The following is a 56684-nucleotide window of genomic DNA, read 5'->3' as shown; positions in this document are numbered from 1 at the left end:
CGCCATCGCTATCGAATGCGATCACCAACCACATCACCGCCTGCCTGGACAACATCACGCCGATCACCGTCAACGACGACATCGACGGCGATATCAAGGGTTTTCCGCGCTATCCGCGGCTGCGGCAAAGCCACATGCTGCCGGGCTGGTAAGCATTTTTCGACACTTAGCAAAAAGGCCGCGCTTCCCGTGGGAGGCGCGGCCTTTTTTATGCGAAACGAGACGGGAGGGAAGAGGCGGACCCAGTGCCCGCCTCTTCTCCCCGCTTACAAGGTAGCGCTGCTGATCGCGCCGCCTTCATAGGCGTGAGCGGCTAGATCATTTCACTGTTTCATCGAAACAGTGAAATGATCTAACTCGTTGAAATAACGCAATTCCGGACGGGAAACCGTTTCACACTCTTCCTGGAATTGCTCTAGCCGAGCTTCGCCTTCAGAAATTCGACAGTGCGGCTCCAGGCAAGATCGGCTGCGGCCTTGTCGTAGCGGGCGGCCGACGTGTCGTTGTTGAAGGCGTGGTTGACGCCGTCATAGACATAGATCGTCGCGTCCTTGCCATTGTCGGTCAGCGCCTTGCGATAGGCTTCGATACCCGCATTAATGCGTTCGTCGAGGCCGGCATAATGCAGCAACAGCGCCGCCTTGATCTTCGGCACGTTCTCGGCCTTGGGCTGCGCGCCATAATAGGCGACACCCGCCTTGAGATCGGGCGCATTGACCGCAAGCCGATTGACCAGTCCACCGCCCCAGCAAAAGCCGATGGCGCCGACCTTGCCGGTCGACTGCGCGTGCTCTTCGAGGAATGCGACGGTTGCCACAGCATCCGCATTGGTTTCGGCGGCATCGAGCGCGCCGATCATCTCGCGTGCCTTGTCCTCATCCGCCGGCGTGCCGCCCGATGGCGACAAAAAATCCGGGGCGAGCGCGATGAAGCCCTCGAGCGCCATGCGGCGGGCGACATCGCGAATATGTGGATTGAGCCCGCGGTTCTCGTGGATGACGATGACGGCCGGCAGCTTTCCGGTCATGTTTGCCGGGCGGACCAGATAGCCCTTCATGTCGCCGTCGGCGCCGGGATAGGAAATGTCCTCGCCGATGATGCGATTGTCGGTATCTGCGATCATTTCGGCCTTGGCGCTGCTAGCAGCAAGCAAGGGGGCAATTGATGCTGCGGCCGCGGCAGAGCCGGCAAGTGCGGTCAGCGTTTCCATGAAACGGCGGCGATCAAGACTGAGATGGGTGTACTCGTCGTAAGCGTCGATCATTGCCTGCGTGATGACGGGTTTGTTCATGACGGCCTCCTTCGGTTTCTTCTCCTCAACAGCGCCGCGCGTTAGATATGGTGCGCCAAGGGCGCTGTAAGGCTTTAAACTCGCTGCATGATTTCTCCCACAAATCGGTTCCGATTTAAGGAATTATGCAGTGGCGGCAGCGCGAAAGATTACCGCCCGCGACAGAATAGGTCAGCGGGCGGCATCGAACATACAAACTTGCGTTACCGCTTGGCGGAAAGGCACACTTCGCAGCAGGCGGATCAGCCGGCGAGATCAAGCACAATGCGGCCATCGATCTTGCCCTCTTCCATGCGCTGGAAGATGGCGTTGATGTTCTCGATCTTGTCCCAGGTGAAGTGGGAGGCGACCTTGCCCTCGCCCGCAAACTCCAGTGACTCCTCGAGGTCCTGGCGGGTGCCGACGATAGAGCCGCGGATGGTGATGCGCTTCAGGACCGTATCGAAGATCGGCACGCACATCTGGCCAGGCGGCAGACCGACCAACGCCATCGTTCCCTTGGAGCGCAGCATGTTGAAGGCCTGCTCCATCGCCTTGGGTGCCACGGCCGTCACCAGCGCGCCGTGCACGCCGCCGGTCGCCTTCTGCACCTGCTCGACCGCATCCTTGTCGCGCGCATCGACGACGAGATCGGCGCCCAGCTTTCCCGCCAGCGCCAGCTTGTCGGGGAAGATATCGACGGCTGCGACATGCATGCCCATGGCCTTGGCGTATTGAACCGCCATGTGACCGAGACCGCCGATGCCGGAGATCAGCGCCCATTCGCCGGGGCGCACTTCCGTTTCCTTGAGACCCTTGTAAACCGTGACGCCGGCGCAAAGGACGGGCGCCGCCGGGCCGAACTCGAGCTTATCAGGCAGCCGGCCGACAAAGTCCGGATCGGCCAGGCCATACTCCGCGAACGTGCCGTTGACCGAATAGCCGGTGTTCTGCTGGCTGCCGCAGAGCGTCTCCCATCCGGTCCGGCATGGCGTGCAACCACCGCAGGCGGTGTGCAGCCACGGCACGCCGACGCGGTCGCCTTCCTTCAGCCGCTTGACGCCGGAGCCGAGCTTGGCGACATAACCGACGCCCTCGTGGCCGGGGATGAATGGTGGATTGGGTTTTACCGGCCAGTCACCGTTCACCGCATGCAGGTCGGTATGGCAGACGCCGGTCGCCTGAAACTTGATCAGCACCTGGCCGGGACCGGGCACTGGTATCGGCATTTCCTCGATCACGAGCGGCTTGCGGAATTCGCGCACCACGGCGGCTTTCATCGTTGCGGTCATATCGATCTCCGATGCTGTCTTGTTCGACGTCGGCGCAAAGGCCTTTGCCGGGCACGCGAGGCGCCAGCGACAAAGCTACGCTAACGACAGCCAGACTATCCGCAAAGTCGTGACGGGTACTTGATACGCATCAAGGCGCGAAGTTCATGTCGGAAAGTGTCGCAGATTTGCGTCAGTCGTGCCGGAGCGGCACCCGACCCAAAGCGCCGCGCGTCTTACCAGACGCGCAGAGGTCGCTGTAGCGTTTTGAATTGCTGCCTGTTTTGTCCTGAAACCGGCTGCGATTTAAGGAAACACGCAGCCATCAGTTCATCGCCATCCAGACGGAAAGCCAGATCCACATCCCACCGAGTGCAGCCACGCCGACCATGAACAGCGGTCGGCGGTAGCGGATGCGGTTGCTGGTGACATGGACGAAGGCATGCAGATAGCGCGAAGCAATGAACACCCAGGCGAGCGCCAGCGAGACGATATTGTCAGCCTCGGTGATGTAGAGAAGCACGCAGCAGACGTGGAAAAGCACCGGCAGTTCGAACTGGTTGGCGATGCTGTTGCGGACGACCAGGCTCTCGCCCGGCTCGTCGCGGTTCTCGCGAAACTGCGAAACCGAAACCTTGCCGGCCCGCACGAGACCGACGCGGCGGATCGACAGCAGGGCATAGAGGACGAAAACGAGCAGCACATGCGCCACCATCGGCCGGAAGATCTCGAAGCCCGTCACCGCTCTTACTCCACTCGACACAACCAAACAGGAAAACGGGGGCGCCGGATGGCACCCCCCATCAGGAAAAACGGGGGCGCCGGCCGGCGCCCCCGGGAGGACTCTTAGTGCGAGCCCGGATAGTTCGGGCTTTCGCGGGTGATGGTGACATCATGCGCATGGCTTTCCCGAAGGCCGGCGCCGGAGATGCGCACGAAGGTGGCGCGCTCCTGATAGTCCTTGATCGTCGCGCCGCCGACATAACCCATCGACGCCTTGAGGCCGCCGGCGAGCTGATGCAGAACGCCGGACACAGGGCCCTTGTAGGGAACCTGGCCTTCGATGCCTTCCGGTACGAGCTTCAGCGTGTCGCGCACTTCGGCCTGGAAATAGCGGTCGGCCGAGCCCCGCGCCATCGCGCCAACGGAACCCATGCCACGATAGGCCTTGAACGAGCGGCCCTGGTAGAGGAACACTTCACCTGGGCTTTCGTCGGTACCGGCAAGCAGCGAACCGACCATGACGGCGGAAGCGCCGGCGGCGATCGCCTTGGCCAGGTCGCCCGAGAACTTGATACCGCCGTCGGCGATGACGGGAATGTCCGCGGCCTGAGCGGCTTCGACAGCAGCCATGATCGCGGCCAGCTGCGGAACGCCGACGCCGGCCACGATACGCGTGGTGCAGATCGAGCCCGGACCGATACCCACCTTGACCGCATCGGCACCGGCGTCGATCAACGCCTTGGTGCCATCAGCGGTGGCGACGTTGCCGGCCATGATGCGAACCGAGTTCGACAGCGTCTTGACGCGGGTGACCGCATCGAGAACGCGCTGCGAATGGCCGTGCGCGGTATCGACAACAATAAGGTCGACGCCGGCGTCGATCAGACGTTCGGCGCGCTCGAAGCCATCATCGCCGACGGAGATGGCGGCGGCGACGCGAAGACGGCCCTGCGCATCCTTGGAGGCGTTGGGGTTCAACTGCGACTTCTCGATGTCCTTGACGGTGATGAGGCCGACGCAACGGCCGTCGCCGTCGACGACCAGAAGCTTTTCGATGCGGTGCATGTGCAGCAGGCGCTTGGCCTCCTGCTGGTCGACGCTTTCCTTGACGGTGATGAGGTTTTCACGCGTCATCAACTCGTAGATCTTCTGGTTCGGATCGGAGGCGAAACGCACGTCGCGATTGGTGAGGATACCGACGAGACGGCCCTGCTTCTGGCCACCGTTGCCGCCGTTTTCAACGACCGGGATACCGGAAATGCCATGGATCTTCATCAGGCCGAGGGCGTCCGCCAGGGTGCCATCGGGACCGATCGTCACCGGATTGACGACCATGCCGCTTTCGAACTTCTTGACCTGGCGGACCTCTTCGGCCTGCTCGACCGGCGTCAGGTTGCGGTGGATGACGCCGATGCCGCCGGCCTGTGCCATGGCGATCGCCAGGCGTCCTTCGGTCACGGTATCCATGGCCGAGGAAAGGATCGGGAGGTTGAGGTCGATATCCTGCGCGATGCGGGTAGAGATGTTCGTCTGTCCCGGCATGACTTCGGAATGCCCGGGCTGGAGCAGAACGTCGTCGAAGGTCAGAGCCTCCAGACCGGTTGCCGTTTCGATGATACGCGCCATGGCCAATTCCCTTCAATAAACGAAAATCCCCGGGAAACGGGCTGCGATTTGCCCACCGGGTGACTTCAAAGCTTTTCTTGGAAGTTGGCGAGGGCTCGTAACACGGATATGTCAGGATGAAAATAGCAAAGCCCGGGAAATGTCCCGGGCTCGACCCATTGTTGTTGCATGGCAACATTTTTGCCCGTCCGCAAAGCTCAGATATCGAGCTGGTAGCTCGCCGGCACGAAGCGATAGCCCTGGTCGTGCACTTCCACGAAACCGACGGCCGGGAATGGCATGTGGTAGCCGATGAAGGGCAGTCTTTCGTTCGCAATCATGTCGAAGACCTTGCGGCGCGAGACGGCAGCCGCTGCCTTGTCCATGTCGAAGCGCACCTCCCAGTCCGGCCGCTGCAGCGACAGGACATAATGATTGGCGGTATCGGCCGTCAGCATCATCGCCTTGCCGTCCGATTCGAGACGGAACACCATGTGTCCGGGGGAATGGCCGAAGGCAGCCATCGCCGAAATGCCCGGCGCCACGTCGGCGCCGTCGCCGATGAACGTCGCCTTCTCGGCGAGCGGCACGACCTTTTCCAGCACACCCTTATGGCCACCCTCGGCCGGCGTGCCGACCCGGGCCGGGTCCTTCCAGAAGGCATATTCGGCCTCGCCGATGATATAACGGGCATTGGCAAAGGCCGGCTTGCCGCCCTCCATCAGGCCGCCGATATGGTCGCCGTGCATATGCGTCAGCACCACCACGGAGACGCGCTCGGGCGCGTAGCCAGCCGCGCGGATGCCGTCGATGAGGCGGCCGGAACCCGCTTCCCGTCCGGCTTCGCCCAGGCCGGTGTCGAACAGGATCACCTCGCTCCCGGTATCGACGAGAACAGGCGAATAGCTGTTGAGCAGCGCGTCGGTTGGAAGAAAATTCTTGGCCAGCAATTCGGATACGGCCTGTTCCGACTGGTTCGTGCCGTAGGTCTCATGCGGCCTGGCAGAGACGCGCGTGCCGTCGCTGATGACAACAACCTTGAGCGCGCCGAGTTTGAGAGCCCGGATGGGCGTTTGTGCTGATTGCATGTTCCGGTTGTCCGCTTTTTCCTGCGCTGCGGCAGATCCCACCATGATTGAGGGTGCCGCCAATACACCCGTTGTCCCCGCCGTCATCAAGGTGCGGCGGTTCATCGACATGTCGCTCGTCATCATTTTCTCCCGAAATCGCAGCTTCGGTTCCATCACCCGGCCAGAACTAGCGTCTTGACAGCAACGGACAGGCGGGATCACAGGCTTTTGATCCACAATCGTCGGTTTGGTCCCGACAAAGCCATCGCAAGCGCTAGCTTGGAGCCGAGCTGACGCTGACCACGCCCAAGGCAAATTCGCATGAACCGTATCGTCCCGATGATCCTAGCCGTCGCGCTCTTCATGGAGCAGATGGATTCCACCGTCATTTCGACATCGCTGCCGGCTATCGCCCGCGACATCGGCGTCGGGCCGATCACGCTCAAGCTGGCGCTGACCGCCTATATGGTGTCGCTGGCGATCTTCATCCCCTTGAGCGGCTGGATGGCCGACCGTTTCGGCGCCAAGAAGATCTTTCGCGCGGCGATCCTCGTCTTCATCGCTGGTTCAATCCTTTGCGCCATCTCCGACAGCCTGCTCGCCTTCGTGCTGTCACGGTTCCTGCAGGGCATGGGCGGTGCGATGATGACGCCCGTCGCCCGCCTCGTCTTGGTGCGCAGCGCACCGCGCAGCGAGCTCGTCTCGGCCATGGCGCTGCTCACGATCCCGGCGCTGGTGGGGCCGCTTGCCGGGCCGCCGCTCGGCGGCTTCATCACCACCTATTTCTCCTGGCACTGGATCTTCCTGATCAACGTGCCTGTCGGCATCGCCGGCTATATCCTCTCCGGCATCTACCTGCCCCACATGGAACCCCGCAATCCGCCGCCGGTCGACATTGTCGGCTTCCTGCTCGGCGGCATCGCCGCATCCGGCGTCGTCTTCGGCCTGTCGGTCATCAGCCTGCCGGCGCTGCCGCCGATCATCGGTATCGGCTCGGTCATCACGGGTGTGATCGCCACCCTGCTTTACATCGTCCATGCCCGAAGCCATCCGCACCCGATCCTCGACCTCAAACTGTTTCAGGACAGCGCGTTTCGCGCCGCCCAGATCGGCGGCACGGTATTCCGCATTTCCGTCGGCGCGGTGCCCTTCCTGATGCCGCTGATGCTGCAGGTCGGTTTCGGCCTCAACCCGTTCCAGTCCGGGATGATCACCTTCATCGGCGCGGTCGGCGCGATCACCACCAAATTCTATGCGCGCCGCGTGCTCGCCTTCGCCGGCTTCCGCACGACGCTGATCATCGCCGCCATCATTGCAGCGGTCACCACCTTCGCCAACGGCTTCTTCACGCCGGCAACGCCCTATCTGGTGATGGTCACCATTCTCTTGATCGCCGGTTTTGCCCGCTCGTTCTTCTTCACCAGCGTCAACGCACTGTCGTTTGCCGATATCGACGATGCGGATGCCAGCAAGGCGACATCGATGAGCGCGGTTCTGCAGCAGATCAGCCTGGCGCTCGGCGTGGCCGTTGCCGGCGCGATCCTCGAAATCGAGACCTCGCTCAGCGGCGGGCCGCTGCAACTCGACAACTTCCATACTGCCTTCATGATCATCGCCATCGCCAACCTTCTGGCGGCAATCCCGTTCCTGACAATGGCGAAGAATGCCGGCGCATCCGTTTCCGGCCACAGGCTGCCCGTGCGGGAAATCGAAACGACGGCAGGAAAGTGAAAGATTATTCCGGCCGTTCGCAGACGGCAGACAGCTTGTTGCCATCCCGGTCGCGCACGAAGGCCGCGTAGAAATGCGCGTGGAACGGCCTGAGGCCGGGGGCGCCCTCGTCCGTGCCGCCGTTGGCAAGTGCTGCCGCATGGAAGGCATCGACCGCCGCGCGCGTTTCGGCTTCAAGCGCGATGGTCGCTCCATTGCCAAAGGTCGCAGGCTTGCCATTGAACGGTGTCACCACCCAGAAGCGGCACCTGATATCGCCATCGGCGCTGTAGCCGATTTCGGTCTCGTCCTGGCGCTGACGGCGGTATCCGAGCGTCGCCAGAACCGGGTCGTAAAACACGCCCGCGCCGTCGAGATCGTTGGTGCCGACCGTCACATAAAGCAGCATGATTTAGTCCGCAGCCTCGTCTTCCATCGGTTCGTCCGTGTCGGTGACGCGGCGTCCCTTGAAGCCCTTGGCGAGCAGGAACATTTCCACCGATTCGGCACGCGAAGACGCCGGCTTGATGTGGATGACCTGGCGGAAATTCTGTTTGAGCATGTTGAGCAGATCGCGCTCGGTGCCGCCCTGGAAGGTTTTTGCCAGGAAATGCCCACCTTCTGCGAGAACGTCGACGGCGAAATGGGCTGCGACTTCGCAGAGATGCATGGTACGGAAATGGTCCGTCTGGCGGTGTCCCGTCGTCGGCGCCGCCATGTCGGAGATGACCAGATCCGGCGTGCCGCCGATCGCTTCCATCAGCTTCTCAGGCGCCTGCGGGTCGAGGAAGTCCATCTGCAGGATGCGAACGCCCGGCAGCGGATCCATCTCCAGGAAGTCGATCGCTGCCACACGCGGATCGCCATCCGTCGAATTGGTCACCTTGGCGGCGATCTGCGACCAGCTGCCGGGAGCGGCACCCAGGTCGATGATGCGACGGGTGCCATTGAGGATCTTGTGCTTCTCGTCGATCTCCAAGAGCTTGAAGGCCGCGCGCGCCCGGTAGCCTTCGAGCTGGGCGCGCTGGACATAGGGATCGTTGATATGGCGCTCGATCCAGCGGCGGGACGAAGCCTTGAGCTTGCCCTTCTTGACCTTCTGACCAAGCTTTCGACCGCTGCGGTTGCCGCCAACAGGAGGTTTCGTCATGTCTTGTTTCCTTCGTGGCGGCGACTGCCGCACATCCCTTCGGACGCACCGGGCCTGCCGTATCTGCAGAAGTTATCGCACAATTGCCTAAATCGTTGTCCGATTGAAGGAATTATGTGGTTGAGCTGCGCTGATGCCGGCGCGGTCGCGAGCGCCGCCAGGCGCCATCATCCGCCATCATGTCGGTCAGCAAGCCTTCGCGCAGCCCGCGATCGGCAACACGCATGCGCGTCGATGGCCAGCGGCGACGGATCGCTTCGAGGATTGCGCAGCCTGCCAGCACCAGATCGGCGCGATCGGGGCCGATGCAAGGGTTTGCCGCCCGCGCATCAAAATCCCACGAAAGCAGCCGCGCTTGCATGGCGGACACCTCGTCATCGGAAAGCCAGAGACCATCGACGCGGCGGCGGTCGTAGCGCGGAAGATCCAGATGAACGCCGGCAAGCGTGGTCACCGTGCCCGACGTGCCGATCAGGTGGAAGCCGCTGCCGGCAATGCCCGTTGCCAGCGCTTCGACCGGCGGGCTGTCGAAACGCGACAGCATGCCCTCGACTTCCTGGACCATGGCTTCGAAGTTTGCCGGGGTGACATGTTGGCCGCCATGGCGTTCGGAAAGGGTCACGACGCCGACCGGCAGCGAGGTCCAGTGGGTGATGTGATTGGCGAGCCGATTAGACCTGCTATCGCCGATGCGGATGACGGCGATCTCCGAGGAGCCTCCGCCGATATCGAAGAGAACGACCGACCTTGTCTCGCGATCGACCAGCGACGAGCAGCCCGACACGGCAAGCCGCGCCTCGGTCTCGCGGTTGATGATCTCAAGCTCGAGCCCGGTTTCCTTGGCCACGCGCTCGAGGAAGCTTTCGCCGTTTTCGGCGGCGCGCGCAGCTTCGGTGGCGATCAGCCGGCGGCGGCGAATCATCCGCGCACCCAGTTTGGTAGCGCAGACTTTCAGCGCCTCGACGGCGCGGTCCATCGCGTCCTCGGACAACCGGCCGCTGGCACCCAGCCCTTCACCCAGCCTGACGATGCGCGAGAAGGCATCCACCACCCGGAACTGGCCGGGGCGGGTCGGCTGCGCAATCAGCAGACGGCAATTGTTGGTACCGAGATCCAGCGCCGCATAAAGCGGCGCCGGCGGCTCGCTGGCGGCAACGAACGGCGCGCGCGGCTGGTCGCCCCGCGGGGCAGCCTGCCCGCCGGACTGAGGCGCTCCGGGCCTAGACGTGGTTGCGCCCTCGCTGGGGCGCGATTGTGCTTGCTGCTGACGCTCGCCCGAGGTGAGCGGCCGTCCCTGAATGCCACGGCGATGCCGCGCCTTCTTGTTGCGCTTGTGCCCCTTCCTGTCGCCCATTGCCGGGTCGACAAGCTGCACGTCGCGACCGCCCGCGGAAGCGGGCGCGGCCTGAGCCTGCTGTTTTGCGGATTTCGAACGACGACGCCGTTTGCGCTTGCGCGCCGGTTCCGCATCGTCTGGTCCTGCGGGACGCCCTGCCATGCCGGCACCGCCGGGTTGGCTGGCAATTGCAGACGGCAAAGCAGACGACTTGCGCCGTTTCCGCTTGCCCTTGCCGTTGCGCGGACCCATCTTGGGTCCATCGCTACGGCCTGCTGCCGACGCCCCGGATTCGGACGGCTTTTCGCCGTGATCGGGGTCTTTCACTTGTCTCAACCATCGCGCCGCGCAAAGCCTTTCGGCCGCTCAAGGCGCTTTCTCGATTTTTCGTTGGGGCGACTGTACCAGTGCAGTCCCCATTCGCCAAACTTTTTTTGAGAAACGGCTTGTGCACAACAAAGTGGCTGCGCGGCTTTCCCCTGCCCGACACCAACGGACAGACCGGGGTTGCCGGTTCGCCGGCCTGTTGACATCGCCGCCAAGCACACCATCGCCGCCGCCTGTGCGATTTTTTTTGCAAAAGGTATTTGCATCGGCCGCTGATTTGTTTATAAGCCCGCCAACCAACCCGACGGGCTTCGCCCCGACGGCGGCTTTGGGGAATAGGTTAACGGTAGACCCACGGACTCTGACTCCGTTAGTCCTGGTTCGAATCCAGGTTCCCCAGCCAAACTCTTTCACAAACAAATTCAGTAGCGTAAACACCTCGGCACGCGTGACTTTCGCACGCCTTGCGCCGATGCCTAGAATGCCCCTTTCGAAAGACACGGTCGCGTTCGACACCCTCACATCCAGATGCCTTGCAAACGGAATTCGCGTTGAGATTGCATTAACGATGTTTGCTTACTCTTTGCTAGGGTTTTCAGGGGGTGGGCAGATGTTTCGGACGAACGGTTTTCTTGTTTTTCTCTTGTCGAGCGCATCGCTCGCAGCGGCCGCCGATATGGATGGGCCATTGGTCGGGGCGGCCGACTACTATGAAGCGCCGGTCGAACAGGCATCGCTGGGCGTAACGGGATATATCGAAGGCGCCTACGGAAGCGTCGTCGATTCTCCCGGCGACATTGATGCCGACGCATGGGCGCTGCGTGGCGCCGTCAACTTCGATGCAGGCGGCGGCTTCAATCTCCAGACGGATCTCGGCTACGCCCGCGCCTCGATCGGGGACGCCGACACGAATACTTATAACGGCACCCTGCACGGTTATTACCGAGACAACCTCTATGCGGCGGGTGTGTTCGTGCAGGCGGCGCGTCTCGATGCAGGGTTCGACAGCCACATCAACGATTATATGGGCGGCATCGAGGGCGCCTATTTCCAGGACACATGGACCATCCACGGTGCGGCCGGTTATGGCCAGGCGGGATGGGAGGGTTTCGACGCCGACCATTACATGGCCGCGCTCGGCGCTCGCTTCTATGCTACAGACAACGTACGCTTCGATGTCGACGGCGCTCTCGACCGCATCACCGACAGCGGCATCGACTACGACATCCGCAGCCTGAAGCTGACGGCGAACTATCGCTCGGTATACTTCCCGGTCACATTGTTCGGCGGATACAAATACGCCGACGAGGAGGTATCCGGTTTCGGTTCGTCGGTGTCGGGCGACAGCAGCACGATCTTCGGTGGCCTCCGGTTCTCCTATGGGTCGAACAGCATCAAGGAAGAAGAGCGCCTGGGACCGGTCTGGTCCAACAACAGCCGAGCGTTTTGATCACGAGACCTATCTCGCAAATAGCGGTCGGGTCGCTGTGTGCCGGCAAATCGCATACCGAACACCGCGCCGGCTCTCCCCAGACCTCGGCGTGGCTGCGCCCGAATGTCGAAGGCTGACGCAGTCTGCCGGCAGACATACCGCGAAGATCAGGCTCGCAAAGTTCGGCGTGGAGATCGTCACGAACGCCGGAGCCGCGGCCCGACATGTCATCTCTTGCGCGCGACGATATAGGGACGGCTGTCGTTGCCCTTGGTCGCGTGGTTTTCCGTGGCAAGCACGTCGAAACCGGCAGCATGGATGATCTGACCCAATTCAGCCGCCCGGAAGATGCCGGCGTAAGGCGCCTGCCCGAGCGCTCGCATCGCGGGCAGCAGGACAAGCCGAATGAGCGGGTTCATATCCCCGACGCAGGGCGTCTTGGAAATGAACAGACCCTGCGGCGCCAGCAGGGCGTGAATGTGGCCCAGCGTGCCGGCCAAGTCGCGAACCAGATGCAGATAGTTGAACCCCATGATGACGTCGAACTGTGTTTCTTCGGGCGTCAGCGCCTCGACGGTTGCGACCCGGAAGGCTAGCCCCGGGATGGGATCGGCGGCACACCTTTCTTCGGCAATCGCTACCATTCCTTTGGAAATATCCGTCCCAAGATAGCTTTGCACATGGCTCGCAAGCCGGAGCGCCGTTGTTCCTGTCCCGCAACCCACTTCCAGCACCCGGTCGCTTGGTCTCAAAAGGGCGCGGGTTCGCTCCAGCGTGCGCTCATATCCGGCTTGATCGGCAATCTTGCCCATGGCGTATTTGCGCGCGCTCCGGTCCCAGAAGCGGGCGTCAGTCTCCATGCTCATGGTGGGTTTTCTGCCTTTCCAGTGCGGGGCCGGTCCGCTGTGTGGGAAATTGCTCCATCGTCCATACGAGGATCAAGGTCAGGTGAAGCGGACGTGTAGATTTGAATGAGACCGCCGACATCTTGTCAACGCCGCTTGCAACTGCCACGCTAGTCCCTGCGTGATTCACGATTACATATGGGAGGGCACATGGCTCATAAGTTCGAGATCTACAAAGACAAGGCTGGCGAATATCGGGTTCGCTTCAAGTACAACAGCGAAGTGATGTTTTCGACCGAAGGCTATTCGAGCAAGGCAAGCGCTCAGAACGCCATCGATTCGATCAAGAAGAACGGACCGAACGCGCCTGTCGAAGACAACAGCCAAGCTTAACTAAATTCCATGAGAGGCCCGCCGATGAGGATCGGCGGGCCTCTTTCCTTTAAGGCGGGCACTTGCCTAGCGCGCAATCCGGGCGCTTATTTCCGGCTGATGAGCCGCGGCTAAATCAGACCACGGCTGGCGAGATTGCGCATCAGCGCGGCCATGCCGAACGTCCAGGGCGGGCAATCCGTCGACAGGCGCACCACGTTGGTCAGGCTACCAAGTTCAGCATTTGAAATCGTCACCAAATCGCCGATCCTGTGGGTGAAGCCCTGCCCCTTCTCGTCGCGGTCTTCGACCGGGGCAAACAACGTGCCCATGAACAGCATCAACCCATCGGGATATTGATGGTGTGGCCCGATCGTCTGGGCGACGAGGTCGAGCGGGTCACGACTGATCTCCGCCATGCTGCTCATTCCCTTCAGGCGGTAGCCATCGGCGCCTTCGACCAGCAGCTCGAGTTCGGCCCTGCGCACATGATCGATCGTGTAGGTCTCGTCGAACAGGCGGATGAACGGGCCGATCGCACAGGAGGCATTATTGTCCTTCGCCTTGCCGAGAAGCAGAGCGGACCGGCCCTCGACATCGCGCAGGTTGACGTCATTGCCGAGCGCCGCGCCCTTGACGGCGCCGTCAGAGGCAACGGCCAGCACGATTTCCGGTTCCGGATTGTTCCAGCGCGAAATCGGGTGGAGGCCGACATCGGCACCCGAACCGACCGATGACAACACCTGTGCCTTGGTAAAAACTTCCGCATCCGGACCGATGCCGACTTCCAGATATTGCGACCAGACGCCCTCCTCGATCAGCGCGGCCTTGACACGGGCTGCCTCCGGTGAGCCGGCCTTAAGGTTTCGCAGGCTGTCGCCGATGACGGCAGTGACGCGTGTGCGGATCGCCTCGGCGCGGGCGGCATCGCCGGCCGCCCGCTCTTCGATGACGCGTTCGATCATCGAGCGCGCAAAGGTGACGCCACAGGCCTTCACGGCCTGGAGGTCACAGGGCGCAAGCAGGCGAAGGGTCGAGATCTTGCCCTCCCCCGTGAGTACGTCGGTCACCGACGCGAGACGTTCGCCATCGAGCTGACGGATGTGGGCAACCGGGTCGGGAAGCTCCAACAGATCGCGCATGGTGGGCGCCATTTTCGAGGTGATGTCGACAATCGCGCCGTCCCTGACGGTCACGAGCGCCGGCCCGTCAATATCAGATCGCCAGACGCGCCCGACAAAGGTTCCGCTTCGGTATGCCTCAAGCGTCATGATCGCTCCCCCAAAGAGATGATTTTCTTGCAGCGAAAACAGCGGGCTGTAAAGCGCATGCGATTTGGGTGGGTTGTACCCGATGGAACATTGCAAGTTTTCGCGCGTTTCCTGTTGCAGAGCGCGTCCAGTCGAGCATGCGAGGTTCGCAACGTTAGTTTGCAACCGCACAACCCGGTCCTCTGCCTTTGCCGAGGCCGTTCCGGCCGGCAAGACCCGTAGGCCGGAGGACGCCCAGAAAGGATGTGAACGCGATGAATCAACGTGAAGAGTTCAAGGAAAAGCCGCTCATCGACCCGGTGACAGGTCAGCCGACACCCATGCCGACAGATCCGGCACCGGTCCGCTCCGGGCGCAGCAGCTGGCCGCTCGTCATCATCCTGCTTGCCGGCCTCGTGCTCGCTTTGATCGCCTGGCTCCCGGCAGAACTGACGCGGGATACGACCGAGACGGCAACGCCACCGGCCACCACCGACCAGTCGACATCAGGGCAGACGGCGACACCGCCAGCAACGGATACGACGGCCACGCCGCCGGCCGATACGACCACCGCACCTTCCGGCGGAACGATGACCGCCCCGGAAACGACGCCGCAGCAGGGCACGACCCCGCCGGCAACGAACGGAACGACAACACAGCCGGCACCGGCCCAGTAACGGTATTGTCGCAATGGCTTGCCTTTGCCGGAAGAGCGTTCTTCCGGCAAAGGTCGAGTGTTGATCGCACCAGGACGTGGTTGTGCCGAAGAGCGCGCGCATTGGGGCGACCGCGATCAATTGAGACGACGCTTATCGGCCGTCATCGACAGCAGATCTCGTCATTCTCTCGTCGATGACGCCTTGGCCATCGCGTCCCACCCCGCCGCGCAACAATCGGCGATTGCCATCAGGGTCTGACGCGAGGCTCCGTCGCGGGCGTGGATCGACATTCCATGCTGGATCGACGTGACATAGGCGGCGATGTCGTCGCAGGCCGTTCCCGCGGGCAGATCACCTTCCGCCACGCCACGCTCGAGACGCTGCTCTAATGCCGCCTGCTTTTCCAGCCGGCGCGCCTTCAGACCGTTGCACACCGCCGGGTCGACCCCCTCCATCTGCGGGGCAGAGAGCACCACCATGCAGCCGCGTGGCTCGGCCCATTGGGTAAAATTCTCGGCCGACCGGCGCAATAGGTCGTGCACCGCCTCCTTTGCCGTCGGTGCGCTGTCCAGAAACTCCCAGATACCGGCGCCATCGGTCCGGCCATAGAGGTCGACGGCCTCGAGGAAAAGCTTCGCCTTGCTGCCGAAGGCAGCGTAAAGGCTCGGCGGATTGAGCCCCATCACCCGCGTCAGATCGGCAAGCGAGGTGTTGTCGAAACCCTTGTCCCAGAAGATTTCCATCGCGCTCCTCAGCGCTTCCTCACGCGAAAAATTGCGCGGCCGGCCACGGCTGGACATCGCATGAACTCCTTTTTTTGTATCGACCAATACATAAATGACTTGACAGCGGGAGGCAAGTCGCCGCGTATATATGTATCGATCACTACAAATACGGAGCAAGAGCGTGTCGAATCTGAAAAACAAGGTCGCGTTGGTGACAGGCGGCGGACGCGGCATTGGTGCGGCGATCGCCAGGCGGCTGGCAAGTGAGGGCGCCATTGTCGCCATCACCTACGGGCAGTCGCAGGCAAAGGCCGATGCACTGGTCGCCGAAATCGAGCGCGCGGGCGGCAAGGCGCTCGCCGTACGCGCCGACAATCGAGATGCAAAGGCGGTGGAGACCGCCGTCCAGACGGTCGTCGAGCGGCACGGCCACATCGACATTCTGGTCAACAATGCTGGCATTTATGAAGCAGCCGCCATTACGGACGTGACCGCGGACGATTTCGACCGCACGGTCGATGTCAATGTGAAGGCGGTGGTACTGGCCACGAGCGCTGCGGCAAAACATATGCCGGAAGGCGGACGCATCATTTCGATCGGCAGCAATCTGGCGCAGCGCGTTCCCTTTCCGGGCATCAGCCTCTATGCGCTCAGCAAGTCGGCGCTCGTCGGCTTTACCAAGGCGGTCGCGCGTGACCTCGGACCGAAGAGCATCACCGTCAACATCGTCCATCCCGGCTCGACCAATACTGACATGAATCCGCAGGACGGCGCGCATGCGGATCCGCAACGCGGCTTGATGGCAATCCCCCGGTTCAACGATGCGAGCGAGGTGGCGAGCCTCGTCGCCTGGCTTGCCGGGCCCGAAGGCCGGGGCGTGACCGGCGCCGAATTCACCATCGACGGCGGCACGAACGCCTGACCGGCGACCAAATGCAGAAGAGGCCGGAAGCGATGCTCCCGGCCCCTTTTGGCGATCGGATAAACGATCAGGAGAAGAAGCGCTCCGGGCGATAGGGGGCGATGTCGATCACCGTCTTCTCGCCGGTCATGGCTTCGGCGAGCGCCCGGCCGGTGACCGGGCCGAGCGTCATGCCGTGATGGGCATGACCGAAGGCGAACCACAGGCCCTGGTGACGCGGCGCCTTGCCGATGATCGGCATCATGTCAGGCGTGCACGGGCGAGCGCCCATCCACGGTTCTTCGTCGCGGCGCTCGGCCAGTGGGAAGAACTCGCGCGCTACACGCTCGGCGCGGGTGAGCTGAACCGGCGTCTTCGGCGCATCGCGCCAGGCAAATTCCGCCCCCGTCGTCAGGCGGATGCCGCGCAGCATCGGCGCCAGGAAATAGCCCTTCTCGGCATCCAGTACCCAATTGTTGAGCTGGGCGCCCTCCTGCATGCCGTAATGCATGTGATAACCGCGCTTGACGGCAACCGGGAAATGGTAGCCGAGCTTGCGCGTGACCGTATCGGCCCAAGGACCAAGTGCGACGACGACTTCATGCGCCTCGAGCGGCCCTTCCGGGGTCGCGACCCGCCAGCCCGGACCTTCGAGAATGTGTTCCACCGTCGCCGCGTCCCCGGAAACCAGCCGGCCGCCGAGCGACTGGAAATAGGTGAGATAGGCCTTGTTGAGGCTGTGCGGATCGCGGATCGACCATGGGTCGCTCCAACGCAGGCCACCGACGAGATCGGCCCTGATCGAAGGCTCCAGGGTCTTCAATTCGCTGGTCGAGAGTTTCTGATGATTGACGCCGAAACCGGTCGACAGCTTCTCGGCATCCTTGTAGGCCGCGTCGCGCTCCTTCTCGGTGCGGAAGACCTTCATCCAGCCGTCCTTGCGGATCAGGTCGCCCGCGCCGGATGCATTGATGAGATCCTCATGCTCGGCGATCGAATTTTCGATCAGCGGCGCATACATGTTGGCGATGCGCTGGTGCTGGGTGAAGCCGGAATGCCACCAGTAGCGCGCCAGGAACGGCACCAGCCCCGGCAGCGCGCGAATATGGTAGTGCGCGTCGATGGTGTTGTTCAGCGCGTAGCGGAACAATGCCCCGAAATCATGCGGGAAGCCGTAGGGAAACACGCCCTCGCGCTGGATCAGGCCGGCATTGCCGTAGGATGTCTCTTCGCCCGCACCGCGACGATCAAGCAGCACCACCGACTTGCCGCGCCGCGCCAGATGGATGGCGGTCGATATGCCGACGATGCCGGCGCCGAGAACCACTACGTCAGTCTTCATGTCCAGTGCCCCGCTACTCGATCAAGACCATCAGCAGCGATGCACGCCGCTCGGCCCAAGCTACTTCTTCTTCAGCCCATTCATGATCTGCTCGAGATAACCGAGCAGAACCGCCGAAACCACGAAAGCGAGATGCATGATCGTCGCCCACATCAGTTGCTGGCTGGTATATTGCTGCGTGTTGAGGAAGATCTGCAGAAGATGGATGGACGAGATCGCGACGATCGACGATGCGACCTTGATCTTCAGGCTGCCGGCGTCGAGCTTGCCGAGGAAGGAGACCTCGGCATCAGCCTCGTCGAAGCGGCTGACGAAGTTCTCGTATCCTGAGATCATCACCATGACGATCAGGCTCGCCACTAGGGCGGCATCGATCAGGCCGAGCATCGACAGGATCATCTGGGCATCGTCGTAGACGAAGACCATGCCGGCGATCTTCAGGAACTTGTACATGAACGAAATGCCGTAGAGCGCCAACGCTGCAACAAGCCCGAGATAGAAAATGACCAGCAGCCAGCGACTGGACAGAATGATCCGCTCTACGAGGAGCTCCAGCGATTTCATGTGTTCCGCATTCCTTGGTGCGCGTCAGATCCGTTTCGGCATGAATAGCCAAGCACACCTGGGAGGGCAAGGGATGTAACCGGAGCATCGCGACATGCGAAAGGGACGAAGTCTTTCGACATTCGTCCCTTGTTGATTTCCTACTGCATAAATCCTTAAAGCTGAATCGATTTAAGCAGATAATTATGCAGCAGGTTTAATGCGTTACCAGCGCCTGGATCAGGTTCTGCGCATGAGCCCCACGACCAGCGAGATCACCAGGAAGGCGAGGAATAGGAAGAACAGGATCTGTGCAATACCTGCGGAAGCACCGGCAATACCGCCAAAACCAAGTACACCTGCGATAATTGCTACTACCAGAAAGACGAGAGCGTAGTAAAGCATAGGATATCTCCTTGTATGCGTCGCTGGAAATGAAACGTCATGACCGCCTATTTTGTTCCAGCACCGACGCAAGCAACGATGAAATCTTCAATCCCGCCCCGGAGGTTCGAAACCATCTGTTAACCATGATCGCCAAAACAGTCTCGATTTGGCACAGCCGAGGCGAAATTCGCCAGGAACCTTCGTGATAGTCTTACGTTGTTCCCTCAAGGAATGAAGCGGGTTCGACATGAAGATGCCAATGTCACATATTTGGAAGTCCGCAGCTGAAACAGCGCGCCGAAACGCCGAAACGCCGGACAGTAATCTTCACATCGGTAGAACGATGCGTGATCTCTACGCGCACAACACAGACAAACCGAGCCAGAACTTAAACAATCTTCTCGAAAAACTGAAAAAGACCGAGCCGAAACCGAAGAGATAATTGCGCAGCGCCGTTCTTCCGCTACTGCCTGTTTCCTTAAATCCTATTCGATTAAGGATAAAAACATGCAGCAATTCAAAGTGCTACAGCGACCCTTGCGCGTCTAATAAGACGCGCGGGGCTGTGGGGGCTCAAAAACCAAAAGCAAACGCCGCGACGGTCGATCACCACGGCGGCGTTTGCTTTTGGCCTTTCGGCTCGGTCGGGTTCGCCTCTCAGTGGCGGGAAGCCCAGTCGTCGATCTGGCGTTCGGCTTCATCGCGGGCGATGCCGTAGCGGGCCTGGATACGGCCGGCAAGTTCCTTGCGCCGCCCGTCGATGACATCGAGATCGTCATTGGTCAGCTTGCCCCATTCGATCTGAGCCTTGCCCTTCAACTCCGCCCATTTGCCCTGAATGATGTCCCAGTTCATGCTTTGATCCTTTCAGCGCGGCGACGGAGAATCGCTTCGCACTTTTCCTGGAGATGCTTTAGTTGCGGAACTTCGGCTTGTCGTCCGTGCGGGCAGCAACAGCGTAGGTGCCGTCGTCAGCGATCACATTGACTTCAAGCTGACGCGAAGGCGTGATCCACCATTCTATCGTCGCATCCTCGACAAACAGGGCGGGATCGACTTCGGCACATTTGCCATAGGCGCTCTTGAACGCCTTGCCGACCTCCTCGATCGACGGCGAAAGCAATTCATGAAATTCCTCGACAGTCTCAAAACCGACGACCGGTGTCGGGACTTCACGGCAGGCGGCGTCGCCCTGCATGCAACCGACGAGGACCATGATGGCAGCGATATGTTCCATCCGCATGCTCCTTCCATCAAAAACGTGAACAGCAAACGGTTATGAACGGCGCGAAGTTCCATGGGCCGAATCAAATTTCGTCGATGCCTTCGCTGGAGCGAGCACTCGACGCGGTATTTCATGCCCAGCGCGATGGTTGCGGCTGGCGAAACAGGTCGCAGGCGCACGTCGGAGCAATTGCCGCTGGCGGCCCTTCAAATCCCCGGATCGACGACAGGTCTGGGAAGAATTTGCCCAATGGAACAAATCGGCGTGATCGTCGTTTCCACAGCAATAACAAGCGCCGCACCCGTGGCGATACCACAAGGGAGACATTGATGAGCGGTGCGGATCCGACCGTTGCGAGCATTCCAAAGGTGGTTAAGATAGGCGCGAAGCCAGGGTCAGGGCTGGCGTCGGCAAGGCGTGTTCGCTTTGGCGAACGGCCTCATTGTCGTCATTCTGTTCGTCATCAGTCCCCCGCAACCGGTCTCGGCCGAATGCATCCTTCAATGTTCAACAAAGCAAACCTCGGATAGGAACGCGTCATGAAGAAGATACTTATCGTAGCAAGCCTGATCCTCCCCTTGGCGGCATGCACGCAAACGGAGAAGGGCGCGGCGATCGGCGCGACCGGCGGCGCAATCATCGGCGGTGCAGCCACGGGCAATGTCAGAGGTGCTGCGGTCGGTGCCGCCATCGGCGGTGTCGCCGGCGCGCTCGTTGGCAATGCCAATGAGCCGGGACGTTGCATCTATCGCGACCGCTACGGCCGCCGCTACGAGGCCGCCTGCTAAGGCGCAAACGTCAAGAGGTCCAGGGAAGCGGGCTTCGGCCCGTTTCTCATGTCTTGCGCTTACAACTCGGGGAGAACTTTTTCGTCGGCACGGCTACTGCATAATTGCAGCAGGTTTAAAGTGTTACCGCGTCGTTTGTGCGTCCTGTTTGACGCGCGGCGCTGCAAGCGCCTCGGCGTCATCCAGCTTTTGCAGAAGGTCGATGAAAAGGTCAGGCACCGGCTCCTGCTCGATCGCGCGGTAGAGCGCCTTCAGCTTCGAGCCGATCAAGCCGTTCGGATCTGAGCCTCTCGCAGCCTTCGCCGTTTCCTCTTCCCCTACGCCACGCTCGTCCACAGGATGCTCCATCCCACAACCCCTAAGCCAGACAGCGCTCGAAACACCTCGAGCACGCATCGCTGTTGCCAGCTTCCCATAGGCCGAAAAACGTGTTCAAAACATTCACGTCTTTCGCAGGATGCTCATTGTCCTCAGAAAACAAGCGAATCACATCAGACCCAAGGAAGTACTTGATGTCACTTTCGACCCGTATTGCACCACACCTTCCCTTTCTCCGCCGTTACTCCCGCGCCGTGACCGGTTCGCAGGCGGCCGGAGACGGTTATGTGGCTGCAATTCTGGAAGCATTGATCGAGGACATCAGCCTTTTCCCGGAGGGTTCCAACGACCGCATTTCCCTCTACAAGCTGTTCTGCTCGCTGTTCGAGAAAGTCTCCGTCGACCGGACGGAGAACGTCTCTCCATTCGCCTGGGAACAGCAGGCTGCCGCCAATCTTTCGCTGATCGCGCCCGCGGCACGGCAGGCCTTTCTGCTCGTTTCGGTCGAAGGTTTCTCGATTGCCGATGCCGCCGAGATCATGGGGCAGAGCCAGGCGGCGTTTTCCAAGCTGCTGACGGTGGCCTCGGAAGACATTTCGCGCCAGGTGGCAACCGAAGTCCTGATCATCGAGGATGAGCCGCTGATTGCGCTCGATATCGAAGATATGGTGACGAGCCTCGGCCATCGCGTGACCGGCATTGCCCGCACGCATAAGGAAGCGCTGGATCTTTACCGCAAGACGGCGCCGAAGATGGTTCTCGCCGACATACAGCTGGCCGACGGCAGCTCCGGTATCGACGCGGTCAACGAGATCCTGAAGGATGCGGCGGTACCGGTGATCTTCATCACCGCCTTCCCCGAGCGGCTGCTGACAGGCAAGCGGCCGGAGCCCGCCTTCCTCGTGACCAAGCCGTTCAACCCGGACATGGTCAAGGCGCTGATCAGCCAGGCCCTGTTCTTCGACGAACACGCCCGCTCGACACGCGGATAAGCGCACACGCCTTAGGCCGGCAGCTGCCGTTCCGGCTGCTGCTCGCGCACCTCCTCGAAGATCGTCATGGCGATCAGCGACAACGGCAGCGCCAGCATCGCGCCGACCGCGCCCCACATCCATGTCCAGAAGATGATGGCGACGAAGACGAGGAACGGGTTGACTTCGAGCCTGTTGCCCAGGATCGACGGGATCACCAGATTTTCCATGACCAGATGCACGACGAAAAAGACGGCCGCCGGCGCCAGCGCCAGGAGGATGGCTTCGTGCGTCATCAGCCCGCCGACGAGCAGGGCCAGCGTCATCATGGTCACGCCGAGATAGGGTATGAAGCTGGAGACGAAGGCAAACAACCCCCAGAGCGGTGGCATGGCCAGGCCGCCGACCAGCGCGATGAGCATGGTGACGACGCCGAGCGCCAGATAGATTAGGCTCGCGATCGAAAAATACTGCGCCAGTGCGGTTTCGATCGCGTTCATGATCCGGATCGTGCTCAGACGTCGCTCCCGGCTGTTGAAGGCAAGGATGATGGTCCTGCGCAGATGCAGGCGACCTAGCAGGAAGAGCCCGAGTGCTGCAAGGAAAATCAGCGTCTGGACCAGGGCCGGCGTCAGCCCGGCGGCGACAACGCCGAGAACCGGACCAGCGTTCTTCATGACGGTGTCGGCAAGGGCTCCGTTGCCGGTTCCTCGCGCCACCGCCAGGCGCAGCCATTCGAAACGCTCGATGAAGGGTAACACACGTTCGACGACCCCCTCCGCCAGGGCCGGTGCCTTTTGCGCCAAGTCCGTCATTGGTCCGAGCAGGGCGCTGACCACCGAGGCGAGCCCAAGCACGAAGAACAGTGCCAGCAGCAGCCCACCCATGATCGGCGGCAGGCCGAACTTTGCCAGGCTGTCGGCCGCGCGTCCGAGCACGATGCCGACGACGACGGCGAGCGTGATCGGCATCAGGATCGTTTCCATCGAGTAGACGGCGGCTGAGCCGGCGATCACGAAGAGGCCGATGATGCTCCAGGCCACCATCAGGTCGATGCCGTCCCGCTTCGGCTCGGCGGGAAGTGCCGCCTCGACCGAGGCCTTTTCCTCCTCGGCGATGCGCTTCAGCTTGTAGTAAGCAGCCGTGTGCCCGGATGTGTCCAATGCCGTCCCTCGCCGTTGTTTGTCATGCGTCACGCCTAGAGCATTTTCCAGGAAAAGTGCGAAACGGTTTTCCGTCAGGAAATACGTAAAAGGAAAGAGATAGAGTGCGTCTGCGGCTCCGTCCAAACTGGAAACGCTCTACAGCGCCGCGCGTCTTATTAGACGCGCAAAGGTCGCTGTAGCACTTTGAATTGCGGACCGGATCACTCAGTGCCGTTCAGGCGGAAACACATGCAGGGTCAGCGACAGAAGCCCCAGGCCGAGGACGATGATGAGCAATGTGTGCGCCACGCCGACGGCTGTATGCGGGATGAACCCAAAACCGATCAACAGACCTGCAAAAGCAACCACGCAGACCCGCGGTAGCCAGTAGAGCATCGACAGCCCTCCCGTTTTTTTATGGAACCACAGGTAAACGTGCGGACTGGCGAATGGTTCCTGCCTGGGAGCCGCAGGTGGGGCGGTCGCGACAAAAGAAAACGCCGCCGTGCGTTGGGCACGGCGGCGGAAAGATAACATCACGCAAAGCCTTCTCGGCTTCGCCAAGCGCCTTAAAGCGTTTCCGGTTTAGACGGAACCGTAACAGCGCCGCGCAATTTTTGCGAGAGATGCTTTAGGCAGCGGCCGCGACGACGATTACTTCGACGAGGTATTCCGGCGTTGCAAGCTTGGCTTCGCCGGTGGCGCGTGCCGGGGTGTTGCCCTGCGGTGCCCAGGCGTCCCAGACCGAGTTCATCTTCGGGAAGTCGGCCATGTCCGCGAGCCAGATGGTGGCCGAGAGAATGCGGGTCTTGTCGGTGCCGGCGAGCGCCAGAAGACGGTCGACTTCGGCAAGCGCCTGCTTCGTCTGGGTCACGACATCGTCACCGGCATTGCCGACCTGGCCGGCGAGGTAGACGGTGTTGTTGTAAACCACGGCCTGGCTCATCCGGGGGCCGGTTTCGAAACGCTTGATTTCCATGATCGTGTTCCTGAAGTTGGGTCGAACGCTGATGGTTCGACCGAAAAGCGGCTGCCCGCCGCCGGAAGGCGAGAAGTGAATGGCGGCGCAAAAGCTCTACACCATCGGCCCGGCAAGGCCAAGAAGCCGGGGCGTTCTTTCCCCGGCCTCCTATTAGAGCGCTTCCACTTTAGATAGAGTCATGGAAACGCTCCATCTCCTACGCACTTCCGGACGGAAAACCGCTCCGCACTTTTCCTGGAAATGCACTTGTTACACGGCGCCGAAAGGCTCAGGCCGCCTGTTTCTTGGCGAGCCGTGCCTTGATGCTGGCAACGTCGGCGCGCGGCGTCGCGGCAAACAGCGTCTTGGTGTAGCTGTGCTTGGGATCAGCGAAGACTTCGTCGCGGCTGCCGTATTCGACGGCCTCACCGAAATACATCACCATCACGTCGTCGGCGATATAGCGCACCACCGAGAGGTCGTGGCTGATGAAGACGTAGGTCAGTTGGAACTCGTCCTGCAGGTCCGCGAGCAGGTTCAGCACTTGCGCCTGAACCGACAGGTCGAGCGCCGAGACCGGCTCGTCCAGCACCAGAAGCTTCGGGTTGAGCATCAGCGCGCGCGCAATGGCGATACGCTGGCGCTGGCCGCCGGAGAACATGTGCGGGTAACGATTGTAGTGCCGCTCGTCGAGACCGACCTTCTTCAGCATCGCCATCGCTCGGTCGCGACGTTCGTCGGCGGGCGTCTTGGTGTTGATGATCAGCGGTTCGGTGAGGATGTCGCCGATCTTCTGGCGCGGGTTGAGCGAGCCATAGGGGTTCTGGAAGACGATCTGCACCTTGCGGCGCATCTCCGGCGTCAGGTCACCCTTGGTGATGTCGATCTTGTTGCCATCGATCAGCAGGTCGCCTGATGTCGCCGGATCGATCAGCGTCAGGATGCGGCCAAGCGTTGACTTGCCGCAGCCGCTTTCGCCGACGATCGCCAGCGTCTTGCCCTGTTCGACCGAGAAGCTCACGCCCTTGAGCGCATGCACGGTCTTGGCCTTTTTTATCAGGCCGCCGGGGATATGGTAGTCGCGCACCAGATTGCGCGCTTCGAGAACGACGGTCATCGGGCGGCTCCTTGAAGGCTCGGCTCATCGACGAAAAGTTCGGAGATGGTCGGCAGCCGGTCACCGGTCGCATTGTCCGGCAGGGCTGCCAGAAGCGCGCGCGTGTAGTTACTCTTCGGCGATTCGAACAGCGACAGGACGTCGGCTTCTTCCATCTTGCGACCCTTGTACTGCACGACGACGCGGTCGGCCGTCTCGGCGACCACGCCCATATTGTGCGTGATCATGATCAGGCCCATGCCATGCTCGGCCTGAAGCCGCATCAGGAGGTCGAGGATCTGCTTCTGGATCGTCACGTCGAGCGCGGTCGTCGGCTCGTCGGCGATCAAGAGCTTCGGGTTGCAGGCAATGGCAATCGCGATCATCACGCGCTGGCACTGACCGCCCGACATCTGGTGAGGATAGTGCCCAAGCCGTTCGGCCGGATCGGGAATGCCGACCGCCTCGAACAGTTCGATGGCGCGCTTGCGCCGCTGAGCCTTGTCGAGACCGAGGTGAATGCGCAGCACTTCCTCGATCTGGAAGCCGACCGTGAAGCACGGATTGAGGCTTGCGACCGGCTCCTGGAAGATCATCGAGATATCCTTGCCGATGATCTTCTTGCGCTCGGACGACGACATGCCGAGCAGGTCGCGTCCGTTGAACGTCAGCTTGTCGGCCGTAACGTTGGCCGTCCAGGGCAGGAGACCCATGGCCGCCAACATAGACACGGATTTGCCCGAGCCGGACTCGCCGACGATCGCCAGCACTTCCTTTTCATGAACCTTCATCGACACGCCGTCGACGGCGCGGAAGGGACCGGTGGCCGTCTGGAATTCGACGACCAGGTTTTCAATTTCGAGAAGCGCCATGATCAGGACCTCTTCAGCTTGGGATCGAGAGCATCGCGCAGGCCGTCACCCATCAGGTTGATCGCCAGCACCGTGACCAAAATTGCAACGCCCGGAAGCGTCACTACCCACCACTTGCTCTGGATGAACTCACGCGCTTCGGCGAGCATCGTGCCCCACTCCGGTGTCGGAGGCTGTGCACCCATACCGAGGAAGCCGAGAGCGGCGGCGTCGAGGATCGCGCTCGAGAACGACAGCGTCGCCTGGACGATCAGCGGCGCCATGCAGTTCGGCAGGATCGTCTTGAACATCAGGCGGCCGTGGCCGGCACCCGCCACCTTCGCGGCAATGACGTAGTCACGGCTCTTCTCGCTCATGACGGCAGCACGCGTCAGGCGCACGAAGTGCGGCTGGAAGACCAGTGCGATGGCGATCATCGCATTGGTCAGGCCCGGTCCGAGAACGGCGACCAGCACGAGGGCCAGCAGCAGCGACGGGAAGGCCAGGATGATGTCCATCACACGCATGATGACGGTATCGACCCATCCACGGAAGTAACCCGCGATCACGCCGACGAAAATACCGCCGACCAGCGAGAGCGTGGTGACGATGACGCCGACGAACAGCGAGAACTGGGTGCCGTAGATCAGGCGCGAGAGCATGTCGCGACCAACGGCGTCGGTCCCGAGCAGGAATTCGGCACGGCCGCCTTCCTGCCACACTGGCGGGATCAGCACCGCATCGCGGTACTGGGCGGTCGGGTCATGCGGCGCGATGATCGGCGCGAAGATCGCGAGCAGGACGAGGAACAGGAAGAACACAAGGCCGATGACGGCACCGCGGTTCTCGGAGAAATAGTACCAGAATTCGGCCAGTCGCGCCCGGCGGGACGGATCTGTCGAAACGGCGCTCGTTGCAGCAGCTTGAGACATATCGCCCTCCTTAGTGCCGGATGCGGGGGTTGATGAGACCGTAGAGCAGGTCGACGGCAAGGTTCACCAGCATGATGATGCCAGCAATGACCAAGAGGCCACCCTGAATGACGGCGTAGTCGCGCCGGAAGACGGAATCGACCATCCACTTGCCGATGCCCGGCCAGGAGAAGATCGTCTCGGTCAGGATCGCGCCGGCGAGCATGACGCCCACCTGCAGGCCGATCGTCGTGATGACCGGGATCATCGCGTTTCGAAGCGCGTGGACACCGACGACACGGAAGGTCGAGAGGCCCTTGGCGCGCGCCGTGCGCACATAGTCTTCCGAAAGCACTTCAAGCATCGCCGATCGGGTCTGGCGCGCAATCACCGCCAGCGGGATGGTGCCAAGCACGATCGTCGGCAGGATGAGATGGCTCACCGCAGACTTGAACGCACCCGCCTGCCCCGACAACAACGAGTCGATCAGCATGAAGCCTGTAACCGGCGGGAAGAAGTACATCAGCGAGATGCGGCCCGAAACCGGCGTCCACTGCAGGATGCCGGAGACCAGCATGATCAACAGCAGGCCCCACCAGAAGATCGGCATGGAGAAACCGACGAGTGCGGTGCCCATGATCGTCTGGTCGACGAAGGAGCCGCGCTTGATCGCCGCGATGACGCCGGCGGGAATACCGAGCACGATCGCGAAGATGATCGCGCAGAGCGAAAGCTCCAGCGTCGCCGGGAACAGTTCGAAGAACTGGTCGATCACCGGCTTCTTCGTCACGATCGACGTGCCGAAGTCGCCCTGGACGACGCCCAAGAGATAATCGAAGTATTGGATCACGATCGGCCGGTCGAAACCGAGCGCGTGTGAAATTTCCGCATGCCGCTCCGGCGACATGACACGCTCGCCCGAAAGCAGGGCGACAGGATCGCCCGGAAGCATGCGAATGAAGGAGAAGGCAATGATGGAGACCCCGATGAAAGTCGGGATCAGGACCGCCAAACGCCCCAAGAGAAATCGAAACATGTTTTACCCCGCGCCACGTTGCCGCGCCGTTGTCTCCCGGCGCTGGCACCACTGCATGTTTCCTTGAACCCTTCGGATTCGAGGGCAAAAACATGCAGCAACTCAAATTGCTACAGCGACCTTTGCGCGTCTGACAGGACGCGCGCCACTGTAGTAGATGCAAAGAGGGGCGTTTGCCCGTGGCAAACGCCCCCTTTCGGATCAGTTCATTAGCTTACTCGACAATATCCACGCCGTCGAAGGCAAAATCGCCGAGTGGGCTCTGGACGAAACCTTCGACATTCTTGCGCATCGGAACGACCGACAGCGAGTGGTCGAGCGTTGCCCAGGGCGCTTCGCGCTTGAAGACGACCTGCGCCTCTTCGTAGAGCTTGGTGCGCTCTGCCAGGTCGGACGTTTCCTTGGCCTTCTTGACCAGGGTGTCGAATTCCTGGTTGCACCACTGAGCGCGGTTGTTGCCGCCGACAGCGTTGCAGCCGAGAAGGGTGTCGAGGAAGTTGTCCGGGTCGCCGTTGTCGCCGGTCCAGCCGAGGATGACGGCACCGTCACGGTCCTTTGCCTTCGACTTGTCGAGGTATTCGGCCCATTCGTAGGACACGATCTCGACCTTGACACCGATCTTGGCGAAGTCAGCCTGCATCAATTCGGCAGCGCGGCGGGCGTTGAGCATGTACGGGCGCGAAACCGGCATCGCCCACAGCTTCATCGACAGATCCTTGACGCCTGCGTCTTCGAGCATCTTCTTGGCTGCGTCGAGATCGTAGGTGTCGTCCTGGAGCGTGTCGTTGTACGACCACATCGTCGGCGGGATCGGGTTCGTTGCCGGCTGGGCAGCGCCCTGGAATACGGCATCGACGATCGCCTGCTTGTTGATCGCCTTGTTCAGCGCCTTGCGGACTTCCGGCTTGTCGAACGGAGCCTGCGTCGTGTTGTAGGCGAGGTAAGCAACGTTCAGACCGGCCTGTTCCATGACCTTCAGGTTCGGATCGGCCTTCATGGCCTGTACGTCGGCCGAGTTCGGGTACGGCATCAGGTGGCATTCGCCGGCCTGCAGCTTCTGGAAGCGAACCGAAGCGTCGGTGGTGATCGCGAAGACGAGGTCGTCGATCTTCTGCTTGCCACCCCAGTAGTCGGGGTTTGCCTTGTAGCGGATGACGGCATCCTGCTGGTAGGCGACGAACGCGAACGGACCGGTGCCGAGCGGCATCTGGTTCATCTGGTTCATCTTGCCTTCGGCCTGCAGCTTGTCGGCATATTCCTTCGACAGGATCGAAGCGAACGGCATGGCGATGTTGGCGAGGAACGGTGCTTCCTTGCGCGTCAGGGTGAACTTGACCGTCAGGTCATCGACCTTCTCGACCGACTTGATGACTTCCGGGAAGCCCATGCCGGCTGCGTATTCCCACGAAGCGCCGGTCACGTATTTGTTCCAGGGATTGTCGGCCTTGAGCTGGCGCTCATACGAGAACACGACGTCGTCGGCGTTCAGCTCGCGAGTGGGAGTGAAGAACTCCGTCGTCTGGAACTTCACGCCCGGACGCAGCTTGAACGTGTATTCAAGGCCGTCATCGGAAATGGTCCAGCTCTCAGCGAGGCCCGGCTCGGTTTCGGTCGTGCCCTTCTTGAACTCGAGCAGGCGGTTGTAGACCGTGTGCGCCGCTGCGTCGAACGTCGTGCCGGCGGTGTAGAGGCCCGGATCAAAACCCTCAGGCGAACCTTCCGAGCAGTAAACGAACGTTTTCGACCAGGCGGAGCCGGCCATCAGCGTGGCAAGCGCCGTCGCTGCGAAGAGTGTAGTGAGCTTTTTCATGAGCTTTGCTTCCCAGATTTGTTCTTGTTCTCGTATTTTCCTGACGCGGAATGACGTTTGCCCCCGGTCAAGGCCGGATGGAACGACATTTGGCGTCGCATTGCAATAAGTCGCCAAACAAATTTGTCTATGCGAAAAATTCCTCCTATGGCGGAGCCGGAAATCTGTCCACTGTTTTAGAATACCCTGACATTTCCAGGGGCTTTTTCGGCCGCTGCTCGGCCGGCGTGCAACATCCCGATCCGGCTTATCGGTGACGGCGTGACCGAAGTGCGACGGTGACAGGCGGGAGTGTGGAGCAGGTCACATGTGCCGACCGCATCCATCGTGCACCCGCCTTGCGTGTGTCGCTCCGGCCGGGCGATCGGCGATTCGACGAAAATCGCAAGAAACGGTCAATCCCAAGATAGTTGGGTAGAAATCCCCTATGTGATCGTGCAATAGAACCTGGACAAAATCTCGGGGGAGACAATCGACGTGCCAAAACGTCCTTGGGAGGGGGCGGCATCCGCCACTCGGCGCTTTCAACATCGCGGCGACGCGACCGCGAGACGACCATGATGATGCCGATCCGCAATTTCGTCACCGGCTTCATGCCGTTGATTGAGCCGGCCTTGCGAGTAGACTGCCGCCTCGCGACAAAAGGGTAGCGCACGCGTGGCACGTTTGCTGGAAAATCACAGGCGTTACGATCTCCGCGACGATCTGGAGAAAGCGCTCAACCGCGTCGACTTCTTCCGCATCTTTCACACGATGGCATTGCGGTTCGGCTTCAACCATTTCGGCATTCTGCAGCTCGGCAACGAGAACGACGCCTGCATGTTGTCCACCCGGCTCGTCCTGCACGATCTTCCGTCGGGCCTCGCGGAAGAATACGACAAGCGCCACCGCTTCGGCGATTCGCTTTTCTACAAAACCCTGCACACATCGATCATTTCCTCCGTCTGGAGGTCAGGCGATCGCGGCTGCGCCAATGGCCAGAACCTGCTGGTCCAGCTCGGCTTCGAGCTGCTCTTGAGCGTGCCGGTGCACGCGGCAGCGACCGGCGCGCGATACGCCGTCCTGTTTCTGGGCGACGGCAACGACATCGGCCGCTCCGAGCATTTCGAGCTGACCTATGACGCCGTCTGCGCCTTCGACTATTTCTATCGCATCGCGCTTTCCAACAAGGCCGGCATGGGCCTGACGCCGCGCGAGACGGAGATCCTCAAGTGGATCTCCCATGGCAAGACGGCAAGCGAGATCGCGCTGATCGTATCGGTGTCCGAACACACCGTGAATTCGCATACGGCGACAATCCTGAAGAAGCTGGATGTCGTCAATCGGACCCAAATGGTGGCGAAGGCGATACGCGAACAGATCATTCAGTGAAGCCGATCGACGGGGCGATCTGAACCTGGCGGCGTCGCAAGGCGGCCCCGCTGACAGCAGGCGCCGCAGAAACGATGCAAACTCGCCACCCCACCCGCTTGCCGATGACAGGCGCGCGCAGCAGAATGGCTCCCGGTCACTCAGGTACTTGGACGATCATGACACAAAAAGCCCATATCCTGCTCGTTGACGACGACCCTGCGGAGAACCTCATTCTGCGCGGGCTGATCAAGAAGGTCAGCACCATCGAGATCGAACTGCATTATTGCCAGACGATCGAAAGCGCCCTCGAATTCCTTCGTTCGGGCAAACCGGTGTCGATGGTGTTGATGGACAATCGCCTTCAGCCGCAGCGCGACTTTCGCGAAACCGTGCCGGCACTCCGGTACCAGGGCTTCATCGGCCCGATCGGCGTGATCTCGGGGTCGCTCGTCGAGCCCTATTTCCAGAGTCTGGAAGAGTACGGCGCGGATTTCCGGATCGACAAGTCCGAGATCGATCCGACGGCAATAGAGTTCATCCTGAGGGAATATCTGGCACCGAACTGAAGGGGCGGCCGGCGGCCGCTTTGAGCGGCTAAATCATGAGCGGTAGAGCTACGGCGCCGAGGTCATGACTGATACGCGGCGCCGCAAACGTCGGATCAGGCCGCAGTCGTCTGCGGGGCCTGCGGACGCTTGGTCTCTTCCAGGCCGAGCAGGAAGTTGATCTGGGGACGCGCCTTGACCAGATCGTCGATGGTGTAGCCCTGAAGCACCTCGAAGAAAGCGTTCAAAGCCTTGCGCAGAGCGGTATTGAGGCCGCAGCTGTCAACCAGCGGGCAATCGATTTCACCGGCTTCGAAGCACTCGGCCATCGCGAAGCTGTCTTCCGTGACCTTGACCACGTCGAACAGGGTGATTGCGGAAGCGGGCCTCGGCAGCCGTACGCCGCCGTTGCGGCCACGAACAGTCTCGACCAGGCCAGCGCGGGTCAGCGGCTGGAGAATCTTGAACAGAAACAGCTCTGAGACGCCATAGGCCCTGGCGATTTCAGGAATGCGGCTGAGCTTCTCGCCGTTTGCAGCGCAGTACATCAACATGCGAACCGCGTAGTTCGTTTGTTTCGTCAGTCGCATCATTCACTCCGAAATCGAGAGGTTTATCAAACCTTCATATAGGACGGATCGTAGTTTGGAACAATTCCAAAATACCAAAAAAGTCACATCTGCTTGATCGTTAACGGTTTCCCAGTTGACTGTTTGGTGGCTGCCGATCAAAAAGATGAGCGATTTTGTTAACTTAGCTCAAACCAAAAAAATGGAGGAAACCATGTCCGTTTCAAGAGCTGCAATGGGCGTATTGTCCCTCACCGCCAGCCTGTTCGCGTCCACTGCTGCCTGGGCCGATGGCGAGGTCAACATCTATTCCTATCGTCAGCCCGATCTGATCAAGCCATTGCTTGATGCCTTTACCAAGGAAACCGGCATCACGACGAACGTGCTCTTCCTCGACAAGGGCCTCGTCGAGCGCATCCAGGCCGAAGGCGCCAACTCGCCTGCGGACGTGATCCTCACCGTCGACATCAGCCGCCTCACTGAAGCCAAGGATGCGGGCGTGACGCAGCCGGTCGCCAACGAGACGATCAACAAGGACATCCCGGCGCACTTCCGCGACCCCGATGGCAACTGGTTCGGCCTGACGACCCGCGGACGCGTTGTCTACGCCTCCAAGGACCGCGTCGCCGAAAACGACATCACCTATGAGGAACTCGCCGATCCCAAGTGGAAGGGCAAGATCTGCACCCGTGATGGCCAGCACTCCTACAATATCGGCCTGTTCGCCTCGATGATCGCCCACAACGGCGAAGCCGAGACCGAGAAGTGGCTGACTGGCCTGAAGAACAATCTGGCGAAGAAGCCCGATGGCGGCGACCGCGACCAGGCAAAGGCGATCCTTGCCGGCGAATGCGATCTGGCGCTTGGCAACACCTACTATGTCGGTCTGATGCTGACCAACGAGAAGGAGCCGGAACAGAAGGAATGGGCGGCGGCTATCAAGGTGCTCTTCCCGAACGCCAAGGACCGCGGCACGCATGTGAACATTTCGGGCATGGCACTCGCCAAGAACGCCCCGAACAAGGACAATGCGTTGAAGCTGATGGAATTCCTGTCGGAAGGCGAAGCGCAGAAGATCTACGCCGAGCAGGTATACGAATATCCGGTGCTGCCGGGTGCCGAGCCCTCCGACGTGGTCAAGTCGTTCGGCACGATCAAGCCCGACGAACTGCCGTTGGCCGACATTGCAGCCAACCGCAAGAAGGCATCGGAACTGGTCGACAAGGTCGGCTACAACGACGGCCCGCAGGACTGATCCTACTGCATGTTTCCTTAAATCCCATTCGATTTAAGGATCAAAACATGCAGCAATTCAAAGTGCTACAGCGACCTTTGCGCGTCAAATTAAGACGCGCGGCGCTGTAGCCATCGCGTGAATTGGAAACAGCGGGCCGTGTGCCCGCTGTTTTCGTTTTGATGACAGCGTCGCGCCTTGTGTGGGGAAGCCGCTCGACGGACCAGAGGGCTACTGAGCCTGCGCCCTCAGTTCGCCGGCATAATCGAGGATCGCCTTGCGCCGTTCCGGTGTGCCGGGATGGGTCGCAAGGATGCTGGTGTCGGAACTGTCGCCAAGCTCCTTTTCGAGCAGGTCGAAGAACCGTGCGATTGCCGTCGGATCCCGCCTGGCTTTCAGCATCAGTTCCACCGAATGCCGATCTGCTGCCGCTTCCGCGCTACGCGAAAAGGAGAGCGTAAGGAGACCGGCACCCTGCACCAGAATGTCCTCAGCACCGGAGCCGATGTCGCCACCGATCATCATGACCAGCCCAGCGACGCCCGCGGCGCGGTAGATCTGGCGCAGGCTATGCTCGAGTTCGACATGACCGATCTCGTGCGCCAGCACGCCGACGATCATTTCGGTATCGTCGCCGGCAAGCTCGATCAGCTCATCGGTAACGATCAGCGTGCCGTCGGGCAGCGCGAAAGCATTCGGGCCGATGGTCCCGCCCATGCGGAAGTTGAGGGTGTAGCCACCCTCGCCGCGATCGGACAGCCGTGCGATCGCGTTGAACCCCTCACGGATCTTGTCCTGGCGCTCAATTGCAAGCGCCGACGTGTCGAGCAGCGTGCGATCCATCGTCTCCATGGTGCTTGCCGACATGATCTTCGGCACGATCGGCGGCGTCACCAGCACGGCGATTTCGACCAGCGCCGGTACGGCATAACGATAGATGGCCACGCCGCTGAGCACGGTCGCCAGGACGACCGCGATCAGGCGCGGGTGAAAACGCTCCCATTCGTGGACGAGATTGGTTTTTCCCTTGCGTTTCAGGAAACGATCGACGGCGTCGTTGTCGGTCGTCTCGAACAGAGAACCATCGGGAAACTCGATGCGACGCGGAATGGCGCCGACGCGCGCAGAAATATCGACGGCAGCAAGTGCTCCACCTGCAAGTTCGGCGCCGGCCTCATCCAAAGCCTTGAGGCCACCGCCATCTTCGATCAGCCGCGAGGGCACCGACCGGCTGGAACCGGCCGGATGCCACTCGCCAACAGCAATCTCCGTGCCGTTAGAAGCCAAAGTCGAACCCTTCGAAGTCCATGAACTCCGAACCGACGGCCGAACCTTCCTGGGCGATCCGGTCGAACATCTCGCCGACATTGCCTTCGAAATGGACGCCCGTGTGTTCATTGACATAACGCGCCATGCGCACGGCTGCCCAGGGACGCATAAGGCCCAGCGTGAAGATGGTGACGATCATGTTGGTAATCGCGATCCAGGCGTAACGGCCCCGCGACAGGTCGCTCGTCAACTGATGCTTGCCGTCGAAGGTCGTTGCCGACCAGGCGACGTTGCGCACGCCGGCACGGTAGAACAGCGCCGCGACCCCGAAGATCGAGAGGAATGCAATGTAGGCGATGACGAACAAGGCAATCATCGAAACGTGCATTCCCAGCGTTGCCTCAATGGAGCCGTCGAACAACGACATGATCACGGCCAGATTGAGGAAACCAATAAAGGCAATGATCAGCAGGCCAGCGACGATGATGGCCGCCGACAGGAACCACGACTTGTAGATCGCACCGACGGAAGGATCGGTCGCGAATGCCCGTTGCCCATAACGCAGGTTGCTGCCGATGTAGCGATAGGACCAGCGGCTGGCGAGCGGCACCAGGATGCCAAGTGTGAGGACCGAAATAACCGGACCGACGATGAAGGCGAGAAACGCACCGCCGACGCCGCCGACGAAATCGAACCGCACATTGCGATAGCTGGTCACGCGGGCACTGAAGCGCAGGCCCCTGACGACCAGCCATGGCACGAAGGCCACCAGCAACAGGGCAAGAATGATGCCGGCGATCGGCACGACGTTCAGCATGACGTTGTAGAAGATCAGGTAAGCGAAAACGATCACCCGACCGATCAGGATCTGCTTACCCTTTGCGTGATATTCGAAGGCGCGCCCGAGAAGCACCGTGTTACCGTAGAAATAGCGGTTGCGGCGGACCTTCGCCCAGGCGGAATAGATGCCGAGCGTGATGATCGTCAGCAGCACGTTGACGATCCAGATGCCAAAATACTCTTTTCCGCTACCGGTAAACGACAGACGGTGGAAATTGTCCGGTACCCTCTGCGTCAACGTCCCTTGCATCGACGCCGTTTCGGCCACGACCATGATAAAACCTCTCTCAATGAAATCAGCTTGCGGCAGCCCGCCATCACACAGGCGCCGCGTTGCGACAGATTGACGTCAATTGTGAACCCAGCGAACTGTGGCTATCCCCCGGATGAGCCTTCCATGCAAATGAACGGTCGAAATGCCTGCAATATTCGACCAAGGCGCGAATCAATTTTCCGCCGCCTCGGGCATATCAAATTAGTTGCAGTGCAACATGACATGCAACAGAAAAGGGTCTTTCGAAGGGGCCCCGGCATGCAAAAAAAGGCCTCTCGAAGGAGGCCTCGGGCACGCAACAAAAAAGGGCCTCCCGAAGGAGGCCCTGGAGGCGGGAGGATCTTTATCCCGTCATTACTTCATCGTCGGCATGACGAACTCGGCACCGTCCTTGATGCCTGACGGCCAACGCTCAGTGATCGTCTTGGTCTTGGTCCAGAACTTGATCGAGTCCGTGCCGTGCTGGTTGAGGTCGCCGAAGGACGAGGACTTCCAGCCGCCGAAGGAGTGGTAGGCGAGCGGAACCGGGATCGGAACGTTGACGCCGACCATGCCGATGTTGATGCGCGAGGCGAAGTCACGGGCAGCATCGCCATCGCGGGTATAGATCGCGACGCCATTGCCGTATTCGTGCTTCATCGGCAGGTCGAGGGCTTCCTCGTAGTTCTTGGCGCGAACAACCGAAAGGACCGGTCCGAAGATTTCGGTCTTGTAGATATCCATATCCGGGGTGACGTGGTCGAACAGGCAACCGCCGACGAAGTAGCCGTCCTCATAGCCCTGGAGCTTGAAGTCGCGGCCGTCGACCACGAGTTTCGCACCCTGCTCGAGGCCGCTGTCGATCAGGCTTCTGATGCGCTTCTCCGCTTCCTTGGTGACAACCGGGCCCATGTCGGCCTTCTCGTCGGTATAGGGGCCGATGCGCAGGCTTTCGACCATCGGCGTCAGCTTGGCGATCAGGCGGTTGGCAGTGTCCTCGCCAACGGGAACGGCAACCGAGATAGCCATGCAGCGCTCGCCGGCCGAGCCGTAGCCGGCGCCCATCAGCGCGTTGGCGGCCTGGTCCAAATCGGCGTCCGGCATGATGATCATGTGGTTCTTGGCGCCGCCGAAGCACTGGGCGCGCTTGCCGTTCATGGCAGCCGTGCCGTAGACGTAGCGGGCGATCGGGGTCGAGCCGACGAAGGATACGGCCGAAATGTCGGGGTTGGTGAGGATCGCGTCGACCGCGCCCTTGTCGCCATTGACGACGTTGAGGATGCCGGCCGGCAGACCTGCCTCGATCATCAGTTCGGCCAGGCGGACCGGCACGGACGGATCACGCTCGGACGGCTTCAGGATGAAGGCGTTGCCGCAGGCGATCGCCGGGGCGAACATCCACATCGGGATCATGGCGGGGAAGTTGAACGGCGTGATGCCGGCGCCGATGCCGACGGCCTGGCGGATCGAGTACATGTCGATGCCGGGGCCGGCACCTTCGGTGAACTCGCTCTTCTGCAGATGCGGAATGCCGATGACGAATTCGCAGACTTCCAGGCCGCGCACGAGATCGCCCTTGGCGTCTTCAATCGTCTTGCCGTGCTCGCGCGAGAGGATCTCGGCCAGCTCGTTCATGTGGGTGTTGAGAAGTTCGACGAACTTCATGAACACGCGGGCGCGGCGCTGCGGGTTGGTGGCTGCCCACTTCGGCTGCGCGGCCTTGGCGCTGGCGACGGCAGCGCCGAGTTCCGCGTCGCTTGCCAGCGCCACGGTGCCCTGCACTTCGCCCGTTGCCGGGTTGAAGATGTTGCTCGTGCGCCCGCTGGTGCCGGCGACGCGCTTGCCATCGATGAAATGACCGAGTTCGTACATGGATGTCTCCTCCTGATCTTGATTGTGGCGGCATGATCGCACTACGATTTGAACAAAGCAATTTCCGATATTCAGCAACCGTTGTGCGCAAATTGAAGTCCATAGGGATCAGAAACATGAATTGGGACGACGTGAGAATGTTTCTGGCGGTCGCGCGCACCGGGCAGATCCTTGCCGCCTCCAAGCGGCTCGGCCTCAACCATGCCACGCTCAGCCGGCGGGTGACCTCGCTTGAGGAAACGCTGAAGACCCGTCTCCTGGTGCGCAGGCCGAACGGCTGCGAACTGACGGCCGAAGGCGAGATCTTCCTGGCGGCGGCCGAACGCATGGAAACGGAGATGCTGGCAGCACAGTCGCAGATCGGCCGCATCGACACGGCGATCGCCGGGACCGTACGCATCGGCGCGCCGGATGGATTTGGTGTCTCCTTCCTCGCGCCGCGCCTCGGGCGGCTGACGGCGCGCTATCCGGAACTGAAGCTGCAGCTCGTGCCGGTGCCCCGCTCCTTCTCGCTGTCGCAGCGTGAAGCCGATATCGCCATCACCATCGAAAGGCCGGAACAGGGACGCCTGGTCTCATCGAAGCTTACCGACTACACGCTCGGTCTCTACGCCTCCTCGACCTATCTTGCGCAGCACGGCACGCCGCAAACGATCGACGACCTCAAGCACCATCGCCGCATCGGCTATGTCGAGGACCTGATCTTCACGCCGTCGCTGAATTTTTCGGCCGAGATCATGCGCAGCTGGGATGCCGCCTTCGAAATCTCGAGCGCCACCGGGCAGACGGAGGCGGTGCGCTCCAGCGCCGGCATCGGCATCCTGCACAACTACATCGCCCGGCACACGCCGGAACTCGAGCGCATCCTGCCTGAAACCACAATCCGGCGTGCCTACTGGACCACCTACCACGAAAGCGCCCGCGACCTGGTGCGCGTGCGCACCGTGGCGGCCTTCCTGCAGGAGCTGGTGACCGCGGAGCACCAGATGTTTGCCTGACCGCGCTCCAGAGCTACAGCGCCGCGCGTCTTGTTAGACGCGCAAAGGTCGCTGTAGCACTTTGAATGGCTGCATGTTTTTATCCTTACATCGAAAACGATTTTAGGAAACATGCAGTGGAGCGATCCCGGACGATTGCGCGCCGGCGAATGTCTCTACCCACAGAATCCAACGCGGCGGTCTGGCGCGTTTTTCGCTGTCAATGTGCGACTTGTGAAACTGCCGACATCAATTCTTCGGGATTCAGCGCCCGGCACATATTTTGGCCCTGGCCATCAACTTCCGTGAAGCTCCAACGCACCACACCTTCTCGATCGAGCAGGAACTGGCCAATGAGTTGCATATGGCCGGGTACCCTCACCTGCTGATCGGCTTCTGTGATTTCGTACCCATCCTTCTCGCTGAGAAGGTCGCCCGCGGTCGCCGGATCCATCGGTTCAGGCAATTCACCCGGCCGATCGACCCGCATCGTCATGACCACGTCCATTCCAACCTTGCGTGGCCAGTCGGTCTCATTCTCCGTAAACTCGAGGAGGGGTAAGCCGAAGGCGCGGTGTGAAGCTCGCTCCGGGTCCGATGCAGCAAGAAGACCGGGTATCGGATGATAGCGGAAATAGAGTCGCGCGCGCTCGACCGGGGTGTTGACCACCGCCAGAGATTCGACGCCTTTTTCGCGCAGAGCCGTGTTGAACTGTGCCATCGCCGCGACATGGCGTCGGCAGAACGGACACAGCAGGCCTCGAAACAAACCGACCAACAACGGGCGACGGCCGCGAAAATCATCAAGTGCGATCTTCCCCTCGCGTGAGATCGCATCCAGCACAAAGTTCGGAGCCTGGTCGCCCGGTTGTAACGGATGATCCAGATAATGTGCAGACATGGTCAACCTCCTCGCCCGAAGGACCAATGAAGAAGAGGCAGCACAAGACGTACTTCAAAGAGCCCGTACTGGGCGCAAACGTCCTGCTCCAACGCAGAGAGCTCTCGGCCTCCGCCATGTTGCCGAGGTCGAAATCAAGCGCCGCAGGGCCTGACCTCTCGCCATACAGCGCCGCGCGTCTTATTAGACGCGCAAAGGTCGCTGTCGCACTTTGAATTGCTGCATGTTTTTTCCTTAAATCGAATAGGATTTAAGGAAACATGCAGTAGCGTACAGCCAGGATCGACCTGAGAATGGCCTCACATTGGCCCACGAGCAAGCAGTAAACAGCGAATCGTCATCCGTGCCACGGGACGGCACGGCGGCGAGGTCGAATGGACCTCCTGACACGCGCCTTCCCTGGTTAGATAGACACTCCGGCCTCGCGGAGTCCGTCCGCCAGTCGATCGAGCACAGTGGGATCCCGGTAAGGCAAGGCCCGCTTGAGGTGGTTGATGGAAAAGTTCGGGTTAACCTCGAACACTTCGCGCCAGTAGCGGCGCGCCTCCTCGTGGCGCCCGGTGCGACCATAGAGGCAGGCGAGATAAAAGCGCGTCATGTCCGATCGCGGCGCAAGCGCCAGGCGGCGCTTGAAGGCGATCTCGGCCTCGCCGAAACGGCCGAGGTTCAACAACGTCCGACCCAGGAAATGCAGCGACAGGTCGAATTGCGGATCGAGCCGATGGGCCCGTGTGTAGAATGGCAGCGCGTCTTCGTACCGACCTTGGAAATCCCGTATCGTGCCAAGTGCAGTATGGCAGCTCGCGGAATTGGGATCGAGTTCGATCGCCCTTTGAGCGGCATGCTCCGCTTCGTCGAAGTGCCGCATCCAACAGTGCGCGAGCGAGAGAGCGTGATGGCCATGCGGCTCGTTATCGTCGATATCGACGGCCCTTTGTGCCAGCTCCAAAGCGCGTTCAAGATCGTCGGCCGTCCCGCCGTTCCACCGATTGATGAAATCGGTCAAGGCGATGATCGCGAGAGAAGCGTAGGCAGCCGCAAGCCCCGGATCGATGGCGATGGCACGCTCGAGCATGCTGCGCGCCTCCGCGGACGATACGGCGTTGAACTGCAGAATCGCCTGGCGGGAACGGACGAGCAGATCATAGGCTTCTGGATCGACCTTGCCGAGGCTCCCGCGTCGCTCTTCCTCGCCGGTTGTTAGCTTCACCTTGAGCGCGGTGACGATGGTGCGGGTCACTTCGTCCTGAACCGCAAAGATATCTTCAATTCCCCGATCGTAGCGCTCGGCCCATAGATGACCGCCGGTCGTGCCGTCGATCATCTGGGCATTGATGCGGATTCGATCAGCGGCCCGGCGTACGCTGCCTTCCAGGACATAGCGGACGCCAAGTTCCCGGCTCACCTTGCGGATATCTGGCGCCTTGCCCTTGTAGGCGAAAGAGGAGTTGCGGGCGATCACGAAGAGGCCGGAAACCTTTGAGAGATCCGTGATGATGTCCTCGGTGATGCCGTCGGCGAAATACCCCTGCTCCGGGTCGCCGGACATGTTGTCGAACGGCAGAACGGCTATCGATGGCTTCTTTGGAAGCTGCGGCGGGGCTTCGGTGGCAATCTTGACGGGATCGTTTGTGCGGTCGTCCGGCGACCACGTCCAGATATGCACCGGGCGTTCGATGTTCTTGACCTCGTGATGACCGCTGTCGACGAAGTCGAGGTCGATGCGACCATGCACATATTCATGAACACCATCCGCAATGGCTACGCTGCCAGGCCTGGCAAGCGCCTCGATACGCGCCGCCACATTGACCCCATCGCCGTAGAGATCGCTGTCGGCGACCATGATGTCGCCCAGGTTGACGCCGACGCGAAGCACGATCGCCAGGTCTGCCGGCACGTCCTTGTTGGCGGCTGCCATGGCCCGCTGAAGTGCCGCGGCGCATTCGACGGCGTTGACGGCGCTGGAGAACTCGACGAGCACGCCGTCGCCGGTCCTCTTGAAGACGCGGCCCTGATGTGTGGCGACGAGTGGCTCCAACACCTCTTTCCATCGCGCCATGAGCTGCGTGTAGGTGCTTTTCTCGTCACGCTCCATGAGCCGGCTGTAGCCGACTACGTCAGCCGCCAAAATGGCAGCGAGCCGCCGTGTGATGGGTTCGTTGGCCATGGACAATGGCGCCTTCCTGGGGCGCCTTCCTGGCGCCCATTGGCGAAATTTTACTGGCGTCTTGCTCCCATGTCCATTCGGCTTGAAGCCGATTGGTCGATATCCAACATCGTGGCAGGGCGCGCCAACCTCCACTTGTGTGGCGGTTCCAAAAAATGTCAGCTTCAGGGTGCGATCCGGGCCTCAGGAACGACCGGTTCGGGTCGATGGCGGAGATGGACACAGCGACGTTTGGAATTCCGTTCCTGCCTTAAGCGGATTTAAGCGTTGGAACACCAACCCGCACCGTCGATTGTGGTGCATTTGTCGTCCAAATATCCGGAGAACGTCGATAGAGACGGAAGCAGGTGCGCGAAAAGCGCTTAATATCAGATAGATATAAAGAGAATGGTACGGTTGGGGGGTCTCGAACCTCCGACCTCAGGTGCCACAAACCTGCGCTCTAACCAACTGAGCTACAACCGCACAAACGAGCGACATCAGTCGCTTGGCGGCTCACATACGGAGACTTCCGCCGCTTTGCAAGCCTAAACTTGAGATTATCCTGCAAAAAGACCGGATGGCAAGCCACCCGGTCCCATTCATGCCCAGCGCGGCCAGGGGCCGGCGCGGATCAGACCTTCTTGAAAGAAGACATCGCCTTTTCAGCGGCTTCCTTGCCAGGCTTGGTAACATTCTCAGCAACCTTCTTGGTTGCTTCCTGCATCGACTTGGTCTGTTCGACGGCAAGTTCAGCCTGCTTGCGGAAGAAAGAGGTCTGCAGCTCGACGAATTCGGACAGCGACTTCACACCGAGCAGCGCTTCCATGTGCGAAAGCGAGTTTTCGGCATTGGTGCGCAGGGCGTCGATGGCCTTGAGGCCGAGTTCAACGCTACCGGTCTGGGCGCTTTCAAGCGTCGCTTCGACGGTCTTGCTTGCTTCCTCGGCAGCGGTCTTCATCTTGGAATAAGCGTCCTTCGACTGGGCAGCGCCCTTTTCCGCGAAGTCGCGGAAGCTGTCGGCAACCTTTGCCGGGTCGAAAGAGGAGAAGGAAAATGCGTCGTCGATCTTCTTGGTAGCCATGAATGCGCTCCTTGGTGTCAGGGCCCTCTTTTGAGGCGCCGTTGATTGATGCACACTATATAACCGATCCTATTGTGCATTGCAATAAAATTGTGCAGTGCACAAATTCGCCTGCGTTAACCCTTCGCGATGAAAGGGGTGAGCGAAAGACGCCGATTGCTGGACCCTCAGCCGCGTGGCGGGTATTAATAGAGTGTTAACGTACCAGCGACCCGTCAATAGGCCCGTCCATGCCCGCAAGACAGTACCCCTTCATCGACATTGCCGTGCATGAGCGGGTGCGCGAACATTTTGCGCGCGGCGATGCGGCGATCCTGTTTTCGAGGGACCTTAACCGCGTTCTGTGGGCCAACGATCAGGGTGCCGCCTTCTTCGGCGCAGACTCGATCTACGACTTCATCGACACGGGCCCCAATGCGAACGACCTGTCGGCGCGGCAGTTGAAGGCCGCCGCGACGCAGCTCGTTTCGGTCGGCGATCGTCGCCAGCTCTTGATGCGCATTGCCGCGGGCTTTCGAAGCGTGCCGCTCAATACGACGGTGGAACTGATCCGCGTCCGGCTGGACGAATTGGGCGTGCTGTTCACCGCACCCCATTCCGGCAAGCCGCTTTCGACGGAAGATCGCGCGGCGCGCATGATCGCCGGGCTCGACGGCCCGGACACGCACATGGCCGTGCTGGATGCCGACGGTACGATCGTCGCCCAGTCGCCTGGCTTTGCCAATCTCGGCATGTCCGACGAGACGCGCCGCCAACTCGTCGCCGCCGTTGCCCGCGACCATGACTGGCTGATCAAGCGCCCGGTCGCCACGGCAAAGGGACACCTGCCCGCCGCCATCGGTAAGATCGCCGACGAACCGGCGCTTCATCTTCTCTTTGCGGTGGAAACCATCCTCGGCAACCTCGACCCGGATGAAGCACCGGCCGAGGCTGTCTTGCCGCCGACAGCCGTCGCGGAGGTCGTCGAGGCCGATGTTGTGACCGACGTCGCACCCGCTGTCGTCGAAACGGAAGCGGCGATGGCTACTGGCGCGGTGGAAACGGTCGTCGAGCAATCGGCTCCCGACGAGCTGGCTTCGGCGGATCAGCGGATCGTCGCCGAACGTGAAATCGAGCAGCCGCTTGCGGAAGCCGACGACGTCGTCGCCGCAGTCGAAGCAGAGGAACCCGACCTCGCCGTCGACACCGATACCGAAACGCCGCTGGAAACAGCGACCGCCGAAACATCAGATGCGGCCCAGGAACAGACGGACGCCGCACCAGAAGGCGCGGAGCAGTTGCCGTCCGCCGAGACGGCAATTGTCGCCGAGGCAGCGCCTGTCCCCGATGCTACATCGGTTGAACCGCGCGAACACAAAGACGCCCCTGTCGGCGCTCAGTCCGACTTCGCCTTTGCGATCGGCGGGCGGGCGGTGCGGTTCGTCTGGAAAATCGACGCGGAAGGACAGTTCAGCGAAATCTCGGAGGAGTTTGCCTCGGCGGTCGGGCCGAAGGCCGCCGACGTGATCGGTGTCAGCTTCGCCTCGCTTGCGGCGCGCTATGGTCTCGACCCCGACAACAAGATCAACGAGCTCCTGCACCGCCGCGACACCTGGTCCGGCAAGACGATTTTCTGGCCGGTCGAAGGCACGAGCCTTAAGGTCCCGGTCGACCTCGCCGCCCTGCCCACCTACTCGCGCTCGCGGGAGTTCGACGGTTTCCGCGGCTTCGGCATCGTGCGCGTTGCAGATGCCGTCGAAGATCACAACGCCAACGGCCTTTCGCTCGATCGTGACGAGGATGCGATAGAGGCCAACGATCTGACGGCGCCAACTTCGCCGAATGGCGTGGCAGCCGTTGAAGAGGCGACCCACGAGATCGCGACCACCGGCGCGAATGAAGCCGACGAACCTGCACTTTTTTCCGACGAGCCGCAGCCGACCGAGGCAGTAACGACCGACCAGCCCGCGGTGCCGGCCGATCCCTTCCTTGGTGAGCGCCCAGCACTTCGCATCGTCGAGACGCCCGGACGCCGGGCTTCCGACAAGATCATCGAACTCGAGCTACACCGCCCGGCCGGTTCAAGCGCGCTCACCCGCGGCGAGCAGGCGGCTTTTCGCGAAATCGCGCGGCAGCTCGGCGAAAATTTTGTGGGACGCCCAGAGGCGCACGAGACCCGGTCGGACGAGGCTTCAGACGACGCCATCCAAGGCGAAGCGGAACAACCGGTATCTGAAACCCTGGACGAAGCAGCTCTTGAGGCCGCGCCGACCGCGACCAGCGAGTCTGAGTTCGAGACGCCAGAAGCTTCGAGCGAGGTGGCCGCAGCCGAACCTCGATCCGACGACCTGGCCGAGGCGAGCATGGACCCGGCGACGATCGCGACCGTCGGTTTCAGCGGCGAGATCCTCGATAGCCTGCCTGTCGGCCTGCTCGTGCATCTCGGCGACGACCTGCTGCACGCCAATCCGGAATTCCTGCGACTGACGGGCTACGACACGCTCGATGATTTCAAAGAGGAAGGCGGCATCGACGCGCTCTTTGCCAATGACGAGGAGGTCGGCGACACGGAGCCGGACGGCACGATGACGCTGATCCGCAAGACCGGGCAGTTGCTTCCGGTAACGGCCCACTTGCACTCGATCCGCTGGGACGGAAAGAGCGCGCTGATGCTGGCCCTGGCATCGACGGAAGTCGCGCAGCCCCAAGAGAGCGAAGCGAGCCCGGTCGAAACCGCTCCGGCTCCCGTCGCCGACGAACAGGTCGGCAAGCTCAAGACCGAAATCGACGAGCTGCGCTCGATCCTCGAGACGGCGACCGATGGTGTCGTCATTCTCGGACACGACGGCGATATCCGCTCGATCAACCGCTCAGCGAGCGCGCTCTTCAACTACGATGAGAGCGAAATCCGCGGCAAGCCGTTTGCAGCGCTCTTTGCCCATGAGAGCCAGAAGGCGGTCATCGATTATCTGCAAGGCCTGTCCGGCCATGGGGTTGCCAGCGTACTCAACGACGGCCGCGAAGTGATCGGCCGCGAGGCCGCAGGCGGCTTCCTGCCGCTGTTCATGACCATCGGCCGCCTGTCCGCCTCCAACGGCTATTGCGCCGTCATCCGCGACATCACCCAGTGGAAGCGGACCGAAGAGGAGTTGCGCAACGCCAAGCGCGCGGCCGAGACGGCAAATGCCCACAAGACGGAGTTCCTGGCGCGCGTCAGCCACGAAATCCGCACGCCTCTCAATGCGATCATCGGCTTTTCCGACATGATGGCGAGCGAGCATTTCGGCCCGGTTGGCCATCCGCGCTATATCGAATACGCCGGCGACATCGGCCGCTCCGGCCGCCATGTGCTCGATATCGTCAACGACTTGCTCGATATCTCGAAGATCGAGGCGGGCGAGATGGATCTCGACTTCGGCTCGGTCGAAATCAACGATGCGGTTTCCGAAGCGGTGTCGCTGGTGCAGCCGCAGGCAAACAGCCAGCGCGTCATCATCCGCACGTCGCTTTCGACAGCTGTGCCGAACGTGGTTGCCGACAGCCGCTCGATCAAGCAGATCGCACTCAACATCCTGGCGAACGCCATCCGCTTCACGCCATCGGGCGGACAGATCGTGGTGTCGACCTCCTATGAGCCGAACGGCAGCGTGATCCTGCGTATCCGCGACACCGGCGTCGGCATGACGCGCAGCGAACTCGACCAGGCGATGAAGCCCTTCCGGCAGGTGACGACCGGTGGCCGCAAGCGTGGCGACGGCACCGGCCTCGGGCTGCCGCTGACCAAAGCCATGGCCGAAGCCAACCGTGCGCAGTTCGCCATCACCTCGGCACCGAACGAGGGCACGCTGGTGGAAATCTCCTTCCCGTCACAACGCGTCTTGGCGAACTGACGACAGATGCTGTAAGGAAATGTTGACTTGGGGAAACCAGTTTGTTGGCATCCTCACGGCAATTCCTGCTGCATAATCCTCTTCTTGAAATCGGAGGCGATCCAAGGGGAAGATTATGCAGCGAGTTTAAAGCGTTACAGCATCCTTAGAGCGTCATGTCAGACGCGCGGCGCTGTGGCCGTTTCGCTCCGGATCAGATCGATTGCAGTCCACGTCACAAATCCTCAAGCGGCGCCCAACCGGCGCGAAAACCGGTCTTTCGCATCCGCTGCTCGCCGTATGGGCCGGGGGCGCATCGCTGATCGTGCTGATGCCGATCCTCGCCATTGCATGGCTGGCGATTTCCGGCGGCGGTTCCGACTGGCCGCATCTCATGCAAAACGTCATCCCGCGCGCCACCATCCGCACGTTGCTGCTGATCGCGTTCACCGGGATGACGACGGCCGTCGTCGGCATCGTGACCGCGTGGCTGGTGGCGAGTTGCGAGTTTCCCTTGCGCCGGTTTCTGTCCGCCGCGCTGGTGTTGCCGCTTGCCATTCCCGCCTATCTCGCCGCCTACGCCTTCGGTGAGCTGTTCACCTTCACCGGGCCGGTGCAGGGGCTGATCCGCGCTATCTTCGGCTTCAAGACCAGCCGCGACTACTGGTTTCCCGATATCCGCTCGCTCGGCGGCGCCGTCCTGGTGCTGAGTTCCGTGCTCTATCCCTATATCTATCTCGCCTGTCGCTCGATGTTTCTGATGCAAGGGCGCGCGGCGGCCGATGTTGCCCGCACGCTCGGCGCCGGGCCGCTCAAGGTGTTCTTCCGCATCCAGATCCCGATGGCGCGACCGGCGATCATGATCGGTCTGACGCTGGTGGCGATGGAGACGCTGAACGACATCGGTGCCGTCGAATTCCTCGGCGTGCAGACACTGACCTTCTCGATCTTCGACACCTGGCTCAACCGCGGCAGCCTTGCCGGCGCGGCGCAGATCGCCTGCATCATGCTCGTCTTCGTCATCGGGCTGATGATGATCGAGCGGGCTGCCCGGCGAAGGCAGCGCTTCTCCAGCCAGAAGACGACGTCGGCAGTCCATGATGCGACCAGGCTTCCGCTTTCCGGCTGGAAGAAGTGGGCCGCGACGATTGCGTGCCTGCTTCCGGTGCTCTCCGGCTTCGCGGTCCCGTTCCTGATCCTCGGCAATTACGCGCTGAAGCGCCTCGATCAATTCATCGAACCGCGGTTGCTGAACGCACTCTTCCACAGCATCCTGGTTTCCGGTGCAACCGCGCTGGTCACGGTGCTGCTCGGTTTCGTGCTTGCCTATGCCGCGCGTACCGGACGCTCGCGTTTCACCGATACCGCCGGCCGCCTCGCCTCCTTCGGCTATGGCGTGCCCGGCACGGTTCTGGCGATCGGCGTGCTCTTCCCGCTGGCAGCGCTAGACAATCTGGTCGACGCCGGCTTTCGCAGCACCTTCGGCATATCCACCGGGCTACTGATGACGGGAACGGGCTTTGCCATCATCTACGCCTGCACCGTCCGGTTCCTCACCATGGCCGAAGGCACGCTGGAGGCGGGTTTCCAGAAGCTGTCGCCGCACCTCGACATGGCTGCACGTGCGCTTGGCCGCACCGGAGGGCAGACGCTGCGAACCGTGCTTCTGCCGATGATGCGCCCCGCCGTGTTGACCGCAGCACTTCTCGTCTTCATCGAGACCATGAAGGAACTGTCGGCGACGATCATGCTGCGCCCGTTCAACTTCAACACGCTTGCGACGCTTGTTTACGAGGACGCATCGCGTGCCAAGGTCGAGGATGCATCGGTGGCTGCGATGATCATCGTCGTTGCCGGCATGATCCCCGTGATCCTGGTTTCGAGATCGATGGAGCGTCGGCCCTAACGCAGGTCGCGCAAAAGTGCGCAGCGGTTTTGCGATAAGGACATGCGTTAAGAAAAGAGCTTAAAGCGCAACAAGGGAATCCTGGAAATCGCAACGCGCTTAACAGCATTTCCAGGAAAAGTGCGAAGCGGTTTTCCGTCTGGAAATACGGGAAAACAAAGAGATAGAGCGTTTCCGCACCTCCGCCCAAAACGCTCTGTCCCGAAGGCAAAAAAAGAGGTGGCTGGGAGGCCACCTCGATAATTCAATGCTAAACCAACAAATGCTCGAGAAGTAATGACATCATGTCTGCGGCGGCATCGCTGCCAGGCGCCGACCACTCATCGGCCGGCCTCAAGTTGACATGACCATGCGCCCCCAATCGTTAACAAGACCTTACCAGCCGATCCGACAATTTTAGGGATTTATCAGCAAGTCTGAAGCCTTGGTTAATTCCGAAAGCGCGAACAAGTTAACGGCCCCTCAATTTTTGAGGGCATCGAGCCCGGCGAAAAGATCGAGCGCTTCCGGGTTGGCGAGCGCCTCCTTGTTCTTGACCGGGCGTCCATGCACAACGTCGCGGACCGCCAATTCGACGATCTTGCCCGACTTCGTGCGCGGAATATCGGCAACGGCGATGATCTTCGCCGGCACATGGCGGGGCGATGCGCCGGTGCGGATACGGTTCCTGATCGCCTTCTCCAATTGCTCATCGAGCGAGGCGCCGGATGCCATGCGCACGAACAGCACGACGCGCACGTCGTCTTCCCAGTCCTGTCCGATGCAGAGCGCTTCGGCCACCTCTTCCATCTGCTCGACCTGATTGTAGATCTCCGCCGTGCCGATGCGCACACCGCCGGGATTGAGTGTCGCGTCGGAGCGACCATGGATGACGATGCCGCCATGCGACGTCCATTCGGCAAAGTCGCCATGGCACCAGACGTTGTCGAAACGTTCGAAATAGGCGGCGCGGTATTTGACGCCTTCGGGATCGTTCCAGAACATCACCGGCATCGACGGGAATGCCTTGGTGCAGACGAGTTCACCCTTTTCGCCGCGCACGGAGCGCCCCTCGTCGTCCCAGACATCGATCGCCAGTCCGAGGCCAGGACCCTGGATCTCGCCACGCCAGACCGGCTTCAGCGGATTGCCGAGCACGAAGCACGAAACGATGTCGGTGCCGCCGGAGATCGACGCAAGCTGGACGTCCTGTTTGATGCCTTCATAGACGAAGGAGAAGCCTTCGGGCGACAGCGGCGAGCCAGTCGAGGTCAAGAGCCGCAGGCTTGAAAGGTCGTGGGTCTTGGCCGGCTCAAATCCGCCCTTGCGGACCGCGTCGATGTATTTTGCCGACGTACCGAAGACGGCAAACGTTTCGTCCGCCGCATAATCGAACAGGACGTTTCCATCAGGATAGAACGGCGAGCCGTCGAACAGGCACAGCGTCGCGCCGACCGCCAGGCCGGAGGCGAGCCAGTTCCACATCATCCAGCCGCAGGTGGTGAAATAGAAGAGCTTCTCCCCGTCGCCGAGCCCGCAGTGGAAGCGATGTTCCTTCAAATGCTGCAGCAGCGTGCCGCCGGCCGAATGAACGATGCACTTCGGGACGCCCGTGGTGCCGGAGGAGAAGAGCACATAGAGCGGGTGGCTGAACGGCAAACGCTCGAAGGCGAGCGCCTCGGCTTTAAACGGAGCGATGAAGTCCTCGAGCGTCACGCCATCGGCAATTGAGGCCGCCAGCGCCCTCGCCTCGCCCGCATAGGGAACGATGAGGGCTGGAACGTCGAGAGCCATGGAGACCGCACGAACCTTGGCGTCGACGTCCTGTCGTTTGCCGTTGTACCAATAGCCGTCGCAGGCGATGAACAGTTTCGGGGTGATCTGGCCAAAGCGATCGAGAACGCCCTGCTCGCCAAAATCGGGAGAACAGGACGACCAGATCGCACCGATCGACGCGGTCGCCAGCATGAGAGCGATCGTTTCGGGCATATTGGGCATCATCGCGGCGACGCGGTCACCCTTGCCGATGCTGCGCGCTTTCAGCGCCTGCTGCAGCCGCGAGACCAGCGTGCGCAGATCATCCCAGGAAAGCCGGTAGCTGACCTTATCCTCGCCGCGGAAAATGAGCGCATCGTCGCCGCCGGCGCGCCGCAGCAGGTTCTCGGCGAAATTCAGCGACGCCTCGGGAAAGAACCGAGCGTCGAGCATGCTGTTACCATTGACCAGAGCCGTCGCGCCACGATCGCCGATGACTTCGCAATGCTCCCAGACCGCCGTCCAGAAATCGCCGCGTTCGGCAACCGACCACGCGTGAAACGCGTCGTAATCGGCAAAGTCTTTGCCGAAGCGCTCGCTGCACCAGGCGATAAATTGCGCCATCGGGCTGTGCTCGCGGATCTCTGGACCGGGAACCCACAAAGGTTGCTCAGACTGCATGCTTTCCTCCACTCCTACTCCATGCCCTCTATACCATGCTGCAACGCAAAATAAACAGCAGGAGAACCCGCTCCGGCGTCGCATTGGCGACATTTCCATGTCGGGCGCATTTGATTTATGCGGGCTGAAAGCCTATCCAAGCAGCGTGATCCCAAGCGATGGGCAACCAGGCGGAAATGACAAGAAAAATCCTGCATATGATGGGTGAATCACGCCTTTGGTCGCGGCTTCGTCGTCGCCATTTCCTCTGGCCGGCGGCGATCGGCATCGTGCTGGCCGTCGGATACAACGCGGCCCTGCCGCTCGTGATCTCGACGACGGACGTGCGGCCGACGATGGAGCGCATGCTCGACGCCTGGTCGGGTGGCAAGAGCAGGATAACCGGCGAGCCGAACATCCGTTTCTGGCCGAACCCGACGCTGACATTGTACGGCGCCACGATCGAGACGACCGACGGTACCCCCCGCACACTCGCCCGGATCGGCAGCATCACCGCAGCCTTCAGCCTGGTTTCTGCGCTTCGCGGCGAACCGGCACTCGAAGACATCCGCCTCATCGAGCCTGTGGTAACGCTGGAGCGTGGCATCGACGGCACGCTCAACTGGGAGCGGCCGCGCTGGCTTGCGCCGCGCGAGGCGAAAGCGGACAACGACGACACCCCCTTCGGCGACATCACGATCGAGAATGGCCGCCTGCAGGTATTCGACCGGGCGACCAATTATGCGCGGGAGTTTCCCGGCATATCCGGCACCGTGAAGTGGCCCTCCTTTGCCGGGCGCCTGAATGCGCAACTGTCGAGCATGATCGGCGGGCAGGCCGTGAGCTGGGCGCTGGCCTGCGACGAGCCGCTGACGCTGCTGGCCGGCCGCAACACGACGCTGAAGACATCGCTGACCTCGGCCCCCCTCAATTTCTCCTTCGAGGGCGTCGGCAATCTGTCGATGAAACCATTCGCCTCGGGGCGGCTCCAGGTTTCCACCGCCTCGCTGCCGGCGCTTGCCGCGTGGTTTGAGGGGGCCTCGCATGAGGGGCTGCCCGAGAGCAGCTTCGATCTCAGTGCCAACGTCACGACCGGAGACGCGACGCTGAAGCTGGATGACTTGCGCCTGGCGATCGGCGGCGCGACGGCAACCGGGGTGCTCGACGTTGTCGCTCCTGCCAACGACACACCGCGCGTCGAGGGCACGCTCGCGTTCGACAGGATCGACCTCAACGGACTGCAACCACTTTTTGCGCAGCTTCCGGTCGATCCAGAAGAACTCGCCAGACATATGACCGAGGCTTTCGCCCGCACCTGGCGCGTCGACGTGCGCCTTTCGACGCAGGAGGCAGCGATCGGCCCGTTGCGGCTGACCGACGTGGCGGCCGGCGTCATGGTCGATCACGGGCGGGCGTCGCTTGATATCGGCGACAGCACCTATGCCAATGGCAGGCTCAGCGGCCGCCTCGTGCTGTCGGAAGCGGGCTTGACCCGTGGCGGCAAGCTAGAGCTGGCTCTCAAGGATGCGGATCTTGCGGCCGCCGTCGCCGACTTCGGCTTCACCGGCCCGGTGCCGACGGGACGCGGCAACGTCAACCTGGACCTGGCGACCGATCACCCGTTCTGGACGCCACGCGCAGCCGACGCATCCGGGCGCCTGACCTTGTCGCTTGCCAACGGCAGACTATCCGAATTCGACTCCGACGCCTTCTCGGACCTGGTCCGCAGGGGTGAGTTCTTCTCGCTGTCGCAGGCAGGCAGCGGCACGTTCGATTTTCAGCGGGCCGACATCGAGGCGCGCTTCAGCGACGGATCGGCCCGGTTGAACCGCGCTACCTTTATCGGGCCGACGGGCAGCCTGTCGGTCAACGGCGTCATACCCTATCGCAGCGGCAGCCTGGCTCTTGCCGGAACCTTTACCGACGCTACCAATGCCGCCCAGCGATTGCGGTTCTTCGTCGGCGGCTCCTGGCCGAATGCGGTGATCTCGCCGCTCTCGGTTCTCGGCGAGCCCAACTGAAACGGCCGGCGCTTTAAATGCACCAGCCGTCCTCTTGAAAACGGAGCTGAACTCTACTGCGCGAAAGCGGCGCGCTCGTCCTTCTCGCGTTGCGCTTCACGCTGTTTGGTCACAACAGAGGCAACGACGACACCGATCGCGACAATGCCGATCAGGATCGTGCAGATCGCGTTGATTTCAGGCGTCACCCCGAGACGAACCTGGCTGTAGATCTTCATCGGCAGCGTGGTGGCACCGGGGCCTGTGGTGAAGCTCGAGATCACGAGATCGTCGAGCGACAGCGTGAAGGCCAGCACCCAGCCGGAAAAGACGGCCGGCGCGATCACCGGCAGAGTGATCGCAAAGAAGGTCCTGACCGGGGTCGCGCCCAGATCCAGCGCCGCCTCCTCGATCGACTGGTCGAAGCTCAGGAGCCGCGACTGCACGACAACGGCAACGAAGCACATGGTGAAGGTGATGTGCGCAAGGGTGATCGTCCAGAAGCCACGGTCGAGCCCGATGGCAACGAACAGCAACAGCAGCGACAGGCCGGTGATCACCTCAGGCATGACCAGCGGCGCATAGACCATGCCGGAAAACAGCATGCGGCCGCGAAAGCGCGTGTAGCGCACCAGCGCGAGGGCCGCCAAGGTCCCGAGCACGGTTGCGCAGGTGGCCGAGATCAATGCCACGCGGATGGTGACCCAGGCGGCGTCGAGAAGCGCCTGATTGTGCCAGAGCTGCGCGTACCATTTGGTCGAAAACCCGGCCCATACCGTGACCAGCTTCGATTCGTTGAACGAGAAGATCACCAAAAGCACGATCGGCAGATAGAGAAAGCCGAAGCCGAGCACGATCGAGGCAATGTTGAAGCGTGACCAGTTGCCCATGACCTACTTCCCCTCGCCGTCGGCTTTGGCCTGCGCGTTCTGGAAGAACACGATCGGTATCACCAGGATCAAAAGCAGGATCGTGGCAACCGCCGAAGAGACCGGCCAGTCGCGGTTGGCGTTGAACTCGTTCCACAGCGTCTTGCCGATCATCAGCGTTTCCGATCCGCCGAGCAGATCGGGGATGACGAACTCGCCGACAGCCGGAATGAAGACGAGCAGGCAACCGGCAACGACGCCGGCCAGTGACAGCGGGAACGTGACGCGCCAGAAGGCGGAGAATGGCGTGCAGCCGAGATCCAGCGCCGCTTCCGTCAGCGTGTGGTCCATCTTCTCCAGCGACGAATAGATCGGCAGGACCATGAACGGCAGGTAGGAATAGACGATACCGATATAGATCGCCCAGTTGGTGTTGAGGATGATCAGCGGCTGGTCGATGACATTGATGCTCATCAGGAACTGGTTGAGCAGTCCTTCCGGCTTCAGGATGGCGATCCAGGCGTAAACGCGGATCAGGAAGCTGGTCCAAAACGGCAGGATCACCAACATCAACAGCGTCGGGCGGATCGATTTCGGCGCCTTCGCCATCCCGTAGGCGACGGGATAGGCGATCATCAACGTCAGCACCGTCGAGATTCCGGCGATGATGACACTCGACACATAGGCGTTGAAGTAGAGAACGTCCTCGGTCAGCCAGACATAGTTGTCGAGCGAGAACTCCCGTGCCTTTTCCATAATGCCGGAAAGGCCACCGAGGAGATCGAAGACCGGCGTATAGGGTGGCATCGCCACCGCCGTCTGCGACAACGAGATACGGAAGACGATGAAGAAGGGAATCAGGAAGAAGAACAGTAGCCAGGCATAGGGGATGATGATGACCAGGCGGCTGAAGACGGCTGATGCAACGCGCGCCATGGCTTCAATCCTTCAAGACGACGCCGGCGTCTTCGCCGAACGAGATCCAGACCTGCTGGTCGTAGCCGAAGGGATCTTCCACGGCGCGCACCGCGTTCAAGGACGACGCCTTCACGACCCTGCCATCCTTCAATCTGATATGGAAGACGGTCATGTCGCCGAGATAGCCGACGTCCCAGATCTCACCCTCGACCGCGTTGACCGGCGCGTGCGCCGGCGGCTGGCGGGTGACACGGATCTTTTCCGGGCGAATGGCGACCGCGGCCTTGGCGCCGGCGGCAGGCCTCTCCGGCGATGCCATGCGAATGGGAAAGCCGTTGCCGGTTTCAATGCTGAGGTAGCCGTTTTCCGCGGTTGTGGCTGTTCCGTCGAAGATGTTCACATCGCCGATGAAGTCGGCGACGAAGCGCGAATTGGGCGCCTCGTAGATTTCCGCTGGCGTTGCCACCTGCGCGACCTTGCCGTGGCTCATGACGGCGATGCGGTCCGCCATCGTCATCGCTTCCTCCTGGTCGTGCGTGACCACGACGAAGGTAAGGCCGAGTTCCTGCTGCAGGTCCATCAGTTCGAACTGGGTTTCCTCGCGCAGCTTCTTGTCGAGTGCGCCGAGCGGCTCGTCGAGCAGCAGCACCTTCGGGCGCTTGGCGAGTGAGCGTGCCAGCGCGACACGTTGGCGCTGGCCGCCGGAAAGCTGGTGCGGCTTGCGCTTGGCAAACTTCTCGAGCTTCACCAGCTTGAGCATCTGGCCGACGCGCTCGGCGATGTCGGCCTTGGGCATGCCGTCCTGCTTCAGGCCGAAGGCGATGTTGGTCTCAACGGTCATATGCGGAAACAGCGCGTAGGACTGGAACATCATGTTGACGGGCCGCCGGTAGGGCGGAATGCCGGCAAGGTTCTGGCCGTCGAGAATGATCTCCCCCGAGGTCGGCTGCTCGAAACCGGCCAGCATGCGCAGGAGCGTCGACTTTCCGCAGCCCGACGCACCCAAGAGTGCAAAGAACTCGCGCGTGTAGATGTTGAGCGAAAGATCGTCGACGGCGGTGAAATCGCCGAACTTCTTGGTGACGTTCTTGACGGAAATGAATGGCTTGGAAGCGGGATCCGCCCAGGGGGCGAAAGAGCGCCTGATACTGCCGAGTGACTTCATCATCTATCCCCGAATGATACAGCCGATGGGCACTCTCGTTTTCCCCGGTGCCCCCTTTAAGAAAATTGCCCGGATTTTGAGGTCCGGGCAATTCGTTTTGCTCTTACTGGCCGGTGACGACCTTTGTCCAGAGCCGGGTCAATACCCGCTGCTCCTTCGCCTCGAACGGCGTGACCGTGAACAGTTTCTGCATCACATCATCGGTGGGGTAGATGGCGGTGTCTTCGAGAACCGCCTTGTCCAGGAACTGCTGCGAGGCCTTGTTGCCGTTGGCGTAGAAGACATAGTTCGACGCCTTGGCGACGACCTCCGGCTTCATCATGTAGTTGAGGAATTCATGCGCTTCGGCGACATGCGGAGCGTCCGCCGGAATGGCGAGCATGTCGAACCACATCTGCGCGCCCTGCGACGGGATCGCATAATCGACGGTTACGCCAGCCTTGGCTTCGGCGGCGCGGTCACGGGCCTGAAAGACATCGCCGGAAAAGCCGACCGCGAGGCAGATATCGCC

The 56684-nt window shown here is 61.3% G+C and carries 53 protein-coding genes and 2 tRNA genes (2 of these 55 only partly in view); 16 read left to right on the top strand and 39 right to left on the bottom strand.

Annotated elements, in window-relative coordinates; genetic code table 11:
- Positions 1-152, top strand: partial view of a LysR substrate-binding domain-containing protein gene (locus ASD52_RS15155; RefSeq protein ID WP_025426032.1) — the end only. 799 nt of this gene lie to the left of the window's left edge; 152 of the gene's 951 nt are visible here — the last part of the coding sequence; its start codon lies beyond the left edge, outside the window; the stop codon is at positions 150-152.
- Between the two features lie 263 nt (positions 153-415).
- Here ASD52_RS15155 and ASD52_RS15150 read toward each other — a convergent pair whose 3' ends face one another.
- The 5 genes from ASD52_RS15150 to ASD52_RS15130 all read right to left on the bottom strand — a co-directional run bounded on the left by ASD52_RS15150 (position 416) and on the right by ASD52_RS15130 (position 6080).
- A complete protein-coding gene (locus ASD52_RS15150) occupies positions 416-1291 on the bottom strand; it encodes a dienelactone hydrolase family protein (protein ID WP_025426031.1) in 876 nt (291 codons plus the stop codon).
- 242 nt (positions 1292-1533) lie between these two features.
- The gene (gene adhP, locus ASD52_RS15145) at positions 1534-2562 is read right to left on the bottom strand and encodes an alcohol dehydrogenase AdhP (RefSeq protein ID WP_025426030.1); all 1029 of its coding nucleotides are present in this window, start codon (positions 2560-2562) and stop codon (positions 1534-1536) included.
- 304 nt (positions 2563-2866) lie between these two features.
- A complete protein-coding gene (locus ASD52_RS15140; protein ID WP_025426029.1) occupies positions 2867-3283 on the bottom strand; it encodes an MAPEG family protein in 417 nt (138 codons plus the stop codon).
- Between the two features lie 104 nt (positions 3284-3387).
- Entirely contained in the window at positions 3388-4890 is a 1503-nt protein-coding gene (gene guaB / locus ASD52_RS15135) for an IMP dehydrogenase (protein ID WP_057224776.1), read from the bottom strand.
- A gap of 197 nt (positions 4891-5087) precedes the next feature.
- The gene (locus ASD52_RS15130; RefSeq protein WP_025426027.1) at positions 5088-6080 is read right to left on the bottom strand and encodes an MBL fold metallo-hydrolase; all 993 of its coding nucleotides are present in this window, start codon (positions 6078-6080) and stop codon (positions 5088-5090) included.
- Between the two features lie 180 nt (positions 6081-6260).
- Between ASD52_RS15130 and ASD52_RS15125 the strand changes: the two genes are divergently transcribed.
- Positions 6261-7670, top strand: coding sequence for a DHA2 family efflux MFS transporter permease subunit (locus ASD52_RS15125; protein ID WP_025426026.1), 1410 nt, complete (start codon positions 6261-6263; stop codon positions 7668-7670).
- A 4-nt stretch (positions 7671-7674) separates the two neighbouring features.
- On the opposite strand, the gene ASD52_RS15120 is transcribed toward ASD52_RS15125, so the two are convergent.
- From ASD52_RS15120 to ASD52_RS38420, 4 genes are all read right to left on the bottom strand, one after another.
- Positions 7675-8058, bottom strand: a complete 384-nt coding sequence (locus tag ASD52_RS15120; RefSeq protein ID WP_025426025.1) for a VOC family protein — start codon at positions 8056-8058, stop codon at positions 7675-7677.
- A gap of 3 nt (positions 8059-8061) precedes the next feature.
- On the bottom strand, positions 8062-8799 hold the full coding sequence (locus ASD52_RS15115; RefSeq protein WP_025426024.1) for an RlmE family RNA methyltransferase: 738 nt from the start codon (positions 8797-8799) through the stop codon (positions 8062-8064).
- 112 nt (positions 8800-8911) lie between these two features.
- Positions 8912-10462, bottom strand: a complete 1551-nt coding sequence (locus ASD52_RS15110) for a Ppx/GppA phosphatase family protein (RefSeq protein ID WP_025426023.1) — start codon at positions 10460-10462, stop codon at positions 8912-8914.
- Between the two features lie 5 nt (positions 10463-10467).
- Positions 10468-10728, bottom strand: coding sequence for a hypothetical protein (locus ASD52_RS38420; RefSeq protein ID WP_128090403.1), 261 nt, complete (start codon positions 10726-10728; stop codon positions 10468-10470).
- A 63-nt stretch (positions 10729-10791) separates the two neighbouring features.
- On the opposite strand from ASD52_RS38420, the gene ASD52_RS15105 reads away from it, so the two are divergent.
- Together ASD52_RS15105 and ASD52_RS15100 are read left to right on the top strand one after the other, a co-directional pair.
- Positions 10792-10865 (top strand) — tRNA-Gln (locus ASD52_RS15105).
- A gap of 207 nt (positions 10866-11072) precedes the next feature.
- Positions 11073-11912 (top strand): hypothetical protein, encoded by an 840-nt coding sequence (locus tag ASD52_RS15100; protein WP_025426022.1) that lies wholly within the window; start codon positions 11073-11075, stop codon positions 11910-11912.
- Between the two features lie 209 nt (positions 11913-12121).
- On the opposite strand, the gene ASD52_RS15095 is transcribed toward ASD52_RS15100, so the two are convergent.
- Positions 12122-12760 (bottom strand): class I SAM-dependent methyltransferase, encoded by a 639-nt coding sequence (locus ASD52_RS15095; RefSeq protein WP_057211566.1) that lies wholly within the window; start codon positions 12758-12760, stop codon positions 12122-12124.
- A 189-nt stretch (positions 12761-12949) separates the two neighbouring features.
- Between ASD52_RS15095 and ASD52_RS15090 the strand changes: the two genes are divergently transcribed.
- Positions 12950-13132 (top strand): YegP family protein, encoded by a 183-nt coding sequence (locus ASD52_RS15090; protein WP_025426020.1) that lies wholly within the window; start codon positions 12950-12952, stop codon positions 13130-13132.
- 110 nt (positions 13133-13242) lie between these two features.
- Here ASD52_RS15090 and ASD52_RS15085 read toward each other — a convergent pair whose 3' ends face one another.
- The gene (locus ASD52_RS15085) at positions 13243-14382 is read right to left on the bottom strand and encodes a fumarylacetoacetate hydrolase family protein (RefSeq protein WP_107026893.1); all 1140 of its coding nucleotides are present in this window, start codon (positions 14380-14382) and stop codon (positions 13243-13245) included.
- A gap of 254 nt (positions 14383-14636) precedes the next feature.
- On the opposite strand from ASD52_RS15085, the gene ASD52_RS15080 reads away from it, so the two are divergent.
- Entirely contained in the window at positions 14637-15038 is a 402-nt protein-coding gene (locus ASD52_RS15080) for a hypothetical protein (RefSeq protein ID WP_113567036.1), read from the top strand.
- A gap of 161 nt (positions 15039-15199) precedes the next feature.
- Here ASD52_RS15080 and ASD52_RS15075 read toward each other — a convergent pair whose 3' ends face one another.
- On the bottom strand, positions 15200-15820 hold the full coding sequence (locus ASD52_RS15075) for a TetR/AcrR family transcriptional regulator (RefSeq protein WP_057224774.1): 621 nt from the start codon (positions 15818-15820) through the stop codon (positions 15200-15202).
- A 73-nt stretch (positions 15821-15893) separates the two neighbouring features.
- Here ASD52_RS15075 and ASD52_RS15070 point away from each other — a divergent pair, with 73 nt between their 5' ends.
- Entirely contained in the window at positions 15894-16667 is a 774-nt protein-coding gene (locus tag ASD52_RS15070; protein ID WP_051509154.1) for an SDR family NAD(P)-dependent oxidoreductase, read from the top strand.
- 67 nt (positions 16668-16734) lie between these two features.
- Here the strand turns inward: ASD52_RS15070 and ASD52_RS15065 are convergent, their stop codons facing one another.
- The 5 genes from ASD52_RS15065 to ASD52_RS15045 form a co-directional block, all read right to left on the bottom strand.
- Complete coding sequence (locus tag ASD52_RS15065; RefSeq protein ID WP_025426015.1) at positions 16735-17988, bottom strand: FAD-binding oxidoreductase; 1254 nt, start codon at positions 17986-17988, stop codon at positions 16735-16737.
- Between the two features lie 60 nt (positions 17989-18048).
- The gene (locus ASD52_RS15060; protein ID WP_081788838.1) at positions 18049-18552 is read right to left on the bottom strand and encodes a TIGR00645 family protein; all 504 of its coding nucleotides are present in this window, start codon (positions 18550-18552) and stop codon (positions 18049-18051) included.
- A gap of 219 nt (positions 18553-18771) precedes the next feature.
- Entirely contained in the window at positions 18772-18936 is a 165-nt protein-coding gene (locus ASD52_RS37290) for a DUF1328 domain-containing protein (protein ID WP_025426013.1), read from the bottom strand.
- 639 nt (positions 18937-19575) lie between these two features.
- The gene (locus ASD52_RS15050; protein WP_025426012.1) at positions 19576-19773 is read right to left on the bottom strand and encodes a CsbD family protein; all 198 of its coding nucleotides are present in this window, start codon (positions 19771-19773) and stop codon (positions 19576-19578) included.
- Positions 19774-19831: 58 nt separating this feature from the next.
- Positions 19832-20155, bottom strand: a complete 324-nt coding sequence (locus tag ASD52_RS15045; protein WP_025426011.1) for a hypothetical protein — start codon at positions 20153-20155, stop codon at positions 19832-19834.
- Between the two features lie 527 nt (positions 20156-20682).
- Here ASD52_RS15045 and ASD52_RS15040 point away from each other — a divergent pair.
- Positions 20683-20931 (top strand): glycine zipper domain-containing protein, encoded by a 249-nt coding sequence (locus ASD52_RS15040; protein WP_025426010.1) that lies wholly within the window; start codon positions 20683-20685, stop codon positions 20929-20931.
- Between the two features lie 123 nt (positions 20932-21054).
- Here ASD52_RS15040 and ASD52_RS15035 read toward each other — a convergent pair whose 3' ends face one another.
- Positions 21055-21279 carry a NepR family anti-sigma factor gene (locus ASD52_RS15035; RefSeq protein ID WP_025426009.1) on the bottom strand — a complete coding sequence of 75 codons (225 nt, stop codon included), beginning with the start codon at positions 21277-21279 and terminating at the stop codon, positions 21055-21057.
- Between the two features lie 164 nt (positions 21280-21443).
- On the opposite strand from ASD52_RS15035, the gene ASD52_RS15030 reads away from it, so the two are divergent.
- Positions 21444-22241, top strand: a complete 798-nt coding sequence (locus ASD52_RS15030; protein ID WP_025426008.1) for a response regulator — start codon at positions 21444-21446, stop codon at positions 22239-22241.
- 11 nt (positions 22242-22252) lie between these two features.
- Here ASD52_RS15030 and ASD52_RS15025 read toward each other — a convergent pair whose 3' ends face one another.
- The 8 genes from ASD52_RS15025 to ASD52_RS14995 all read right to left on the bottom strand — a co-directional run bounded on the left by ASD52_RS15025 (position 22253) and on the right by ASD52_RS14995 (position 30030).
- Positions 22253-23383, bottom strand: a complete 1131-nt coding sequence (locus tag ASD52_RS15025; protein ID WP_025426007.1) for an AI-2E family transporter — start codon at positions 23381-23383, stop codon at positions 22253-22255.
- Positions 23384-23590: 207 nt separating this feature from the next.
- Entirely contained in the window at positions 23591-23905 is a 315-nt protein-coding gene (locus ASD52_RS38415; RefSeq protein WP_144239133.1) for a hypothetical protein, read from the bottom strand.
- Positions 23906-23996: 91 nt separating this feature from the next.
- Positions 23997-24344, bottom strand: coding sequence for a RidA family protein (locus ASD52_RS15020; RefSeq protein ID WP_025426006.1), 348 nt, complete (start codon positions 24342-24344; stop codon positions 23997-23999).
- A 271-nt stretch (positions 24345-24615) separates the two neighbouring features.
- Positions 24616-25443 (bottom strand): dipeptide ABC transporter ATP-binding protein, encoded by an 828-nt coding sequence (locus ASD52_RS15015; protein ID WP_057224771.1) that lies wholly within the window; start codon positions 25441-25443, stop codon positions 24616-24618.
- Entirely contained in the window at positions 25440-26294 is an 855-nt protein-coding gene (locus tag ASD52_RS15010; protein WP_025426004.1) for an ABC transporter ATP-binding protein, read from the bottom strand. The genes ASD52_RS15015 and ASD52_RS15010 overlap by 4 nt, the downstream gene beginning before the upstream one ends.
- 2 nt (positions 26295-26296) lie before the next feature.
- On the bottom strand, positions 26297-27205 hold the full coding sequence (locus tag ASD52_RS15005; protein WP_025426003.1) for an ABC transporter permease subunit: 909 nt from the start codon (positions 27203-27205) through the stop codon (positions 26297-26299).
- A 10-nt stretch (positions 27206-27215) separates the two neighbouring features.
- Positions 27216-28220, bottom strand: a complete 1005-nt coding sequence (locus ASD52_RS15000; RefSeq protein ID WP_025426002.1) for an ABC transporter permease subunit — start codon at positions 28218-28220, stop codon at positions 27216-27218.
- Positions 28221-28434: 214 nt separating this feature from the next.
- The gene (locus ASD52_RS14995; protein ID WP_025426001.1) at positions 28435-30030 is read right to left on the bottom strand and encodes an ABC transporter substrate-binding protein; all 1596 of its coding nucleotides are present in this window, start codon (positions 30028-30030) and stop codon (positions 28435-28437) included.
- A 657-nt stretch (positions 30031-30687) separates the two neighbouring features.
- Between ASD52_RS14995 and ASD52_RS14990 the strand changes: the two genes are divergently transcribed.
- Together ASD52_RS14990 and ASD52_RS14985 are read left to right on the top strand one after the other, a co-directional pair.
- Positions 30688-31401, top strand: a complete 714-nt coding sequence (locus ASD52_RS14990; protein WP_057221820.1) for a helix-turn-helix transcriptional regulator — start codon at positions 30688-30690, stop codon at positions 31399-31401.
- Positions 31402-31559: 158 nt separating this feature from the next.
- Complete coding sequence (locus ASD52_RS14985) at positions 31560-31949, top strand: response regulator (RefSeq protein WP_025425999.1); 390 nt, start codon at positions 31560-31562, stop codon at positions 31947-31949.
- Between the two features lie 95 nt (positions 31950-32044).
- Here ASD52_RS14985 and rirA read toward each other — a convergent pair whose 3' ends face one another.
- A complete protein-coding gene (gene rirA / locus ASD52_RS14980; protein WP_025425998.1) occupies positions 32045-32518 on the bottom strand; it encodes an iron-responsive transcriptional regulator RirA in 474 nt (157 codons plus the stop codon).
- A gap of 193 nt (positions 32519-32711) precedes the next feature.
- Here rirA and ASD52_RS14975 point away from each other — a divergent pair, with 193 nt between their 5' ends.
- The gene (locus ASD52_RS14975) at positions 32712-33752 is read left to right on the top strand and encodes a Fe(3+) ABC transporter substrate-binding protein (protein WP_025425997.1); all 1041 of its coding nucleotides are present in this window, start codon (positions 32712-32714) and stop codon (positions 33750-33752) included.
- Positions 33753-33962: 210 nt separating this feature from the next.
- Here ASD52_RS14975 and ASD52_RS14970 read toward each other — a convergent pair whose 3' ends face one another.
- The 3 genes from ASD52_RS14970 to ASD52_RS14960 form a co-directional block, all read right to left on the bottom strand.
- Positions 33963-35018 (bottom strand): M48 family metallopeptidase, encoded by a 1056-nt coding sequence (locus tag ASD52_RS14970; RefSeq protein WP_025425996.1) that lies wholly within the window; start codon positions 35016-35018, stop codon positions 33963-33965.
- On the bottom strand, positions 35008-36090 hold the full coding sequence (locus ASD52_RS14965; protein WP_051509196.1) for a YjgN family protein: 1083 nt from the start codon (positions 36088-36090) through the stop codon (positions 35008-35010). Before ASD52_RS14965 ends, ASD52_RS14970 begins: the two co-directional genes overlap by 11 nt.
- 378 nt (positions 36091-36468) lie before the next feature.
- Positions 36469-37965: a CoA-acylating methylmalonate-semialdehyde dehydrogenase gene (locus tag ASD52_RS14960; protein WP_025425994.1), complete on the bottom strand. Its 1497-nt coding sequence runs from the start codon at positions 37963-37965 to the stop codon at positions 36469-36471.
- Between the two features lie 116 nt (positions 37966-38081).
- On the opposite strand from ASD52_RS14960, the gene ASD52_RS14955 reads away from it, so the two are divergent.
- On the top strand, positions 38082-38963 hold the full coding sequence (locus tag ASD52_RS14955) for a LysR family transcriptional regulator (protein WP_025425993.1): 882 nt from the start codon (positions 38082-38084) through the stop codon (positions 38961-38963).
- Positions 38964-39162: 199 nt separating this feature from the next.
- Here the strand turns inward: ASD52_RS14955 and ASD52_RS14950 are convergent, their stop codons facing one another.
- The 4 genes from ASD52_RS14950 to ASD52_RS14930 all read right to left on the bottom strand — a co-directional run bounded on the left by ASD52_RS14950 (position 39163) and on the right by ASD52_RS14930 (position 43073).
- Positions 39163-39843, bottom strand: coding sequence for a peroxiredoxin-like family protein (locus ASD52_RS14950; protein ID WP_025425992.1), 681 nt, complete (start codon positions 39841-39843; stop codon positions 39163-39165).
- A gap of 403 nt (positions 39844-40246) precedes the next feature.
- Positions 40247-42010, bottom strand: a complete 1764-nt coding sequence (locus ASD52_RS14940) for an adenylate/guanylate cyclase domain-containing protein (RefSeq protein WP_057221819.1) — start codon at positions 42008-42010, stop codon at positions 40247-40249.
- Positions 42011-42398: 388 nt separating this feature from the next.
- Positions 42399-42475, bottom strand: a tRNA-His gene (locus tag ASD52_RS14935).
- A 148-nt stretch (positions 42476-42623) separates the two neighbouring features.
- On the bottom strand, positions 42624-43073 hold the full coding sequence (locus ASD52_RS14930) for a phasin (RefSeq protein ID WP_025425989.1): 450 nt from the start codon (positions 43071-43073) through the stop codon (positions 42624-42626).
- Between the two features lie 230 nt (positions 43074-43303).
- Between ASD52_RS14930 and ASD52_RS14925 the strand changes: the two genes are divergently transcribed.
- Positions 43304-46942 carry a PAS domain S-box protein gene (locus ASD52_RS14925; protein ID WP_057224769.1) on the top strand — a complete coding sequence of 1213 codons (3639 nt, stop codon included), beginning with the start codon at positions 43304-43306 and terminating at the stop codon, positions 46940-46942.
- A gap of 202 nt (positions 46943-47144) precedes the next feature.
- Positions 47145-48827 (top strand): iron ABC transporter permease, encoded by a 1683-nt coding sequence (locus ASD52_RS14920; protein WP_057211557.1) that lies wholly within the window; start codon positions 47145-47147, stop codon positions 48825-48827.
- 462 nt (positions 48828-49289) lie between these two features.
- Here ASD52_RS14920 and ASD52_RS14915 read toward each other — a convergent pair whose 3' ends face one another.
- A complete protein-coding gene (locus tag ASD52_RS14915) occupies positions 49290-51242 on the bottom strand; it encodes an acetoacetate--CoA ligase (RefSeq protein WP_025425986.1) in 1953 nt (650 codons plus the stop codon).
- A gap of 176 nt (positions 51243-51418) precedes the next feature.
- Between ASD52_RS14915 and ASD52_RS14910 the strand changes: the two genes are divergently transcribed.
- A complete protein-coding gene (locus ASD52_RS14910) occupies positions 51419-53242 on the top strand; it encodes an AsmA family protein (RefSeq protein ID WP_025425985.1) in 1824 nt (607 codons plus the stop codon).
- Positions 53243-53295: 53 nt separating this feature from the next.
- On the opposite strand, the gene ASD52_RS14905 is transcribed toward ASD52_RS14910, so the two are convergent.
- From ASD52_RS14905 to ASD52_RS14890, 4 genes are all read right to left on the bottom strand, one after another.
- Positions 53296-54111: an ABC transporter permease subunit gene (locus ASD52_RS14905; protein ID WP_025425984.1), complete on the bottom strand. Its 816-nt coding sequence runs from the start codon at positions 54109-54111 to the stop codon at positions 53296-53298.
- 3 nt (positions 54112-54114) lie between these two features.
- Positions 54115-55026, bottom strand: a complete 912-nt coding sequence (locus ASD52_RS14900; protein ID WP_025425983.1) for an ABC transporter permease subunit — start codon at positions 55024-55026, stop codon at positions 54115-54117.
- A 4-nt stretch (positions 55027-55030) separates the two neighbouring features.
- Entirely contained in the window at positions 55031-56173 is a 1143-nt protein-coding gene (locus ASD52_RS14895) for an ABC transporter ATP-binding protein (protein ID WP_025425982.1), read from the bottom strand.
- Between the two features lie 103 nt (positions 56174-56276).
- A protein-coding gene (locus tag ASD52_RS14890) for a polyamine ABC transporter substrate-binding protein (RefSeq protein WP_025425981.1) crosses the window boundary here: on the bottom strand, positions 56277-56684 show its final stretch. 687 nt of this gene lie beyond the right edge of the window; 408 of the gene's 1095 nt are visible here — the last part of the coding sequence; the start codon falls outside the window, past its right edge — the gene reads right to left on this strand; the stop codon is at positions 56277-56279.

It is taken from the genome of Ensifer sp. Root142 (assembly GCF_001426785.1).
Taxonomy (GTDB): Bacteria; Pseudomonadota; Alphaproteobacteria; order Rhizobiales; family Rhizobiaceae; genus Ensifer; species Ensifer canadensis.
The sequence above is the reverse complement of the archived record's forward strand: the minus strand, read 5'-3'. Positions and strand labels throughout refer to the sequence as shown.

Coding starts and splice junctions, on each gene's coding strand:
- ASD52_RS14905 (WP_025425984.1), bottom strand. CDS start 54,111: ATGGGCAACTGGTCACGCTTCAACATTGCCTCGATCGTGCTCGGCTTC.
- ASD52_RS15075 (WP_057224774.1), bottom strand. CDS start 15,820: ATGTCCAGCCGTGGCCGGCCGCGCAATTTTTCGCGTGAGGAAGCGCTG.
- ASD52_RS15030 (WP_025426008.1), top strand. CDS start 21,444: ATGTCACTTTCGACCCGTATTGCACCACACCTTCCCTTTCTCCGCCGT.
- ASD52_RS15005 (WP_025426003.1), bottom strand. CDS start 27,205: ATGTCTCAAGCTGCTGCAACGAGCGCCGTTTCGACAGATCCGTCCCGC.
- ASD52_RS14895 (WP_025425982.1), bottom strand. CDS start 56,173: ATGAAGTCACTCGGCAGTATCAGGCGCTCTTTCGCCCCCTGGGCGGAT.
- ASD52_RS14910 (WP_025425985.1), top strand. CDS start 51,419: ATGACAAGAAAAATCCTGCATATGATGGGTGAATCACGCCTTTGGTCG.
- ASD52_RS14960 (WP_025425994.1), bottom strand. CDS start 37,965: ATGTACGAACTCGGTCATTTCATCGATGGCAAGCGCGTCGCCGGCACC.
- guaB (WP_057224776.1), bottom strand. CDS start 4,890: ATGGCGCGTATCATCGAAACGGCAACCGGTCTGGAGGCTCTGACCTTC.
- ASD52_RS15080 (WP_113567036.1), top strand. CDS start 14,637: ATGAATCAACGTGAAGAGTTCAAGGAAAAGCCGCTCATCGACCCGGTG.
- ASD52_RS14995 (WP_025426001.1), bottom strand. CDS start 30,030: ATGAAAAAGCTCACTACACTCTTCGCAGCGACGGCGCTTGCCACGCTG.
- ASD52_RS15060 (WP_081788838.1), bottom strand. CDS start 18,552: ATGAAATCGCTGGAGCTCCTCGTAGAGCGGATCATTCTGTCCAGTCGC.
- ASD52_RS14925 (WP_057224769.1), top strand. CDS start 43,304: ATGCCCGCAAGACAGTACCCCTTCATCGACATTGCCGTGCATGAGCGG.
- ASD52_RS14955 (WP_025425993.1), top strand. CDS start 38,082: ATGAATTGGGACGACGTGAGAATGTTTCTGGCGGTCGCGCGCACCGGG.
- ASD52_RS15085 (WP_107026893.1), bottom strand. CDS start 14,382: ATGACGCTTGAGGCATACCGAAGCGGAACCTTTGTCGGGCGCGTCTGG.
- ASD52_RS15065 (WP_025426015.1), bottom strand. CDS start 17,988: ATGAAGACTGACGTAGTGGTTCTCGGCGCCGGCATCGTCGGCATATCG.
- ASD52_RS38420 (WP_128090403.1), bottom strand. CDS start 10,728: ATGCAAATACCTTTTGCAAAAAAAATCGCACAGGCGGCGGCGATGGTG.
- ASD52_RS14975 (WP_025425997.1), top strand. CDS start 32,712: ATGTCCGTTTCAAGAGCTGCAATGGGCGTATTGTCCCTCACCGCCAGC.
- ASD52_RS14900 (WP_025425983.1), bottom strand. CDS start 55,026: ATGGCGCGCGTTGCATCAGCCGTCTTCAGCCGCCTGGTCATCATCATC.
- ASD52_RS14950 (WP_025425992.1), bottom strand. CDS start 39,843: ATGTCTGCACATTATCTGGATCATCCGTTACAACCGGGCGACCAGGCT.
- ASD52_RS15115 (WP_025426024.1), bottom strand. CDS start 8,799: ATGACGAAACCTCCTGTTGGCGGCAACCGCAGCGGTCGAAAGCTTGGT.
- ASD52_RS15150 (WP_025426031.1), bottom strand. CDS start 1,291: ATGAACAAACCCGTCATCACGCAGGCAATGATCGACGCTTACGACGAG.
- ASD52_RS15050 (WP_025426012.1), bottom strand. CDS start 19,773: ATGAACTGGGACATCATTCAGGGCAAATGGGCGGAGTTGAAGGGCAAG.
- ASD52_RS14940 (WP_057221819.1), bottom strand. CDS start 42,010: ATGGCCAACGAACCCATCACACGGCGGCTCGCTGCCATTTTGGCGGCT.
- adhP (WP_025426030.1), bottom strand. CDS start 2,562: ATGACCGCAACGATGAAAGCCGCCGTGGTGCGCGAATTCCGCAAGCCG.
- ASD52_RS37290 (WP_025426013.1), bottom strand. CDS start 18,936: ATGCTTTACTACGCTCTCGTCTTTCTGGTAGTAGCAATTATCGCAGGT.
- ASD52_RS15090 (WP_025426020.1), top strand. CDS start 12,950: ATGGCTCATAAGTTCGAGATCTACAAAGACAAGGCTGGCGAATATCGG.
- ASD52_RS14985 (WP_025425999.1), top strand. CDS start 31,560: ATGACACAAAAAGCCCATATCCTGCTCGTTGACGACGACCCTGCGGAG.
- ASD52_RS14965 (WP_051509196.1), bottom strand. CDS start 36,090: ATGCAAGGGACGTTGACGCAGAGGGTACCGGACAATTTCCACCGTCTG.
- rirA (WP_025425998.1), bottom strand. CDS start 32,518: ATGCGACTGACGAAACAAACGAACTACGCGGTTCGCATGTTGATGTAC.
- ASD52_RS15000 (WP_025426002.1), bottom strand. CDS start 28,220: ATGTTTCGATTTCTCTTGGGGCGTTTGGCGGTCCTGATCCCGACTTTC.
- ASD52_RS15045 (WP_025426011.1), bottom strand. CDS start 20,155: ATGGAACATATCGCTGCCATCATGGTCCTCGTCGGTTGCATGCAGGGC.
- ASD52_RS15035 (WP_025426009.1), bottom strand. CDS start 21,279: ATGGAGCATCCTGTGGACGAGCGTGGCGTAGGGGAAGAGGAAACGGCG.
- ASD52_RS15010 (WP_025426004.1), bottom strand. CDS start 26,294: ATGGCGCTTCTCGAAATTGAAAACCTGGTCGTCGAATTCCAGACGGCC.
- ASD52_RS15125 (WP_025426026.1), top strand. CDS start 6,261: ATGAACCGTATCGTCCCGATGATCCTAGCCGTCGCGCTCTTCATGGAG.
- ASD52_RS15130 (WP_025426027.1), bottom strand. CDS start 6,080: ATGACGAGCGACATGTCGATGAACCGCCGCACCTTGATGACGGCGGGG.
- ASD52_RS15070 (WP_051509154.1), top strand. CDS start 15,894: ATGTATCGATCACTACAAATACGGAGCAAGAGCGTGTCGAATCTGAAA.
- ASD52_RS15100 (WP_025426022.1), top strand. CDS start 11,073: ATGTTTCGGACGAACGGTTTTCTTGTTTTTCTCTTGTCGAGCGCATCG.
- ASD52_RS15120 (WP_025426025.1), bottom strand. CDS start 8,058: ATGCTGCTTTATGTGACGGTCGGCACCAACGATCTCGACGGCGCGGGC.
- ASD52_RS15040 (WP_025426010.1), top strand. CDS start 20,683: ATGAAGAAGATACTTATCGTAGCAAGCCTGATCCTCCCCTTGGCGGCA.
- ASD52_RS15095 (WP_057211566.1), bottom strand. CDS start 12,760: ATGAGCATGGAGACTGACGCCCGCTTCTGGGACCGGAGCGCGCGCAAA.
- ASD52_RS15020 (WP_025426006.1), bottom strand. CDS start 24,344: ATGGAAATCAAGCGTTTCGAAACCGGCCCCCGGATGAGCCAGGCCGTG.
- ASD52_RS14915 (WP_025425986.1), bottom strand. CDS start 51,242: ATGCAGTCTGAGCAACCTTTGTGGGTTCCCGGTCCAGAGATCCGCGAG.
- ASD52_RS15015 (WP_057224771.1), bottom strand. CDS start 25,443: ATGACCGTCGTTCTCGAAGCGCGCAATCTGGTGCGCGACTACCATATC.
- ASD52_RS14930 (WP_025425989.1), bottom strand. CDS start 43,073: ATGGCTACCAAGAAGATCGACGACGCATTTTCCTTCTCCTCTTTCGAC.